We start from the raw sequence: 55,751 nt of genomic DNA on the forward strand, positions 1-55,751 counted from the left end.
ATTACTGAAGTCATGATCACCGATTGCAAACTTCTGCTTTCTCGGCATCTTCTTGCTTTGGTGTTTATCCGAATCAAAAATAAATTGAAATGTCCGCTTTCTTTTTCTCCTGGTAGAAGAGCCGAAGATGCTGAACCCTAAGTATACGAGCAGAAGCGGCCATAATTTATAAACATCACCAAAAGTAAAAGCGATGATTTGAAACCGGTCCAATAATAATAGAGAACCGAAAATAGCTAAAAAAGAACCGGCTGATAAGCCAGCTCTCCCCCGGATTCCGTCAAATGTCCATTTCAATCCAAGCAATACAAAAAAAGCAGGATAAATATACAGCCAAGCTTCCATGAAATCCCAAGAGATAATGCCGATGTTTGCTAAAACGAGCACAGTTCCTGCCAAAATGATACTAATGGCAAAAATACTACGCAGGAAGTGATTGTTTTTCATTTTGATTCTCTCCTCATCCCATCTAATATTCGTGTTTAGCCGGTATAATTCCTGCTATTTTGCAGCAAACTGCGTTCCATAATAACAATGTTTACGTATCTTACACTAATTATAAATAGAGAAAGAGACTGCATGAACGACCGATGGAAGGGTTTTACCTCCGTCTAGAGGCGGAGATGTCGATATTTAGGTTTGATCAGCTGCTGCAGAAAATGATACAAACCGATCCACACCACAATATATACAAATCCAAATGCATACCCGCCCAGGACATCCGTCAAGTAATGGACGCGAATCACATAGCGGCTCAAGCCAATTAACAAAATCAGACAAAAACCGAAAATATTAATAGCCAATGCAGCCTTTTGCGATTTTATATACTTTAATAAAAAATAAACAAGCATACCATACGTTACCATCGCTCCCATTGCGTGCCCAGATGGAAAACTGAATCCTACTCCCTCGGCTTCCGCCAAAACTCTCGGCCGCTCTCGTTCAACTAAAAGCTTTATCCAGTAATTTATCCGGTAGCTCAAAAACGTCCCTGTCACAAACATGATTACCGCCAGCCAATCTCTAGTGAAAAGCAATAGCACCAGTGCCATCACTATCGCGAAAGGCGTGATAAAACTTCCTGAGCCCAGCTCAGTGATCCAGCGAAAAAAGAAGAAAATCATCGTATTGTCCAGCCCTTCTACTACTGGTCCTGTCCATTTATCTAACAAGGGCTGTGCTGAAAACAGGACGTCTATTGTAATATAAATCCCGGAGAGAACAGCTAAAAGGAAAAAAGAAACATAAAAATACGAACGTTTTTTCATAATATCCCCTTTAAAAATAGATTTTCTTTTATTGTTATTATTTATCTGCTAATAAATTCCCCTATATGTTTATAAAAAAACTACGAGGGAATTATATTTATGCCATACGTATAATAAGAGAAAGGATGATATTGCATGGCAGACAATACACAATTGCAAGAGCTAATTGATGGCCTCAATGAAGATTTAGCCAATGAATATGCAGCAACGATCATGTACACTTACAATGCCGCTGTAGTATCAGGGCTCTACCGATCCGCACTGAAACCGTTTTTCGAAGAGGAAATCAATGATGAAATCGGACACGCGCTCTACCTCTCAGACAAAATAGCTATCCTTGGGGGGACTCCGACAACACAGCCTGCCCAAGTAAAACAGCTTACAGAAGTAAAAGATATGCTGGAGGAAGCCCGCAAGGCAGAGCACGAAACAATCGAGCGTTATGAAAAACGCAAAAAACAAGCAGAAGCATTAGGCTTTACCGAATTAGTAGTCAAGCTAGAAGATATGATTGCCGATGAAACCGGCCATAAAGAGGAAATCGATCGATTATTAACTGACTCAAGACTTGCGTAATGAACAAACCATGAAACTGGCTTGCTGCCATCAAAAAGTTGGCAGCAAGCCAGTTTTTTATTTATTTAAGCCGCATATAGTCTTCTGTCCTGGAGATGATCCACCTTCACGGATTATCGCTAAGTTGCTCCTCTTCTGCCGGGAGTCGCTCTACTTCATCTCGAATGATCCACTTTTCCAGACTTTCGCTCCACTTCTCCCCCAAGTTGATCCTCTTCTACTGAAAATCGCTCTACTTGTGGTTGGTTGAATGGGCTATGGTATACTAGCAGGAAAGGTAAAGGGGGAATTACTTTGTGGAATGAATTAATGACTCGCTTAGAAAATCATTATCAGGAAATGGTTGATATACGCCGGTATCTTCATCAATATCCGGAGTTATCTTTCCAAGAGGAGAAAACGTCCCGGTATATTGCCGATACATATGAAAGGCTCGGCATCCCATATCAAACAAAAGTTGGTGGAAACGGAGTTGTTGCTACTTTAGAAGGGGGAAAACCCGGAAAGAAGGTCGCCCTTCGTGCTGATTTTGATGCTTTGCCGATTTCCGATGAAAAAGAGGTTCCATATAAATCGAAAGTCCCGGGAGTCATGCACGCCTGCGGCCATGATGGGCATACGGCAACCATGCTCGTTCTCGCAAAGGTCATGAAAGAGTACCAGGATCAATTGCCTGGCACTGTCGTCTTTGTCCATCAGCACGCAGAAGAATTATCACCGGGCGGTGCCAAACCGATTGTTGAATCAGGAATTATTGAAGACGTAGATGCGGTGTTCGGCACCCATTTATGGTCCAATACACCGGTTGGAGTGGTAGAAACATCCTTGAAAGAATTTATGGCTGGGGCTGACCGATTTGAGATAACCATCAAAGGCAAAGGCGGCCATGGGGCCCAGCCTCATCAAACTAAGGACGCAATTATCATCGGCTCTCAAGTGGTTACCAGCCTGCAGAATATTGTCAGCCGCCGGATTGACCCGCTCGGTACCGCGGTACTGACCATTGGAACATTCCAGTCGGGAAGCACGTTCAATATTATTGCCGATACCGCAACAATCACCGGGACCGTCCGCACCTTTGATCCAGAAATTCAGGATTTGATTATCAAGGAAATGGAAAAGGTCATCAAAGGAGTCTGTGTAGGCTATGATGCAGGTTATGACTTCACTTATGAGAAAGGATATCCTCCTGTTGTCAACCATCCCGAAGAAGCAGCGCTTGTATTAAAGGCGGCTGAGCAGGTTCCAGGAGTGGAAAAATCTCAGGAAGTAGTACCTGGTATGGTCGGAGAAGACTTTTCTTACTATATACTGGAAAAGCCTGGAGCTTTTTTCTTTACAGGAGCAAAAAAAGAAGACCATTATTATCCGCACCATCATCCAATGTTTGACATAGATGAAAGAGCTCTGCCGCTGGCAGCAAAAACATTGGCACAAACCTACAAAGCATACCAGGAAAAATAAAAGTCAGGAAAGCATACGGAGACGGTATATATTCATTGCCGTCTCCCCTAATTGGTCTAAAAACCTGCCATTTGCCCATGCACCAACAACAGCTCCGAATCCGGGAATAAGCTGCAGCATTTTTGCCAAATCAATCGTATCGCGATATTCCTGCTGCAGCGTCTTCCAGTCTACTTGTTTCATCCACTGCTCCTCATTGTTGTCCCAGTTCAAAACGGTATGCAGGACTTCCTTCCGCTTTTGGTCGCTGGAAAAAGCCAGTAAAAACACGTGCAGCAAGTACACTCTTTCTTCGTGTTTCCTCACATCAAACCCATATAGCTGCCCTACGTCGAACAAGAATTTCATTTTGATGCTCAACAACATCGGAAAGTCAGCCATCCCTAATAGAATACCGCCAGCACCTGTACCGGCTCCCTCCAGCATTGCTGTTCGTTTATATTGTTTCAGCCGTTTCTTTATTAACAGTTCTCTATCCTGAAGATTGTTCGACTGGCTTATTTCGACTGGATGAATGTATTGGGATGAAGTCAAGCTAAGCTCGATCATCCTTTTGATGCTTTCGGTAACTGCCTGGTGAACTTTATCAGGAATCTTATCATTGACTTTGTTTTGCAGCTTTTTAGAGCTTCGTTGGATAATCGAAGACTTTCTGGTCATCGATTTTTGAAAACGAAGTGCCTCTGCCAATACTTGCTGTTCATAAGCATTTGCCATTATAACGCTCCTTAAGTTAACCGTTTTTTTACATAACCATTTACAAACAAGTAACTAAAGGCAAGTCCGCCAGCCCAAACAACCACCATACCGGTGAGGCTCTCCATAAAAATAAACAACAAACCGAACAGAAATGTTTGAGCCAACAGTAACTGCAGCAGCCATTTTAACAATGCCTGCCTGCGCCACTGGAGGTTCACCGGATAAAGATCCATCCAGACGATTGTCCGGTGGTGCTTCCACAAGCTCATCAACTGGAATGCCGTTAAGTAGATGAACAATAAGCAAAAAATTATTTTCATCCACAGGTTAGGGACAAAGTACGCGGCAAGCCCGCCAATAATAATTAAACGTGTATATATGCCGATGTAATCACTGCTTCTCACCGTGGTAATCCGGAATAAATAATCAAAAGAACGCTGTTGCTTGAAGGGAACAGACTTTACCAATAACGAAACAAGCCAGTGGCGCTTTTTGATTTGGTTTTTCAAATGCGGCACATCCGTGAACATATTGGCAAGACGATAAAAGGCCCGCATCCGATTGTTATCCTTTTCCACCAGCACATCCCAGACGATGCCTGGATTCTTTTTGGCTAAATAAAAGTCATAGGCAAAGACAAAGGCTAACAGAAGCATTGCCAACGCAGCCAGTAAAAGAGCCTGATTGATCAGTAAATAAAATACGGCAATAGTTAGCAGTGTTCTGGCAGTAAAATCCACCAGGCGAATATTGTTATCCCTTACTTTTAAAATCCACCAGGTAGCTGCTAAATGCCAAATTTTCAAAATCCCCAAAAGCAGCAGGAGAAACAAATAGGATTGTCCGCCCCTCTCAGGATAAGCAGCAGAATACAAAGGGGCCAACGCCGCAGCAGCCAACGCCAGCAGATAAAGCTGGACAACGAAACTGTAGATGAGGGTGCTGCGGAAATAACTGCCCATCTTTGTTTCTGCCGGGAGAAGAAATACTAAATCAGCTTCCTTCAGCAACGTTCTGGCCGGACTGTAGGCAGCAATGATGCCAAATAACACACTGATAACGAGAGCTGTCGGAAAGCCCTCTGGTAAGGCTGCCAGCCATTGCTGGTAATAGTAGGCGAGGGCCGATATAAAAAACAGCATAGCCACTACGATATGGCCATTGAATATATATTTTAAATAGCGGCTGATTTCCTTCATATGGGAAGAAAAACGCGACTTAAAAAAAAGATTGGCGTCAAACATGGTTATCTTCCTTCGTCAACTCCACATATAGATCATCCAAAGCAGCATGCGGCATATTAAACTCCGATTGTAATTCTGTTAAGGTCCCCTGTGCACGGACTCTCCCATCGTGCAGGATGACAAAACGATCACAGTAACGCTCAGCAGTTGCCAAAATATGAGTCGACATCAATACCCCGCCTCCTCTTGCCTTTACATCATCCATCAGCTGTAAATAAGATTGAATGCCTAACGGATCTAGGCCGACAAAAGGTTCATCCACTACATACAAGGGTGGATCGACCAGAAAGGCACACATGATCATTACCTTCTGTCTCATCCCTTTAGAAAAGTGGACAGGAAACCATCTCATTTTTTTCTCTAACCTGAACTCCTTTAAAAGCGGGTCCAAGCGCTGTTGGAATGTCTCTTCCGGAATATCGTACGCCATGGCAGTAAGACGTAAATGCTCTTCAAGGGTTAATTCATCATATAGAATCGGCATTTCCGGTATATAGGTGAATTTGCTGCGATATGTTTCGGGTGCCTCCCGGAATGTCCTGCCCTCGATTGCCACTCTGCCCTGGTTGGGCTGCATCAAGCCGATGACATGTTTAATGGTTGTACTCTTTCCTGCTCCATTAAGCCCGATAAGCCCAACGATTTCATTTGGGAAAACATCAAAAGAAACATCATGCAGCACATTTTTGTGCGTGTACCCGCCCGATAATTGATCAATATGTAATAAAGGTTCCAAGCTTGCGCCCCCTTTTGAATTTATAAATAATATTTTGTTTTTGCGGATGTAATACTAAAATTTTATCATTTTAATCTGATGATTACCAAAAATACCATGAATAATATCTTTAACCCCGGCTCACACTATGTAAGGAAGAAGTTAGGATATCATCTCCACTACTCGAAATGAGGTGTTGGTGATCGACCATCGATAGAAAACTTTACAAACCTTTTCCTTATTGGAAACAACTACTTCAGCCAAATGGGGTGTTGACGAAAGGTTTTCAAAAGTAATTAGTTCTGAATCATTCCCCTGGTTCAATTGATTACAAACAAGTTATTCTACAGATGACCAAAATATCCTTCTTCTTCAAAAGACGGGCCATTCCAAAACAGGGAGTCTCTATCGGATGACTTTTCCTGTGGCGGGATGGCTCGATTTTTTTCTCTGAATGTATATGCTTTACACACAGCCATCTTCCTTTATACAATAATTAGAAGTACGAATTAATAAAATAGGAGTGATTACATGAATCATAGTGAAGACTGCATTTTCTGTAAAATTGTAGCAGGAGATATTCCGTCTGCCAAGGTATACGAAGACGAAAACGTTTACGCCTTTCTTGATCTAAGCCAAGTAACCAAAGGACATACCTTGGTGATTCCAAAGCATCACACCAGGAATATATATGAAACACCGCCGGAAGTAGCCCAAAGCTTTTTTGGCAGTGTTCCTAAAGTAGCCAGTGCTATTAAAGAAGCTTTTCAGCCAGTTGGCCTTAATTTGCTCAACAATAATGAAGAAGCTGCTGGACAGTCTGTTTTCCACTTACATATCCACTTGATTCCCCGTTATGGAAAAGGGGATGGGTTTGAAGCTATTTGGAATACGAATAATAATGCCTATTCCCAGGATGACTTACAACAAATTGCCGGTACCATTGGAAATTATATTAAAAAATAAGCGGGAGTCGTATAATTGGGGCAGGAGGAGCGAAGCGCCTGCCTGCAGGCCCTTCATTAGCTAACGCATATGCACCCAATGGGAAAAAGAATCTTCATGAAATATTTCTTTCCGAAGAATATGTAGTTTCATCTCGGCAAATTTAGAGAAAATAAGTATAATAAGAGTGAAAGGGGTGTAAAGTCATGGCTAACAGTAAATCGATTCTTTTAGGTTTTATGATTGGAGGAGCAGTAAGTGCAGCCGCTGCATTGTTAAGTACACCATCATCAGGGAAGGAGCTCCGCAGCCAAGTCAATGCTCGGAGAGATGACTTAATGGATACTTTCAAAAATTTAAAACAAGAAGGTTTCCAATTGAAAGAGCAAATTACCCAGACATCAAAAGAAGGTGCAACTCTCATAAAAGATTTATCCGCAGATATGAAAACCTCGATTGAATCGTGGAAAAATACGATTGAGCCTCATCAAAAAAATATTCAAACCTATTTGGCACAAATAGAAGATAGTCTAAAAGAGCTTGAAGAGAAAACAAAAAAACAATCGAACCAATAAAAAACAGGCTGGTCTTATAAAGGATCAGCCTGTTTTTTACCAAAAAAGCTGTCCACTAGAGTGGACAGCTTTTTGATACATTCTTATTATTCAGCTGGCTGCAAGTCTTCGATTGAATCTACATCCATGTACTTTGGAACTACAAGGCCGATTTTAGCGCCTTCAAGGTTAGCTCCTAGGTCTTCTACCTGATCTTTATACTCGCCATATGCATCAGCGTGAGTAGCAGGCAACCATGCAGCAACCATACCATCAGCATCGCCGCTTGCTACCGACTGCCACATAACAGCATTGTCAAGTGGAGTGATTGTTACATCGAAGCCTTGATTGCGCAATACTTCAGCAATTACGTTTGTAGAAGCAACTTCAGAGTCCCACTCAACATACACTAGTTCAATTTCTTGGCCATCAACTTCTTCTGTACCCTTAGTCCACTCATCTACCATGTCTGAGTTTTCCTCTATCCAGGTTTTTGCTGCGTCTTCAGGAGAAGTGCCGTTACTTACTTCAAGCATCACTTCTTCCATGTCTGCAGATTCCCAGTTGAATTGGTCAAGGATTTGATAAGCGTTTGGCATATCTTCCTTTAGACCTTTACGCACCATTGTCTTGATTTCCTCTGCCTCGCCGAAAACTCCCTCAGGATCTTCCAGATACTTAAGATCATACTTAGCGAATTTCCAGTGAGGTGTCCAGCCAGTGACAATGATTGGTTCTTCGTTATCGTAAGCTTCACCTAGAGCAGTTGCCATAGCACCGCTGGAAGATGTTTCTACTTTCCAGCCGGACAGGCTGTCATACGTTTCTGTTGCGTCTTCTGCTGCTTGTACTACGCCAGCTCCTGGTTCGATACCAGTGATGGTATAATCCGTTTCTTCACCATAATTAGCTGCCTGCTCTGTGTTTTCACCGCCGTTGTCGCTGCCTGTATCCTCTGAATCAGAACCTTCATCAGAGTTTCCGCAGCCAGCGGCCACTAGAGTAAATGATAGTCCAGCTGCTAAGCCAAGACGTTTTAAGTTAAGTTTAAACATAACTAATAATCTCCCCTTTACTATTTTTTATATGGAAAACTTTTCATTTGAAAAGTTGCCAGCAATTAGATTAAGCATTATTACCTTTTCGGGTATTCAAGCTTTGGGTAAACCTGTCAACAATAATGGCAAGAATAACTATTCCAAGACCCGCTACGAACCCTGTACCTACTTGAGCGCGCTGCAAGGAAGACAATACTTCTCTCCCGAGTCCTGGCGCACCAATCATGGAAGCAATAACTACCATGGACAGTGCCAGCATAACTGTTTGGTTAATACCGGCCATGATTGTCTTTTTCGCCATCGGCAATTCGACTTTGAATAACTTTTGCGAGCCGGTACTTCCAAATGCCTCTGAAGCTTCCACCAATTCACTGGAAACTTGCCGGATTCCTAAATTGGTAAACCGTACCGTTGGCGGTGTAGCGAAAATCAACGATGCAAAAATACCTGGTACCATTCCGATACTGAAAAAAGCAACCGCCGGAATTAAGTACACAAAGGCAGGCATTGTCTGCATGAAGTCCAAAATCGGTGTAATAATTGATTCTGCAGTTTTGCTCTTCGACATCAATATGCCGATGGGAACACCAATGATTACCGATAACACACTGGCAATCAATACCAGCGCAAAAGTAAACATTAATTCTTCCCATAAACCCTGATTCCAAATAAGCAGCAAACCAATTAATGAAAAGGACGCCAGTCCAAAGCGTTTGCCGCTGGCAAAAAACGCCAGAATTACCACTAAAACTATAACAATGACTGGTGGAATACTAGCCAGTAATTCGGCAAACCATTCCATAAAATCTCCGAAACCATTTTTAATAGGATTGAATAAGAAAGAAAAGGTTTCAGTAATCAAATCTGTAAAATCGGAAACCCACTGTGCTAACGGTATCTGTCCTACATTTTCCATAAAGTTAAGCATCTTCGTTGATCACCTCGGTTTCTCCAGCAAGTGCGGAAATGACAGCACCTCTGACTATGATTCCCAACAATTTGCCTTCTTCCACTACGGCAATTGGGACAGGTGAGTCATGGATTATTTCGAAAATATCATGCATAGAAGTATCCTTAGAAACAATCGGCACATCCGTCTTTAAAATTTCGTTCAGATCGCTGATTTCCTGTTTCTTCGCATCAGAAGCAGCATCAGCAGTTACATACCCTTTTAAATTCCGCTTTCTGTCCGTTACATAAATACTTGACAGGCCTTCTTCCCTCATCCGTTCAAGCGCCACTCTAGGCCCGTGCTTTTCAATGTTTATCGTTTCTGGACGCTTCATAATGTGCTGAGCAGTCAATACTTTAGATCGATCGACGTCTTCTACGAATTTCTCTACGTAATCATTAGCCGGATTAACTAGGATCTCTTCAGGTGTACCAATTTGAACAATCGATCCATCCTTCATCAAAGCAATTCTGTCACCGATTCTTAATGCCTCATCTAGGTCATGGGTGATAAACAGAATAGTCTTTTGCATAGATTCCTGTAAGTCCAGCAATTCATCCTGCATTTCTTTTCTTATAAGCGGATCTAATGCAGAGAAAGCTTCGTCCATGAGCAGAACTTCCGGGTCGTTGGCAAGCGCTCGCGCCAGCCCGACACGCTGCTGCATTCCGCCGGATAGTTGAGCAGGATATTGATGGATATATCCGCCAAGCCCTACCATCTCTAAAGCTTCTTTCGCTTTTTTGCCTCGCTTGTCTTTTTCTTCCCCTTGAATCTCTAAACCAAATTCCGCATTTTCTAAAATGGTCCGATGTGGAAACAAAGCGAATTTTTGGAATACCATACTTAATTTTTCACGGCGGACACGGCGGAGATTTTTTTTGTCCATTCTTGCTAGATCTTCCCCATCAATGTACACACTGCCTTCTGTTGGCTCGATCAAGCGGTTAATCAGACGGACAAGAGTTGACTTACCGCTCCCTGATAACCCCATGATAACGAAAATTTCTCCAGCCTCCACTTCAAAGGAAGCCCTGTTAACACCAACTGTATTGCCAGTTTCCTTTAATATTTCTTCCTTGGGTTTCCCCTGGTCCATAAGCTTCAATGCTTGTTTCGTATTTTTGCCAAAGACCTTTGACAACCCCTGCACTTCAATTACTGGCATATTATTCACCTCTCTTACAAGTTATCTTGCTCGCTTAAGTATAGCCTATCGAGCAAACCGTTATAGATGATCTTGCATTATCTTCTTTTAGGGTACATTACTTTTCTACTATAAAAGATAAAAAATCCGAACACAAAATCAATCACTCTTAATACTATATCCCTATTTGACCATAAAATTCAAACGATACAAACCACTAATTTTGTATATATTTTTCGTACAGTTTAAACTGAACAAACTTTTTGCGGCTTTTACTTTTAATTCCTTTGATTTGCTTTCAATAACTATCCATTTGCCTATTTTTAAAAAATTCAAGAATAGTGTAACCTATGATGCAACATATTATTTAACATTTCTCGCCAGAGCTTAGAATAAAGAATGTTTAAGTTACGGATGCTTTATTGTGTAGTGGACATCTTTGAGGGAGGATTATATGTCTGAACCGAATCTGAAAGATATCAATGAATTAATTACCACCGAATTTGCCAAAACGGTAGAAATGTTCGGCTTAACCCCTTCAGAGGCCCGATTATTCGCTATTTTATATTTAGAAGGAGAGCCGATGACGCTGGATGAAATGGGGGAAGCGTTAGGAAAAAGCAAAACTTCCATGAGCACAGGCATACGCAGTCTGTTGGAACTAAATTTAGTGGAACGGGTATGGAAAAAAGGGGAAAGAAAAGATTTATATCGAGCAGATGAGAATTTATATAAAAAATTTATGAATGCTTTCATTCATAAATGGATGGATGCGACAAATCGTCAGAAACATTCCTTAGAACAAATTGAAACAGTGCTTTCCCAGAATGGGAGCAATCTTCCTGGCGCTGCTGACCCGAAAGAAGTAAATGATTTGAATGCACGGTTAAAAGATATGATAGCGTTTCATCAACTACTGGAGACAGCATTCAAGAAAATCAAGCCGGCAAATTCTGTGTCCATCGATCAAAAGTTAAATAGTTAAGTCATCCTTTTATTATGGGCAGCTGTAAAAATTTATTCATCAGGGAAGGGTAAAAACCTTCCTTTTTTAATGCAATAATTGTAGCCTTTGGCTCTAATTTATAATGCAGCATGCCGACAAACTGTACCAGCAAAGGGGTAACATCCAGAAAACCTTCTTCGGTCTGAAGCAGATACTGTTTATGTAAATAATCTATCAGTTCCATTAACTGTGTATACTCCGTTTGGGATAAATCTTTTTCGATCACCAGCTTGGTAAAAGGATATTGATCAATTTCTTTCATCTTTAATAGCAAATGAAGATGAAATTTTGCTAAATCGCTGCCACTCTCGCTGCCCATTCTATTTCCCCTCCTTTCTCATATTATATTTATATACTCACATTATAAAGGCAAACTGGCTTCTGTGAAGTTTTTTCCTGAAAAAATAATTAAAACCGCTTCTTGTTATCTGGACGTTTTTTTCGGGAAAATCTTTTCCTGACTGAAAGAAGGATAAATGCTGTCAGAGCAGGATTCTGACAGGCTTTAAAATGGCTAGTTTTTATTTATTATTTTTTTTCCTTAAAAGCTATTGATTTTTCCCTGGAAACATACTATCATTCGTTGAGGGTAAGGCCCCGCAGCCGCATCATAAACCCGTAACAAATGTGCAAAGGGGGATGAAAAATGAATTGCTGGAAAACTATTAATCTACACAGAGAATTCGGGCTTAACCGTATCTATTTATTATCGTTGCTCACTGGGATGATGGCATTCATTTTCTTTTATTTAATATTTTCCATGATCCACCAAACTGGAACTGTAAAAGACCATGGGATACTCCCTTTGTTATTAGGACTTGTTTTACTACCGACTATTCATAAACTTACGCATATTTTACCATTAATCCTTACAAATAAACGATTTAAAATTAACTGGAAAATCAATATGGGAATATTCCCATCTTTCTCTTTCCGGACCAGATCAAAAATGTCAAAAGCGTCTTCTGTATTTATCTTACTGGCTCCGGCATTGCTGATCACTATCCCGGGGTTGATTTCCAGCTATGTATTTATAAATTACTATGTATACTTCTTATTATTTCTATCCGTTAATATCGGTCTTTCATTCACCGATTTCTTGTATGCAAACCAGGTGATGAAAGCACCAAGAAAATGTGTGATCGAAAACGCCAAGGATGGATATGACATCCTTATCTAAGAACGATAACAGCACCCCGGCCATCGGGGATGCTGTTATTTTCGTTTTAATGCTGTTTTTGCGGAGATAAAGATACTAGGCTTTAAGTGGATTTTTGAGTGGGTTTGGCTGTTCAACCTGGGGAAATTTTGATAAAGTAATGTATAGGTGTAAAGGAGGTCATAGGATATGCCAGTCTTGTTTGCTTTTTTTGCTTTGTTCGTACTATTTATATTTAACTCTTTAACTCATAAACTGGTGGTACAGACAGAGATGTCCACTGAACGCCAACCTAATGTATTTAGAACGATCAATATATTAATCACAATCTTGTTGATCTCTTCTTATGTAGAGGTTTTGTTCACTTAATCGAAGAAAAGATACTCTATGAAACCAAATGATAAAAAAGGGATGACAGCACGCAGTCAGCGTGCTGGTCATCCCTTTTTACTACCGGAAAAATGATGGTTGCTGATTACTGATTACCGATTACAGCCAAGCAGCTCCTACAATGATCAGTAATATGAACAACACGACAATCAGTGCGAATCCACCATGATATCCTGCACCCATGAAAGCACCTCCTTTAGTTATATTGCTTCATTTTATGCAAACCGATCCCGTCAAGGATAGGCTGCTGTCCGATTTTTAGGAAAAAGTGTGTAATTTAGGAATAGACTATTTTTTTTGCTAATAAATGTGTTATATTATTTCAAGAGCTTGTCAAAGCTTGAACGAAGTAAAGTTTTTGAGAGTAGGAGTGTTTATATAATGAAAAAACTAGCATTATCAGCATCTGTAGCGGTTGGAATCCTCGCTTTATCTGCTTGTTCTTCAGACGACCCCGAAACAGTCGTTGAAACAGGTTCAGGCGACGTAACCAAAGAAGAATTTTACCAGGAGCTGAAAGACCAGAACGGTGAAACCGTCCTTCAACAGCTTGTGACGAAGAAAGTTCTTCAAGGAAATTATGAAGTGGAAGATGAACAGGTAGACAAAGAATTAGAGTCTCTAAAAGAACAATACGGGGACCAATTTGAAATGGTTCTTCAACAAAGCGGATTTTCTGACGAAGAGGAATTCAAAGAGGTGCTTCGTTTAAATATGCTTCAAGAAAAAGCAGTTACTGAAGATGTGGAAGTATCCGATGAAGAAATACAGCAAAGATATGAAAAAATGCAAACAGAACTTGTAGGTAGACATATTCTTGTACAAGATGAAGAAACAGCCAAGGAAGTGAAAAGCAAACTGGACGATGGAGAAGACTTTGCGGCACTTGCAGAGGAGTATTCCACTGACACCGGTTCGGCACAAGAAGGTGGCGACTTAGGAGCGTTTACTGTTGGCGATATGGTTCCTGAGTTTGAAGAGGCAGCATACAACCTGGAAGTAGATGAAATCAGTGATCCAGTACAAACATCTAATGGCTGGCACATCATCCAAATAACAGAAAGAAATGAAGTTGAAGATGTTGAGCCGCTGGAAGATATCAAAGACGAGGTTCGCCGTGAAATTGCAGCACAAAAAGTCGATGATGCAGCCGCTCAAGAAAAGATGCAGCAATTGATGAAAGACGCAGATATCGATGTGAAAATCGAGGAATTCAAAGATCTGTTTAAAACACCGGAAGCTGGAGAAGGTGCAACAGAAACCCCAGCTCCAGCTGAAGGCGAGAATTCCGGAGAGTAAACAGGAGCACAAAAAAAGCTCTGGCTATACATGCCAGAGCTTTTCTTTTTGTTTAGTAAGATGTCATTTGTTTCTTTTCCGCGTCGCCATTCTCTTTCTGACTCCGTTCATCCTTAATCCGGTCCATAAAAATTTTCCCTTCCCGCTCAATAAACTGCATTTCTAGTCTTTTCTCTGCCCGTACTGCGCGAAAGGACATATAACCGCTGAAAAATATAAATATAATAAACATAAAAACCCACCATGGAATCCCCAATATCATGTTACAGCCTCCCTTGTCCATATTTGCTACAAATATATGCGAATAAAAACTAAATATGACAAGTACCAGCTATATCAGCTTTGAGCTTGCGATCTTTTGCTTTCCAGCTTTTTAAAGGTAATCACATATACTAAAGCACTTAAAACAGCAAAAACCCCTAAAATGCTAAATACCAAAGAGTAGGAAATATAACTGGTTAAAACAAGGCTCATGGGAGCAATTAACTTTCCAACGGTAAAACGGAGGCTCGCTGCGGAGAAATACTGCCCTCTCATTTGTTCCGGTGCAAGCTTTGCCACAAAGCTCTCCTGAATCCCTACTACCATCAGCTCGGCCAGCGTAAACAAAGCCATCGCAAAGATAAACATCCACAAGCTTTCGGTAAGTCCGTATAAGGTTATCCCTGCAGCGTATAAGAGGCTGGAGGCTACGAATACCCTTTGTTCTTTGAATCGATTCATCACCCGGGTAACAAACACAGTAAAAAGGGCAACGAGCAGCCCATTTTCTGCCAAAACAAGCGCAAATGCCTTTTCCCCACTTATGGACACTTTAAAATCACCGAAATGGAACAATGTTTGGTTGTCTATCACTTCGCTCGTATATACGGCTATTAAAATATCCAGCTGCATAAAGGTTTGCGCTACAAGGACACCAGCGATAATAAATAACAAGAAGGTTTTATCTTTTGCGATAATCCGATAATCGCTCATTTCCCTCCACACCGCCTGATACCATGGCGTATTCGCTTCCTTGCTGCGTATTTTCAACTCGACTGTTTCCTTTAAATACTTTTGAAGGATAATTGTTAAAAATGCCGTCAGTACCACTCCGGCTAATAGCATTTGAAAACGATAAGTGTAAAATAAAAAACTGCCAATCACGGGCCCTACGACCACGGCAATGTTAATTGACGTATAAAAAACTGCAAAAACAGACGCACGGTGTTTTTCATGGACGACATCAGCAACCATTGCGTGGGATGCCGGCCAATACAAAGCCCCCCAAACCCCAAGCAAACTAAAGGAAACGAACGTAAGCATGGGTGATTGATACCAGGGGGAGTTGGCGTATGCAAACAATAAAAAGGTCAAAAACTGGCTAAACGATGAAAGCACCATCATTCTTTTGCGGCCGAACCGGTCAGCACAATAGCCGCCAATCAAACTTGCCAACACGGAAAATGCTTGTGATAATATTAACAGCAATCCTGCTTTGTCTTTCCCAAAAGATCTTTCAAACAATATTGTCATAAATGGAAAATAAGACCAGAAAAGCAGGTTTGTCGTCCCCTCTCCAAATAGGCGGATCCGCAGGTTCCTATCCCAATCCTTCCACTTCATAAAGCTTCGCCTCTAATTCTCGTATTCTATTATAAAATCTCGTTCCCTACTCGTCTTCAAACATCGGTTTATAAAACGAACGATTATCCATAGCAAATAAACGTTCCGTGAATTCACCCGGTTTTACCTTTTCTAGTGCACGGTTTAACATGTTCATCTTTGCATCCATCAAATCAATTAAATGAAGGATTTCCGCTTCTCTAACTAGAGGAGGTTTCGGGCTTCCCCATTCCGCTTTTCCGTGATGGGATAACACCAAATGCTGGAGGATTGTCACTTCCTCGCCTTCAATCTGCAATTCTCTTGCAGCCTGTCCGATTTCCTCTACCATAATCGGAATATGGCCAATCAGCTTTCCTTCCAGCGTATAGGAAGGTGTTGCAGCGCCTGACAGTTCTTTCATCTTCCCTAGGTCATGTAAAATGATACCAGCGTATATTAAGTCTTTATTCAGTTCAGGATACAGTCCTTTCAGGCTTTTAGCCAAGTCAAGCATTGATACTACATGGTAAGCCAGACCGGAAACATATTCGTGGTGGTTTTTGACGGCTGCCGGGTAAACGAGCAAGGCATCCTGATATTTTTTCACAAAATAACGGACGATACGTTGTAAATTCGGGTTTTCCATATCAAATATATATTCGGTGAGTTTCTCCATCAACTGTTCTTTCGGTACAGGAGCCGTTTCGATAAAATCGGTGGCATGAACACCGTCTGTCGGCTGGGCTGGCCTAATTGATTGAATCTTTAATTGCGGGCGGCCGCGGAACTGGTTTACTTCCCCATTAATTTTGACTAATTGCTCTTGTTGAAATGTTTCTTCATCTTCCGGGGTGGCTTCCCATAGCTTAGCTTCAATTTCCCCTGTGACGTCCTTTAATATCAGAGTCAAAAATGGCTTGCCATTACTGGCAACCCCTTTATTTGCTGATTTGATTAACATGAAGTAATCAAATGCGTCGCCGACACTGTAGTACGCGATTCCTTTTTTCACAAGCAAAGTCTCCTCTCTGTTTTTTCATTACGTTCAGTTTTTTTACATCGTTTTCCATGATATAGATAAAACCCTTACCAACTATTTCGGTAAGGGCTGCTTCATAACAAGCGATCAACCCAGCTGGAAGCGAGCTATCCTTCATGCTTGGGCACATATTGAAAGATCTCGCCAGACTCCACGACTTGAATAAATTTCATCAACCATCTGTAATAGTTTTGCGCGTATTTAAGCCTTTCGATGTCACCTGTAATTTTCTGTTGTAACTCCTCATCAACGGTCTGTTCCTTCAGCAAAGCCAATTCATGAATGGCTTCTTCCGCTTCTTCAATGTTTGTTTCTGTATGGTGTCTCCATCTATTCCCAAACAACGAAGTGAACGATTTATACCAATCTTCTTCCGATTTATATAAATCCTTCCTTACTCCTTTTTTGTAGGCAGGCTGAACCATTTTCATTTCCGCCAGCGACCTGACACCTGTAGACATGCTTGTCTTACTCATCTCCAAGGCATCGCGCATATCATCCAGAGTCATTGGCTCTTCAGCAAAATAGAGCGCTCCATACAATCGCCCGACAGATGAAGTAATTCCATATAAGTTCATGTTCTTGGCTATTACTTGAATAAATTTCTCAATGGTTTCTTCATATTCGGACCATTCTTTCGATATATCATTATTTGGCAATGGTATACCCTCCAACAATTTATTTCGCCATTTTATCTTCAGTTATTTTATCATCCTTGCCATGATTATGCTAATTCAATTACTTCAGGGCTGCCTAAATCAATAACTGGAACATCTCCGAAAGTATTTGCAATGGAACGATTGCTAGTAAATAAAATTACCTGCTGGTGCAGTGACGCTTGTTTGAGAATCTTTCCGAAAGTGCCTGCTCTCTTAGCATCGAAATGAACAAAAGCATCATCAATAAAAAATGGCATAGCATTTTCCGTTTCAAACATCTTACTTAAAGCCAGGCGGATCGAAATATATAACTGGTCCGCTGTGCCTTTGGACAGTTCTTCCACACGGAAACGGAAACCATTGCCGTCGGCTACTTCAAAAGGCTGATTAAGGTTTGGCGGAATGATCTTCGTATACCTTCCACCTGTAAGTTGTGTAAAATATGCGGCCGCCGTTTCCAGCGTCCTTGGCAAATATTTGTGCTGATATGTTTTTTTGGTTTCTTCCAGTAGTTCTTTTGCGGTTTGATAAACGGCCCATTGCTTTATTTGCTGTTTTAGAACACCCATTTCACGATGAAATTGATGCTTGCTTATCGAATAGCTTTCCGATTTCTCCATCTGGGAAATAAGCGACCGGATATCGGACAGATTTTGCCTGCACTCGTCAAGTCGGGCCTCAGCCTCCGTAATATCAGCAGCAGTCTTTTCCAGCTCACTATAGACCTGAGCTTCTGTAGGCAGAGCCGCTAACGTTTGTTTGATTTCCTCGTTGGAAAACAAGCCAGCTAATTGATGGAAAAGACTGTCGGCTTTTTCTTCTAAAGCGTTTGCTTCCTGTTGTTTCCTGCCATTCTGTAAAAATGCTTCTTCGCTGTTTACATTGGCTGCTTTCCATAGCTTATCCCTCTCTTGCTGGTAAGGTTTCATGCGGCTGCTGATATCCTGCTGTTTCTGCTCGTTTTCTGCTATAAGTTCCTTGTACTGGGCAATTTTATGATTTATTTCCTTTTGCTCTTCCAAACGTTCCTTCAAATTATTAACATCTTCCATAAACTTTCCTGTGGAAGTCCACCCATGCTGTTTGTAAAAAGCAGTTACCTCTGCTGTGAGCTTGTCTATCTCTTGCTCAATATTGTCCAGCTCTGCTTGATAACGCTTGGCTGAGCGATGTTTCTCCAGGCACGCGGATAGCCTGTGATATAGCTTCGGCCAGTAAGCGGTGTCCACATCTGTAAGAAAGGGGTACTCTGTTAATTGCTGATCCACCCGCTGCATCAAGCCTTGTTGTTTTTCTAAAAAGAAGTTCTTTCTCTCCGTGATTTTCAAGAGCTCTAAGGCAGTCTGTTTATGTTCGGCTGCCAATTTATCCCTTTTGCCTAGCATTTCGTTATGCTTCTGCAGCTGCATGTCTGCCCGTTCCCATTCTTCCTGATTGATTGGCGGTGTGTGGACTGATTGATTGCCCTCCGGAAAATGCATGTCTAACATCCTTAGTGAACGCTTCGTCCACCAAGCTTGAAACAGTCCGGCAAATAGCAGGATTCCAGCCACAGTATTTAAGATAGCTGTTTCTGTAAGAAAAGCGAAAAAGAATAAGGCAGCTGCACCAGTCGACATCCATAGCATAGCTGCAAAGGAAATTTTACTTCGCTTTTTCCTAACCCTTTCCCATGAATTTCTTTGTTCATGGCTGACTTCACTTTTCTCCCTGCTTTCTACCGCTTTGGCTAGTGCTTGTACTTGCTCGTCTTCAAGCAGATTTTCTGTTATGTTATTCTTTTCTGTTTCCAACGCCCGTTTCTGTTCTGCTAAGGCTTGTTCCTCCCGGTGCAGTTTGTCTATCTCTGCTTGCAACTGGTAATCTTCTTCTTTAATATTGTTCCACGTTTCTTCTATATGGAAAGGGAATATCAATGTATCAAGTTCTTCCCGTTCGAGTCCCAGGTTGAGCTCTTCCAGCATCCGGCCAAGCTCTGACTCTGCTTCTGCTTTTTGCTTGGCTTGGAATTTAGATTGACTTAGCAGCTGTTGGTATTCCTCTCCTCTTGAAATTAATTTTTCTACTTTTTGCATGGTTTCTTCCGGCCAAGTATCCTGCTGAAACCCTGATAATTTTTGATGGTATTTTTGCAGGCTGCTCTCCAATACCGACAGCTCACTTTTCAAAGGAAATAATTGTTCTTGAAGCGCTTCATATCTTGTAATACCATTCTCCGGAAATTCAAGCGTTTCTGGCAGATCCGCAAGCTTTCTTTCTGCTTCGGAAAGCTGGTGCAGCAACGGTAATGCCTGAATCAATTTTTCCTGCTTTGATTTCTCTGATTTTAAGGAATCCATTAACTTTTGCCTATGGTGAATTTCGTTTACATAATCAGACTCCGCCATTTTTTTCTGATAATAGGTATCCTCTTGTTCCTGCAGCTTTGTAAGCTCTGCCTCTATCTCCTGAAGTTTTTTCAACTGGCTGTTTATTTGCGGATTTTTCCCCTGTGGCTTAAATCGTTTATCCAGTTCATTATCGAGTTGCTTTTCCACCGCATATATCTTGTCTGTACCTGTCATTCCAACGCCGAGCAGTAGTTCACCAAGATCTTCCTCGTTAATGGAGTGCAATTTAGTCAAATCGTCAGCGTCAAAGGAAAATACAGATTGGAACTGGTCCCGATTGATTCCTTTTAGCAGCTGCCTTAGCCAGTCTTCTCCTAACACGGTGCCATCCTCCAGATAGCAAACTGCCTCTCCGTTTTGCTTCTCATGAATCCTTTCAATGTAGAAGGTCCCGTTTTCTTCGGTAAACACCTTCAAACGTCCGCCAATTCTTCCGCCCGTTTTGGGACGGAGCTGTTTTCTTGCCTTAGGCGGAAGGCCAAATAAGATAAACAATAAAAACAGCCTGATAGTTGATTTACCTGACTCATTATCTCCACTAATGACAAATAAATTATCGCTCGGAAAATCTATTTGAAAGTCCTGCCATTTCCCGAATCCATAGATGTGCACTTCCAACAGTTTCACTAGATCACCTCACTTCTTGAGTAGTTGGGTCAGCAGCAAATCACGCGCTTCATCTTTGATTTGCTCTTCCTCTTGCTCTGTAAATGGCTCTGAAAATTTTCTGGCCTGCCGGTGACGCAGCAGCGGCTGTAAATACTGCTGAATATTATCCGTGTCATTAAATAACCGTACAAGTTCCCCAGCAAAATGATTGCCTTTTTGTAACTCTTCTTTGCTCCAGCTTTTTGTCACATATAAGTCGTATCCTTGGATGAGTGTCCACTTATCCCCGAAACGATTACTATCATTTACATAATCGACCGCATCTTCGAAATATCCAGCTTGCTGCCACTCCACGTGCATCGGCCGGTCACTAGTAAAGGTCACATGGAGAATCGACCTCCCAAATGTCTGTCTGCACTGAGATAGGCTGCGCTCGATTACCGGTTCTAAATCTTGAGCATCTTTACAAGCTGAAACATCCAGCTCGATATTTTCAAATCTAATTTGCTGTAACGGGAAAAATTGCAAATCAGCATTTTCCTTATCGAGCTCCACGTAATAACAGCCTTTCGGGCCTGTTTCTTTTTTAGATCTCCCCTGAATATTGCCGGGATACACAATCGGCGGCTGCTGCTTTAGTAATTCACGGGCATGGATATGCCCAAGAGCCCAGTAGTCAAAGTTCTTACCTGTTAAATCACTGATTTTAAAAGGAGCATATACATCGTGATCGGAATTGGTATGAATGCTGCCATGCAGCATACCGATATGAAAAGGAGCATCACCAGCGGCAGTAAATTCTTCTGTTTTATTTTCATGGACTGCCCGTTCCCGGTAGCTAAACCCATAGATATGAGCTGCTGTTTTGCCATTTTTGATAAACGGGATACAACTCACTTTTTGGTCGGTAAATACGTGGACATTCTTCGGAAATTGATCGACAAAGTCGTTTCCGCTGGTAGAATCATGATTGCCATAGGATAGAAAAACAGCAATATCATGCTTTTCCAGATTTTCCAGTGCTTTTCTAAATTGCATCCGTGCTTTAAGACTTTGCTTGTTATCATCGAAAACATCCCCCACTATTAGCACAAAATCTACTTGTTTCTCAATGGCCAGCTCGGTAAGTGCCCGTAAAGAAGCAAACGTGCTGTCCCTAATCTGTTCAAAGGCTGAATTCGGCACATGTCCCAATCCCTTGAATGGGGAATCTAAATGTAAATCTGCACAATGTATGAATGACAGGCTATTATTTTCCATCTTTCAGAATCCTTTCCTATACTTGCTAGTTTTTATTTTAGCAAAATAAAAAGACGAATGCACGTTCGTTCCCTGAATCTTCGTCCGCTGCAAAAAAAATAAGCTGCTCCCTCAAGAGCAGCTAAAGTGGTATTAAGATCTTTTAGATAATTGCAGTGCTTTTTTGAAGTCTTTCAAAGAGGAAGCACGGCCATACATCAACACGCCGCCGCGATAAACTCTGGCGCCCAATGCCGCTAATAAACCGATGGATGCTACCATGATGCCTATTGATAAGGCTACTTCCCATGCTGGTACATCGAGCATGCCAACTCTTAAGAACATTAGCATAGGCGTAAAGAATGGGATAAAGGAAGTAACAGTCACAAAATTCGATGCAGGTACATTCAAGCCAAACATAGCGATAAAGAAAGCAATCATGATTAAAAAGATCATTGGCATCATCAGCTGCTGGACATCTTCTATTCTGCTGACCAGTGAACCAAGCATCGCTGCCAATGTTGCGTAAAGCAAGTAACCAAGAATAAAGAACACAATCGCATAGATAAACGTGGATGGCGTTACATCAGAAATGCCAAAGTATTCAAACACCCCACCGGTCATCTCATCCTGCTTTTGTGTAATCATTAAATAACCAACAACAACGAACAAACCTACTTGTGTTAAACCGAGCAGTGCTATCCCCAGTATTTTGGCAAACATTTGACTGACAGGAGATGCACTTGATATTAGTATTTCCATAACGCGGGAAGTTTTTTCATTCGCGATGTCCATGGCAATCATATTACCGTAAGTTATTACAGAAATGTATAACATGAACAGGATGATATAAACCAATCCCCGGGCTTCGCTTAATTCTTCCTCCGTCTTGGCAGTTTCCTGCAGGGCAATTGTTTCAAAAGGAACAGGCTCATAGATTTTTTCCAACGCTGCCTGATCAATCCCCGCATCTGTTGTGGCCATGGCTACCTTGATTTGCTGCATTTGCTGCTGCAGGTTTTCACTCAAGCTTGAGGAAGCAATTTGATTCGCATAAAATTCAGCTTCCGGAAGATTTTCTTCGTTCATCGAAATAGACAGAAATGCTTCGTATTCTCCGTCCATAACTTCGTCTTTCGCTTCTTCGGCAGTTCCTTCATAGGAACGCAGCACCACATCTTCTGACGTATTTGCCACGCTTTCCTGTAATGGTGTGAATACTGTATCTGTCTCGTCCAGGACTGCCACTACTTGATCTTCCTCATTATCAAACAAGCCGATAATTGATTCAAGATTGGCCAAGCCAAAAATAAACACTAACGCTATAATATTTGTAATCAAAAAGGACTTCGTCTTAAATCGGGTAATATATGTATGTGCAAGGACAATCCAAAATTTATTCATAGGAAGCACCTGCTTTCTCGATAAAGATATCATTTAACGATGGTTCCTCTAATGCGAATTTTCTAATAAACCCTTTTCCGTCCAACGATGTGAAAATTTGTTGGGATACTTCTTCTTTCTCTATTTGTAATTCACAGCCTTCGCTCGTTGCTTTATAATTTACTACTCCAGGGAGACCTTGCAGAAACTCTAAATCGAAGTCTGCATGAATGAACAAGTTCTTTTTGCCAAAACTTCTTTTGATTTCCTTTAGAGATCCATGTACGACAGGGCTGCCGTTTTGCATTATACATAAGTACTCACAGAGTTCCTCTACATGCTCCATCCGATGGGAAGAAAACACAATTGATGTTCCTTGCTTTTTCAAATCGACTACTGCTTGTTTAAGCATCTCTACATTGACTGGATCAAGGCCTGAGAAAGGCTCATCCAAAATAAGCAGCTTGGGACGATGAATCACCGCCGATATAAATTGGATTTTCTGTTGGTTCCCCTTCGAAAGTTCCTCAACTTTTTTGTCCAGATAATCTGGCACACGGAATTTTTCCAGCCATCCTTTTAATTCTTCAATCACATCATTTTTCTGCATACCGCGCAGCTTACCAAGATAAACTAATTGATCCTTCACTTTTAGCTTTGGGTACAAACCTCTTTCCTCCGGAAGGTAGCCAATCAAATCGCTATTGTTGTAGTTGATTGCATTGCCATTCCACGAAATATTTCCCTCCGTAATATCCAAGAGACCGAGAATCATCCGAAACGTAGTCGTCTTACCAGCCCCATTGGCACCAAGAAACCCGAAAATCTGGCTCTCGGGAATCTCAAGCGACAAATTATCAACAGCAGTGAAATTTCCAAACCTTTTCGTTACATTACTCATTTTTAATGACATACAACATCTCCTCTCCATCTAACCTGTACGGTTACCTTTCAAAAAAAGTTTCTTTTTTATTATATCTTTAACTTCAACACGGGTATAGGTTTAATTAAGTGTTCTTTTTATAAAGGAGTTTTCGGATAAGTGAAGAATACTTTAGTGGCAAAGAAGAAATTAGGAGGGGTACCCATGAAAGCTTATGTACTAACAGTTTTTGATACAGATGGAAAAAAACTGATGGAGGAATCATTTGAAGCAGAAAATGACAAGGATGCGGAAAAAATCGGCACTAACCGCCTGGAAGATGAAAAATATAGTGACTTTACGCATAGATGCGTATCGCCTGACGGCAAACTTGTTCTATTCCACCGTTGAGCTTTATAATCCGTAGGATAGAACGCGTATTAATTTCAGAAAAAAAGCCTTTCAAGCTGCCATAACAGACCGGGCAGCTTGAAAGACTGTTGATACTTTATTGTTCTTGTTCTGGAGTTCCGTACAGCTCTTCCAACGGTTTCGTGATAATACGACTTACGTCGTTAATCATTACGTTAAGACGCTGTTCTTCCTCCATAAGCTTGGAAATTTCAGTGTGCTGCTGTACTAGTTCCACAACACCTTTCGCTTTTTCAACTTCTTCTTCTGAAATCTCCTGGCCTTGCATTTGTTTCTCTTGTAGTTGCATCTGTGTATTACGGAAGTCCTCGAACATTTTCTTTGCCGATTCATCGGCCATTACCTTATCATAAGCAGCTTTCAGCCCTTTAAATTCATCACTTTCGCGAATTGCCTTCTCTAAATCATAGGCACTATCATAAATGTTTGCCATTATTAAAAATCCTCCTATTCATTGCGTTCACACGCTACTCTTTTCTCACTATAACAAACGTAAAAAGCAATGTATAGTAATAGGGATATGTTGCGTCCGACCATTGAAACCAACTGTTTTTTCTGCTAATCCTTCGGAGTTCTGGTCAGCGGGCTCCTTTCTAACTGCCTTTTAGCTTATCAAAACGACAATGAGACCTTGCACTAAGCCGATCGCCCCTCCCAGAAATGCTCCTAAGTAAGTAATCATCTTGAATTCACGGCGGGAAATATTTAACACTAACTCTTCCACCCGTTCGATTGGGAACCCTTCAACTTCCTTTTCAACAATTTCTGCTAAATGAAGGCTTTCCATTAACTCTTCCATTCTTCCGGCCAAAGTACTAGCAGTTTTATCAACTAGCTTAGGTACAAGTCTTCCGATCAACTGCTCTTTGAATGGCGACATCCACTGTGCGACTGACTTATCGAGCCACTTATCTACCGGCAGTGCTCTGGCACTGATTTTCCCCAGTGCTGATGCAATAGTGTCTTCTCCAATCTTATCCTCAATACTGCCGATTGGAGCCTCTGCCAGGAGGATGGCTTCCTCGCGGATCAGTTGTTCAATCATTGACCGGGCTTCTTCAGATTGAATATAATCGACAAGCACAGGCTGGATTTTATCAGACAGCCCTTCATTCCCCAGAAAAGAGGAAATCATGTTTCCAAAAAAGCCTTTCCCATCGAGATAGCTTTCAACAATAGCGCCGATTTTTTCTTTAGCGGCTTCACTTGATACGTAATCAACTAATTTCGCTTGAATATAAATACTTATACTTCCTACTCCCAAAGCTGCCTTTTGTTTCCACTCTTCCGTCAAGAAATCATTTATCTGTTTTGATCGATTAGCTGACATAAACTGTTTATAACGCTGCTCTGTAAAAGCAGCAATCTTTCTTCTTAGTTCCTCTTCGTCTATCGAAAAGCCAGCTGTAGACAACGTTTCCTTTAATGTCGAATCTACGCTAAGCAGATTGGCTGTTTCCTTTTGGGCCCAGCTTGTTAATTGCTTTTGAAATACAGGCTGCTGCAGTTTTTTCCGAATTCCCTCAGGGGTCAGCAAATGCTCTACTACCATCTTGCCGAGCTGCCTTGCCAGTTCATCTCTGCGCTTCGGAATTAAGCCCGGTGTAAATGGAAGCTTCCAATTTCCTATATACTTTGGTTCGTAAGGGCGGAACAACATTTTTATAGCCAATGAATTGGTCAGCCCCCCGATCACCGCACCAATAACAATCATCATCAAAACCATTAATATTACAGACACATTTATCGACCTCTCTTTTATTTCTATAATGACTAGTATAAGTTCCAACGCATGAGAAGCAAATTTTTCACATATAAATGAAATGGTATGGTGGCTCTGCTTAATCTCCTGACAAACGAGAAAGGCTGGTGGTGATAATGAATACTTTCACTATTAAGTTTTATCAAGGAAATAGGAACCGCATTATTGTCCCATACCGCCACCTGTCACAATTTCAAATGATTGAAGATATCCAATATGGCCCCATCCATTCTCCGGTCGAGATTCTTGTCCATGACAAAGATCCCTCGACATTATACGTATCTTCCCGTTTAAAAGCGGTGCTTAACCTTCATAAAAGCTCGCCCATTACTATAAAATTGGAAAAAAACCGCTGTAGCATTTTACTAACCATGGGTGTCTTTACGGCAGGTTTTGAAGAAAGCAGACAACAACCGTTAGGAGAGCGCACTCCGATTTTCGAGCAGCTGAGCATTGCCGGAGAAACGCTTGGTTTTCAGGCTTTGTTTTTCGGACACCAGCATATCGATAAGGAGAAGCGAATGCTGAACGGCTATTATTATAGAAATAACCAATGGGAAAATGGTTGGTTCACCTTCCCCAATGTCATTTATGACCGAATTCCCAACCGCAAAATAGAGCATCATCCCGATATTGTTAATACGAAAAGCATCCTGCAAAATCAATCCGTGTTTTTCAACCATGGTTTTTTTAATAAATGGGAAATTTATCAAAGCTTAATAAAAGATCAAGCATGTTCCTTTTTAGTACCGGAAACTATTTTACACCCTTCTAAACAAAAAATCGAAACAATGCTTGCTAAATATAATATTTATATTAAACCGATCCATGGCAGCAGAGGAAACGGTATTACCAAATGCCGTCTGCTCTCATCGGGAGAAATCGAATGCCATTATTATTTGCAAGACAAGCCACAAGTAAATCGCTATGAAAAAACGGAAGCATTTTTTCAGCAGCATTTTCCTAACGGCTTACAGGGCTATGTTGCCCAACAGGAAATTTCTTTAATAAAAAAGGGGAAAAGCCCCATCGACTTTCGTCTGCATGTCAATAAGAACCATCGCAACAGCTGGGAAGTAACTCTGATTTGCGCCAAGTTTGCCGGAAAAGGCAGCCTTACTACTCACGTTAAACGAGGCGGCAAGGTGTTGTTGTTAAAAGAGCTGTTCACCGAAGATCAAGCTGAAAAAATTTCCAAAAGATTAAATGCCATGGCCTTGCTTGTCAGCACGAGCGTTGAGAAAGGGTTTCAGTCCCCGATTGGCGAGGTTGGAATTGATTTTGGTATGGACACTGAGGGGCGTGTCTGGCTATTCGAGGTAAATTCCAAACCTGGTTTCAGCGTATTCAACCATCCGGAGCTGTATCAGCAATCCCCGCATGTGTTATCCTACCCGTTCCGCTATGGCTTTTACCTTAACAACTTGCGTAACATTCCTGCTGCCAGAAATAAATAGGTATGGAACTACCTCGGCCAGAAACAATAAGCCAAGGAAAGGAGGTTCTTTTAATGGCTGGGTATGATGATTATTTAAAAGATGAAAAAAAATTCGAAGTCGATGTCGATCGGATGATAAATGAAGGAATGGCCGGAGGAACCACAAGAAGCATAAACGGCCGGAAGCATATCGAACAGGCGCGTGATCTTCCAAAAGAGAAACAACCTTTCCCTGGGAACAATTAAGTTGCATACCAGCTCTTCTTTCCCAGAGTCTGACAGGCTGTCGAGAAGTCTCGACGGCCTTTTTTGTTTTTTTATTCAACTCGCCGCGTCTCTCCACGGGCAAAGCTTGAAAATTTGCAGAGAACCATTGTTTCCGTGACTTTGTTATAATAAGTGAAAACCTAAAAAGAAAGAGGCTTTTTTATGATCGACAAATTACAAGCTATCTTCCCTTCCCTCGTCCGATACCAGCCGGAAAACAACCCGGAAACAGAAACTTACCAATGGTATCTGACCGACGATAACCAAATAATTGGGATTCCAGAACACGAACTGACCAACAATGAAGTTAATTTATTAAAAACATTCCTTACCCCATACCAATTCACACATTCTCCTATGAATCAACAGGAGTTAGCCTGGATGGACATTCTGTTTAAAGACGAAAAGCCCGACAAGCTGTTAAGCAAGCCTTTTGAAACGTACCGTTTTATCTATTTTTATTTATCAGAAGCAAATATCGACCAGGACGCTTTCAGGGAGGCTATTGAAGGCTTTTATCCTGATTTTGTGCCAATTCTGTGGGAAAACGGAAACAAAGGGGTAATTATTGAAGAAGGTATCCAGGAAGAGGAAAGTGGATTCACATCCTACCAGCAAATTACAGACCTGCTTATGAGTGATTTTTATATGAAAGTACATCTGTTTGTAAGTCCGATGTTCCCGGATTTAGTTTCGGCTCATACAAACTACCAAAGGGTGAAAGACTGGTTTCATACAGCGCATAAATATAACAAAAATCCTGTGCTTACCCACGTAGATGCCATCCCTTATCTAATCCTTGATCAAACGAAACAAGAGAAAAACTGTCAAATTGTCACATCCGTCTTTCAGGACACGATTGATGATAAGGAATTGTTGACGACCATTCAAACATTCCTCGAGTGTAATTCCAACGCTACGCTGGCAGCGAAGGAATTGTATATGCACCGCAACAGCCTGCAATACCGGGTAGACAAGTTCATAGAAAAAACAGGAATCGATGTGAAGCAATTCAAAGGTGCTATCACCGTATATTTAGCATTAATGTTAAAACAGAAAACAGCACTATTGTAAATGTGCACAAATTGTCCACCTAACTTTGTGCACTCAGGCTATTTACGGTTTCCCTAAAATTCAGTACACTTGGTCTATAAGTAAAACGCTTACATAAATAGGAGGAGAAGCAAATGGCAGAGCTTAGTCTACGAAATATTTACAAAGTATATGATAAAAAAGTAACAGCAGTAGAAGACTTTAATTTGGAAATTGCTGATAAAGAATTTGTTGTGTTTGTTGGTCCTTCTGGGTGCGGCAAGTCTACAACCCTGCGTATGATTGCTGGATTGGAAGAAATTTCAGACGGCGATTTTTATATTGATGACAAAAGAATGAACGATGTTGCTCCTAAAGATCGTGATATCGCAATGGTTTTCCAGAACTATGCTTTATATCCGCACATGAATGTTTACGATAACATGGCCTTTGGTTTAAAGCTTCGGAAGTTCAAAAAAGATGAAATCGATCAAAGAGTACAAAACGCAGCCAAAATTCTTGGGCTTGAAGGTTATCTTGACCGTAAACCGAAAGCATTATCCGGCGGACAGCGCCAGCGTGTAGCCTTGGGACGTGCAATTGTACGTGACGCCAAAGTTTTCCTAATGGATGAACCATTATCTAATCTGGACGCCAAGCTTCGTGTACAAATGCGTGCGGAAATCCAAAAACTTCATAAACGGTTACAGACAACAACCATATACGTTACCCATGACCAGACAGAAGCAATGACAATGGCAACACGTCTCGTTGTATTAAAGGACGGCCTTATCCAGCAAGTTGGCGCTCCTAAGGAAGTTTACGACAAACCAGAGAATGTATTTGTCGGCGGATTTATCGGTTCTCCTTCAATGAACTTCCTGACAGGTACGCTAAGAGATGGCCAATTTGAAATTGGCGACTTAAAAATCCAGGTGCCAGAAGGAAAAATGAAAACATTACGCGCTCAAAATTATCTGGACAAAGAACTTCTTTTAGGAATCCGTCCTGAAGATATGCATGACGAACCAGTATTTATTGAATCAACTCCAGGTACGAAAATCACTGCTACCATTGATGTGGCAGAGTTGATGGGATCTGAATCCTATCTTTATTCAAAGGTTAATGACCAGGACTTTATCGCCCGTGTAGATTCTAGGACCGATATTAACGGCGGGGAAAAAATTGACTTGGCTCTTGATATGAACAAAGCCCACTTTTTCGATATAGAAACGGAACAAAGAATTAGATAATTTTTTTCGGAGCAACAAGCAGCCCCCATACTTGTTGCTCTTTTTTTATTTGTTAACAAGTTTATCGGGGAATCTCCTGCATTGTAACTGTGATTTGCCCGGCGCAATTAGCACACTGGAATAAATGGACGCAAGTATGCTTTCGAGTCGAATCTTTAACTCCATCCACCGTTTTATTTATCTCATCATCGAGGTACGGACTATAATCCCCCATAAAGTCGACTAATTTCCCCTGATCAGTCATCAAATTAGAACACTCAGGGCAAGTTCTTTCAATGACTCTCATGCCATTACATAATGGACAGGCCACCATCATTAATCCCTCCATTTATATTTTCGATTTAAATTAACTATCGATTTTCCATACCCGAATATGCAGTACTTAAAAGATGACTGTCGCCTCGAAAGTACCTTTCCATGATAGTTATGTAGAAGAGAACCACCTCATAAATATGGGAGAGACATCCCGTATCAGATGTCTCTCCCTGCCATTGTGGTTTCATTCATTTGTTATTGTTGAGTACCGCCCATTTGCTGTTGAGCAGTTCTTACAAGACGTTTAGTGATTTCTCCGCCGACAGAACCGTTAGCGCGAGAGGTGGTGTCTGCTCCCAGGTTAACTCCAAATTCTTGAGCGATTTCAACTTTCATTTGATCCAAAGCCTGCTCTACTCCTGGTACTAGCAATTGATTATTGTTGTTACTAGCCATGTGTATCACCTCCTGTAATCATATTATTTACTGGTCAGCAGATAATATTTATCATCTTGTCTGGTAAATATATCATTAGCAGGGGACAGCTCCCACAAGCTGCCGCGCGCCGTTTGCCCTATTAAAAGGAGGCACTTAAAAGTGCCTCCTAAGCCATTATTTTTATGAAATTGTCAGAGGTTAGATGATTAAGATTGTTGAGTACCGCCCATTTGTTGTTGAGCAGTTCTTACAAGACGCTTAGTAATTTCACCGCCGACAGAACCGTTAGCGCGAGATACTGTGTCAGCACCTAAGCTTACGCCAAATTCCTGTGCGATTTCAACTTTCATTTGATCTAAAGCTTGTTCGATACCAGGCACTAATAATTGGTTGGAATTGTTGCTAGCCATGTGTATCACCTCCTGTAAACCTATTATTGCCGGATAAGAACGGATTATCAGGAGAAAAGATTGGTAATTTTACAAAACCAGTATCGACAGCCGCTAGTCACTTGCCATTTAGCTGGCATTTTTTCTTCTGTGGTAAATAGCATTGATTTCTGCCCCTATTACCAGCGTCAAACCAGTCAGAAAGAACCAAAGCAGTAATATTACGACACCGCCAAGACTTCCATATGTTGCTGAGTAATTGCCAAAGTTGCTGAGATAAAAAGAAAAACCTAAAGAAATAATCTGCCAAAGTATTGCAGCACCAATAGCACCAGGGATGACTTGTTTAAACGGAAAGTCAATATTAGGAGCCGACCAATAAAGGGCCGTTAATATGACTATCATCACGAAGATGCTTACCACCCAGCGTAAGACATTGAGTAATATTTCCGTACCGTTCGGCAAATGGATAAATGATTTTATAAAATCAAGCAGTACACCGCCGAAAATGGGGAAAACCAAGGCGACAGCCAAAGCTAATACCATTCCCAACGTTAATGCTAACGACAACAGCCTCACCTTGATAAAGGATCGGGATTCTTCCACGTTATAAGCATGATTGGATGCATCGATAAAAGCATTTACCGCTTTAGAGGCTGACCAAAGTGTACCGAGGATACCTATCGTTAACAAGCCGCCTCTTTGATTGCTAACGACATTCACAACCGTGTCTTCAAACGTACCAGCTATCTCAGAAGGAAGAATATTTCCTACAAAGTTTACCGCCCGCTGCGGATCGATCGATAAATAAGGAAGAATAGACAGCAATAAAATTAACAAAGGAACAATGGCAAGCAAGTAATAAAACGCTTGTGCTGCCGCTAGTGTAGTTGCATCATCTTTTTTAAATTCTTTACCTAATTCTTTTCCATAAGCGATCATTTTGCTCATTACTTTAACCTCCCAAACAAAAACCTATTCTTTGTAGGTCTATCCCCGCTAAACCAACTGTTCAATCATCTGTACTTATTTATTACTGAATTAGGTGAAGGTAAAGTTTTGGTAAAAACAGCAAAAAAATCCCCTGAACGGCAAAAACGTTCAGAGGATTATCGTCCTTTTATTTAGGATAGGTCATTTCTTTTGGATCGATATACTCATCAAATTGATCTGCTGTCAATAAACCTGAATCCACAGCTGCCTGTTTCAAAGTGGTATTTTCGGCAAAAGCTTTTTTAGCAATTTTGGCAGCATTTTCATAGCCAATATGTGGATTGAGGGCAGTCACAAGCATTAAGGAATCTTTTAAATTTTTCTCGATGTTTTCATAATTAGGCTCTAGTCCTTTCGCACAGCGCTCATCGAAGGATAGCATACTATCAGCCAACAGCTGGGCAGATTGAATGAAATTATAGGCGATAACAGGCTTAAATACATTCAATTCAAAGTTCCCTTGGCTGGCGGCAAATCCGATGGTGGCATCATTGCCCATCACTTGGGCCGCAACCATCGTGACTGCTTCACTTTGAGTTGGATTAACTTTCCCGGGCATGATAGAGCTTCCCGGCTCATTGGCAGGAATATCAATTTCTCCTATGCCGCATCTCGGTCCGCTTGCCAGCCATCTTACATCATTCGCTATTTTCATTAAATCGGCTGCCAATGCCTTTAAAGCGCCATGAGCATAGACGAGCTCGTCATGGCTTGTAAGAGCATGAAACTTATTGGGAGCAGAAATAAATTCTTTGCCCGTATACTCATTGATCTTTGCGCATACTCTTTCGGAAAATTCGGGATGGGCGTTCAGTCCTGTACCGACTGCTGTCCCGCCGATTGCCAGCTCTTTTATATAGGAGAGGCTGTTGCTGATCATTGCTTCGGTTTTTTCAAGCATCCGGTGCCAGCCGCTGATTTCCTGGCCAAGTGTCAGCGGGGTAGCGTCCTGTAAGTGGGTACGCCCGATTTTCACGATGTCCTCAAACGCTTCCATTTTTTCTTTAAATGTTTGTTTTAATGTCCGGAGAGCTGGCAATACGGTATCCTCAAGCTTCAAGACAGCTCCGACATGCATCGCTGTCGGGTATGTATCATTCGAGCTTTGTGATTTGTTAACATCGTCATTCGGATGTAGCGTTAACTGACTATTCCTGTCCTTCAACCACTCATTTCCAACAAATGCGATTACTTCATTAACGTTCATATTGGATTGGGTACCGCTGCCAGTCTGCCAAACAACAAGAGGAAAATGTTCTACTAATTCTCCGGCCAAAATCTGATCTGCAGCATATGCAATGGCCTGTGCCTTTTCTTCTTCAAGTAAACCAAGATCTTTATTTGCCATTGCTGCGCTCTTTTTCAAAATCGCAAAACCTTCAATAACTTCTTCAGGCATATTTTCCGCGCCAATTGGAAAGTTCTGTTTGCTTCGCTGTGTCTGCGCTCCCCAGTATTTATCAGCTGCAACTTTCATTTCACCGAGTGTATCTTTTTCAATCCGGTAATCCATAGTATATGTATCCTCCCTTTGAATAAGCTTCTTTTTTATTGTACCAAATTTTCTGCGAAATAAGAAAAAACAAAGGTCAAGCTTATACCTTTAAGAGGAAATAAGAAATTTATGGATATAATAGTCAGACTATTTATAATTAACAAATTCCATGCTATGATTGAGCTACTATGGTGGAGGGAGGAGAGAAAATTTCAAAGACAATATTGAAATTTCTCCGCTTAATCTAGCCAATGTAGTAAAAGTGGTAAGAGAGCCTTGAATTCAAGGCTCTCTTTTTTTCCCCCACTTCTCAGAAACGACACAAAATTCAATAATTGTCCATTCTATTAAGCCATATCATCTTATATAATATTTTAAATAGAGATGTACCTGACAGGAGGGGAAAAACTTGCCGAACATTTGGACACATATCTTATTTTGCGAAGAAATTGCTGACTCATTACAAAAGAATACTCCCTACATACAGCAGGAAGTATACATGAATTTAGGTGCACAGGGCCCGGATCCATTTTTTTACCATAACTTCTGGCCTTGGAAAAAAGAATCAGACGTCAATAAAATTGGGACCGTACTGCACACGGAGAAATGTGGAGAATTCCTCATCGACTTAATCTGCCAAGCTACTCTAGCTTCTTCAGAAGTACAGGCCTATGTTTTTGGCTTCGTAACGCATCATATTCTTGACCGGAATGCTCACCCGTATATACACTACAAAGCAGGCTATGACGGACATAACCATCAAAGGCTTGAAGTAATCATTGATACACTGATGACAGAAAAGCTTCGCCATTTAAAAACATGGAAAGCACCCGTGTATAAGGAAATCGACGCCGGTAACCGGATGGACCAGACAGTTGCCGACTTCCTGGACAACACAATCAGAAAACACTACAAGCAAAGTACCGCAGGAATTCCTGAAAAGTATATCCAGCATTCCTACCGTGATATGAAGCTGGCCCTTAGAATCCTTTATGATCCAAATGGGTGGAAGAACTCCTTGTTTCCTTCATTAGTTTCAGCCTTTTCCCACCGGCCGGTAGAAACAGATATAGATTACCTGAACGAAGGCAATGACACTTGGTTTCATCCAGCCACAAAAGAAGCTTCCCAGGAAAGCTTTTTGCAATTATATGATAAAGCAAGGAACGAAGGAATAGAGATTATGAATGAAGTACTCAGCTATTGGAAAGAGCCAGCCCAATCAAAAGAAGCCAAATTAACAGCATTAATTGACAATATTTCCTATGATACAGGCAAACCCCTGAGTTCCAAACTAAGAAATAAACACAGCAACCCAATCGTATGAAAATTCAAAAGTGAAAGTGCCCGGTTTGCGGCGTATGGGGTGGACTGCACCGTAGGAGATAAAGGAAACACGGAGCAGCGCGACGATGTTGACTTATCGGACGGAGGAGCAGGAAGCCCACTAGACGCTGGGCACTGGAACTAGACGTTCAAAAGTGAAAGTGCCAGGTTTGCGGCGTATGGGGTGGACTGCACCGCTGGAGCATCGGGGTTTATATAATAATAGAGCCGGCAGAGCTAATTACCGCTGCCGGCTCTTTCCATTTATTTAGACACTACTTCGACTTTCAATTCATCGTTTGTCTGTTCTTTTGCTTGAGCCATTCCTTTGTCGATATTCACCATTTTCAACAAAAGGATACCAGCGATAAAAAATATCAGTAATGAAATGATACCAAATCTGCTTGATCCTGTAACCTGCCCAACAAATCCAAATACAAATGGCCCAAAAACAGCTGCGAATTTGGAAGAAATACCATAAAAACCGAAAAATTCCGCATGTCGATCATCGGGAACCATCCTGCCGAAGATAGAGCGGCTTAACGCTTGGGCTCCTCCCTGTACTAATCCGACACAAATCGCAAGTAAATAAAAGTGCAGAGCAGTACTCATGAAAAACCCTAAAATCACAATGCCAACATACGCATATAGTGTAACTGTCAAAGCCTTTTTCGCGGAAATTTTTCCAGCGATCCAGCCAAACATAAATGTAGAGGGAATGCCGACAAATTGAGTAATTAAAAGAGCGGTGATTAAGGAATTTGTGTCGATTCCAATATCTTTCCCATAGATGGTAGCCATTTTAATAATCGTCGAAATACCATCATTATAAAGCCAAAATGCCAATAAAAAAATCAATAATTGCCGGAACTTCTTGATTTCTTTAAATGTATTGCCCACCCGTTTAAAACCTATCATTGCATAAGACTGCGTTCGTTCCCGCTTGACCGGCTGCTCTTCCCGAATATTTTTGAAAAGCGGAATGGAAAAAATAAACCACCAGATACCAACTGTGGCAAATGCTACTTGACTTGCGGCAGCCTGATCCGGAATACCGAACCAATCGTGCTTAATTAGCATGATCACATTGGCTGCCAAAAGCAGCCCACCGCCAATATAACCATACGCATAGCCTCTAGTTGATATTTTATCAATATCCTCGCCTTTGGCCACTTCAGGTAAAAAAGCATCGTAGAAGACATTTCCACTTGAAAAACCAATCGTTCCTACAATCAGCAGAAGCGAGGCAAATAAGTAGTCCCCTTCTCCGACAAATGCCAGCAAAACACTGGCAATCATCCCCATGTAAGCAAAAAAACGAAGAAACTTCTTCTTGGCAGCAGAATAATCACTGATCGCTCCTAATACCGGGGCCATTACGGCGACGATCAATACTGCAATCGACTGTGAATAAGCCCAATAGCTTGTCGCTGCATTTTCTTCAAGTCCTTTGGCGGCTACGTCGTAATAAAAGACAGGTAATATAGCAGCCATTATGGTTGTGGCAAAAGCGGAATTGGCCCAGTCATACAGAAGCCAGCTTCTTACTGGTTTTCTTTCCACTCCCTTCCCTCCCTTTTCCATTAGTTAGTATAAGCATAACAAAAAAAACCCGCATTCATATTAAGATATTGTATTTTTTCCAACGTTCTTGCTTTAAACTTCTTGTTACTTCGTTAAATTAGCAATAAGTATCCAAGTAGATTATTACTGTATTATGCGTTTATCATGGTTATATGCACAATTCCCGTTTTGTTGCTGGACAGCTTCCCTGTATTTTGGAAAAGGTGCATGAATTGCTGTTAGAGAGGGACCCTCCCAAAGTGGCTGTTTTCGGTCGTGCTTTTTTCTTTATTTGGATCCTCTACGGTTGGACACCCGCAGTTTTAAACAGTTCAACAGCGATAGAATAGAAAAGGCGTCCCGGCTGGCCGGGACGCCTTTGTGCATCAATCGAAGTATTCCTCTAACGTGATATCTTGATTATATATTTCTTCAGCAATATCCTTACCTACGTAACGAAGATGCCAAGGCTCGTAGCTATATCCAGTAATATCGCTCTTTCCTTCTGGATAACGGATAATAAAACCATAATTATGGGCATTGTCTGCCAGCCATTGTCCCTCATCTGTTTGTTTGAATGTCTGCTCTAATGCAAAGGCAACTTCTGCAGATGTTACATCCATGGCAAGGCCAGTTTGGTGCTCACTGGTGCCTGGCCGGGCAGAAAACTTATCCGCCTCTTCCTGACCCCTGCTCTCGACATTTTGCTGGTATATTTGCTTCTGGCGTTCATAAGAGCGGTAGCCAGAGGCAGCAACCAAATCCAAGCCAGCCTGCTCTGCGCCACGGAATAAATCTTCCAAAGCAGAAGCTGCTGTTTCACGCATATATCTTTTCTCCAAATCCTCTTCAAAATAAAACGGTACATCAGGAGCAGTTAAATCTGGCGGTTCATATCCATCCGGCAATTTACGCTGTTTATTAACAAGAACTTGCAGGCTTTCTGGATTATCAACAGTTACGATTCCTTCCTTGCCCTCATCGTTCTCATCTTCAGATTCTCCCGACTTATCGGTTTCCTTATTTTCATTTTCGCCATCCTCATCCTGTCCTTCGCCTTCTTTCGGATCCTGGCTGGCTTGCTGCTTATCATCCAATTCTGTTTCACTTCCCTGATTATCCGAACCAGACTTTGGTTCGTCCTCTTGGCAGCCGAGTAACCCTGCACTTATGATGGTTATTATTAATAATGCTTTTAACTTCATGATTATCCCTTCGTTTCTTGTTGATTATAGCTCTCATCTATAAAGTGTAACATAATTTTTCGGATTTGGACGCTCTCGAAATATGGAAAATTAATGGATTGTCATTGCGATAAAGGCACCCCCATGAATGAAATAGATATCAAATAACAAAAAAATCCTTGCCAGGCAGCGGCAAGGATTCCTATACTTTGTAACGGTTACTCCCTTACAAAAGATTGATATTGTTTACTTAAAGCAAGAAAGGCTTCTTTGTCACTAGCATCAATGGAATGGTTAATTTGAGCTTCTAAGTGTGATTTGTTCCAGTTAAAACATAATTCGTCGAGAAGTAATTTAGTCGCAAGCTTAATTTCATAGGATATTTCACGTTTGGCTACGATTTTACTTTTCCTATTGGTTCCAAAAGCCTGTAATCTGTAATTGATCTTATGCTTTTTCATGGAACACGCCCCCTTGTTCCTTTTTTTTATTATCCTAGAAAATGAGTAATAACGCAACAATTTTCTGAATATTTATTAAATAATTCCCTGGATTTCTTTTAACCAAACGTTTATCAGCCAAAAAAAGCTTGGTATGCTTTGATTTAGCAGCTACCAAGCTTTCTTAACTTTAGCCAGATTGATCTGCTTCCGGCCTGATTGCTTTAAATGAAAGCAACGCAGCGACAACAGCGAGGCTCGCCAACAAAACAACCATCCAAGTCAAGTCGACCTTCATCAGTAAGGCAATTACCGGCGGTCCTGCCGCCACCCCTAGATATCGGGCTGAACTATAAATGCAAGTAATTGTCCCTCTTACCCCTTTATCTATGCTTTCCGTAATAAGGGCATCCAAACAAGGGAGACCCGCCCCAATTCCAATACCGCAAATGAGAAATACCATCAGCAGATAAATAAATTGATCAGAAAAACGGACAGCAATTACTGCAAGGCCAGACAACAATATACCTGAAAAAGTAATCCACTTCATTTTGACCAGGTCGTCTTTAATCACTCTCCCCGTAATATAGGACGCCAGGCACAATGCCGCTAATGGGCCGGCTAAATAAAAACCCTTTTTTATTCCTGTGAAGTGGTAATGGTCTTCTAAAACACTCGATAAATAAAAAAGAATTCCAAACAAGATAAACATTAAAATAGCTCCGATGGCAAACACGGCCGTCAGCCATCCTCCATGCTCTTGGAAAGCCTTTTTTGTGTTTGCCCGAAATTCTTTGAACTTAGGCCCCTTCTCATCATTCTTCGGTTTTTTTACCAATAAAAAAATTAGAACCATTGATATTAGACAAAAAACCGGGATAGCAAAAAAAGGGAGATACCAAATAACACCAGCAAGTATCGCTCCTAATATCGGGCTAAGTACTTTGCCGAACGTATTCGATGTTTCAATTAACCCGAGCGTAGAGCTGACATCTTCTTCTCTGCGGAACATATCTCCTACGAGGGGCAGTACAATAGGGGCAGTTCCAGAAGTGCCTATCCCCTGCAAAATTCTGCCCAGCAGGATAAACAGAAACGGGTCATCGATTTTCCAGGAAGCATATCCAGAAATCAGGCCGCCGACACCCACTACAGCAAGGGAGGGCAGGATAACAATCTTCCTTCCAAACCGGTCTGAAAGAAAACCGGCTAAAGGTATGAAAAAAATGGCAACAATAGAGTAAACAGTAATAATATAGCTTGATTGCAGTTTAGAGATATCCATCTCTTTCTCCATTAACGGCAATACTGGGATAAGCATAGAATTCCCTAACGTCATAATAAGCGGTATAGATGCCAGAGAAACAATTGCCCACCTTTTTTCATGCACTTCACTTTCCTGATGGTGAGGTTGGTTGGTAGAATTCATCAGTAGTATTCCTTTCTACATTTACTCTCCTTTCATGTTTTCCTATATAGTGACATTTCATGCAAAGATAAGATTGGACGCCTCCAACTAAAAAAACCCACCTCTCCTCGATAAGGGGTGGGCTTTTTTTCTTTAGTGGATCAGTTTTGGGCGATCTTTTTGGTTACCTCTACCGTTCTTTTAGCCTGATGCTTGACGGCAGCTTCTACGTCCTCAACCATATTTCCGTCTTGATCGACACTGACACTGATACCATATGGGTTTCCTCCCGCTGCAAACGTAACAGGATCGGTATAGCCTGGTCCGACGATAATAGCTCCCCAGTGGAACATTGTAGTGTACAGGTTCAATGTAGTGGCTTCCTGACCGCCGTGGGCGTTTTGTGCGGAAGTCATAGCACTGACAACTTTGTTGACCAATTTTCCTTCCGCCCATAACCCCCCAGCTGAATCGATGAATTGCTTCGCTTGTGCTGGCACATTACCGAAACGGGTCGGTACACTGAAAATGAATCCATCAGCCCAATCGAGATCATCGTTAGTAGCCTCAGGAACATCTTTGGTTGCCTCATAGTGGGCTTTCCAAGCCGGATTTTGAGCAATTGCTTCTTCAGGTGCCAACTCTTTGATTTTACGTACTCTTACTTCTGCACCTGCATCCTTTGCTGCAGCTTCTGCCCATTGTGCAAGTTGATAATTGGTGCCAGTCGAACTATAATAAAAAATTCCCAGTTTCACCATGTTAATGCTCCTTTCTTTATGTTAAAAAATATTATTCTCTTTATAAAAGAGAGTATGCACGTATATCTATTCCCGGGCTTACTTTGTAGTAAGCCTCTAATTTGTACTATCCATGTTCAAATACAGTCTGACTCCTCAAGGTCATCAGTGGGGTTACCAGCCTTTGGAATAAAAAAGAGGCGAGCCGATGCTCTGCCTCTTTTATGCTTTCTATACTACTTTACTGTAGGATGGAAAAGTCCAGTAACAATCTCCCCATCCTCTTTGGACAGCCAATTCGTCAAAAGTGGCAGCCTGACTGTTATAAAAGTTAATGATTGCTTCTTCTACTGTTTCTTGGTTGGGATTATAGGAGAGTAATATTGGTTTGGAGAAGCGCATCCCATCTACCGAACCCTCAATAATAATCGTTTCACGATACATGCTCTCACTCCCTTAATATAATAAAAACTATAATGATGAATGCTTAGTATTTCTTTACCCGATTTTGCACAAAATTAATCCTATGCAAGCAAATACATGGTCGTTGAACCTTTATTTACATTTCAGTAATGAAAAAAAGTTGAATGCCGGCAATTTTGGTGCCTACATCAAGTTTTGTTTCTCTAGACTTATTGAAGTTTTGTTTGGTAAGCTATGTTTGCTGGAAAAGCCTAAGAAGCGGAGGCAAAAATAGACATGGGTCAATATGAAAATTTAAAAAGAGGAGAACGAGGTGCATGGATCAGCATTACTGCTTATCTAATCCTGGCTCTTGCTAAATTAATCATTGCATCTGTCGGAAGCTCTGATGCCTTAAGGGCTGACGGATTGAATAATACAACGGATGTCGTTGCATCTATCGCCGTATTAATCGGACTGCGGATTTCAAGAAAACCTCCGGATGAAGACCACCATTACGGGCATTTCCGTGCAGAAACAATTGCCTCGCTTGTAGCTGCTTTTATTATGGTTACTGTCGGCTTTCAAGTAATCTTGAATACCTTTCAAAAAATTATAGAAAATACCCACTCACAGCCAAGCATGCTCACAGCCTGGACTGCAATCGGCAGTGCTGTGATTATGCTGGCAGTCTATCGATTTAATTTAAATCTTTCCAAGAAGGTAAAGAGTTCATCCCTGTATGCGGCTGCCCAGGATAATAAATCTGACGCCTTAGTAAGTATCGGAGCGTTTACCGGTATTGTCGGCGCCCAATTCGGGGCATTCTGGCTCGATCCGGTTGCTGGGTTGATTGTTGGGCTGATTATTTGCAAGACAGCCTGGAACATCTTTCGCGATGCTACTCATACATTAACGGATGGCTTTGATAAAGAGGAGTTAATGCAAATCAAAGACAGTATCGCAAGCGACGAAGAAGTGGAAGAAGTTAAAGATATAAAAGGACGGTTACACGGTAACCAAACCCTCGTAGAGGTCACGATTTATGTGAATCCAAGGCTTGATGTAAAAGAAAGCCATGAAATTACCGTTCGTATTGAAAACCTGTTAGAAGAGGAGCATGACATTCAGCATGCCCATATTCATATCGAGCCTGCCCCACCCCAACCTTTATAGTTTCATAAACAACGACCAGGCAGTACCATTGACTGTCTGGTCGTTTATTTTATGTTTCCTGCGCTATATTATTGTTTATTTATGTCGCAGTTTTTCAGCTAATTCTTCAATGCTTTTCCATCCATAGGCTGACTCTTGATATGTACCTTCTCCGATAGTGGTCTCTTCCTTGTCAATCTGGCGTGCCCCATGCTTGGCATAAAAGTTGCTGGAAGGATTTCGCGTCAGTACCCACACGAGCATCGATTGATATCCCTCCCTGACCATTTCTTCTGTAAAAGCAGCAAGCATTTTAGAGCCGATCCCCTGCCTTTGATAGGAAGGGAGCAAATAAATAGCGTATATCTCACCATCGTAACCGAACCGTTTCGTCCGTTCCTTTCCCCCTGATACGAAGCCAATAATTTCTCCGTCCGCTTCTTTTTCAACAACGAGCGCCGGCTGGCCAGTCTGGGGCATCTTCAATATTGTTTCCCAAAGCGCTTTCCGGTTTTCGTAAGTAATATTGGACATATCCTTTTCATTAATTAACTCGGAATAGGTCGTTTTCCAACTGTTGACATGGACATTAGCAATTTTTTCAGCATCGGTTAAATCGGCTTTTCTAATCTGAAACAATGCTTCTCCCCCTCGGTTGTGATAATTAAATTGTTAGTAAAAAAACAGCGGCAATAGCTCCAAGGACGACCAGGATAATATTTAACCCACATAAGGCTAAAATGACTGCAACTGCTCCTCCCAGCAGGCCGATATGCGGTTCATCCGGTTTGACGGAAAGAATTCCAGGAAATATCAACGCACCCAGAGCTGCATAAGGGATAGCATTCAGCCAGCTGTTCATCCATTCTGGAAAATGTAATTTGTCGACGATATAAGCAGGGATGACCCTCGGAATCATGGTAACAAGCGACATACCAACGATAATCAATAAAATCACTGTTCTCCCCCTTTCAGGAAATAAATCCCGCTTAAGCCACCGACAAGGGTGCCGGTAACAATTGCCCAGCCATTACTTACAAACTGACTGCAAATAAAATTAATTAACATAGCAAGAACTGCAATCAGCCCCACTTTAACTTCTTTTTTAACGCTTGGCAGCAGTAAGCCGATAAACATGGCATATAAGGCAATCCCCATGCTTTGGCTCAATGCTTCGGGAATAATATCACCGATGATTCCCCCTAAAAAGGAACCACCAACCCAGGAAGCATAAGCAGTCAGCATTAAAGCGGCGTAAAAGTACATTCCTTTCTCTTGTTTTGCTTCATTAGGATGCAAGGAAGCAACAGAAAACGTTTCATCAGTCAACCCTAACGAAAGAGGGACTTTCCACCCTACGCCGAATTCCCGAATCCTATTCATAAACGAAAAACTCATGACAAAATGGCGGAAATTAAGGACGAATGTAGCAATAATAATTTCAGCCGCCCCTGCGCTGATGGCAATCATGTTAGCACCCATAAACTGGCTTGCTCCTGCGAAAACCAGCACACTCATCAGCGTTATTTCCCAGACAGCCATGCCAGCCTGTTTTGCTAAGACTCCATATGTCAGAGCAATTGGCAAGTATCCTAACATAATTGGAAAACCCTTAGAAATGCCTCTTTTAATCATATAAAGGCGGACAGACACTTGTTCCTTCTCCATTGCTTTGGATGTCATAGGGATATGCTCACTCCTGCTATTTTCATTTAAAAAAATGTATTGGTAAAAAAAGAGATTACTATATTTATCTCATAGTTATTGACAGCGTGACAAGCTTTATTGTATTATTCACGGAAACACATTGCTAATAATTAATCGCAGATTTCAAAGTAGACTCTTTGCCGTGCAGTTGTTAGAGACCGGATGGCTGGTGAAAATCCGGGCAGGACAGAGTTGAATTACAAAATCGGTTCAGGCGATTCATGTTGAGTTGGATGAATTTCATCAATTAGGGTGGTACCGCGGAGTCAAACTTCGTCCCTTTCAGGGATGGAGTTTTTTTGTATCTTATTTTAAATATTTTGTAAGGAAAGGAGCATTTCCATGTTTCAAATAGAACCAAAGCAATCATTATCGTGGCAGGAAGCATTATTTTTACTGCTCACAGTCATCGCTCTAATAAGTACTTTTATTATTAAGCTTGAAACAGTTCCGCACCTCCCATTAATACTCGCAATTCTGTACATTATGACATACGGGCTGGTCAAAAAATTACCTTTTTCCCAGCTGGAAACAGGACTGATCAAGGGAGCTACAGCAGGGGTTGGCGCTGTTTTCCTATTTTTACTGATTGGTATCTTAATAAGCAGCTGGATGGTAAGCGGTACAATCCCGATGCTAATGGATACGGGGATCCGCTTGATCGGAGGAACTTGGTTTTACGCGATTGTATTTGTTGTCACAGCTATCATTGGTACAGCTTTAGGCAGTTCTCTAACTACAAGCGCAACAATCGGAGTAGCTTTTATAGGGATGGCACAAGCAATGGATTTATCATTGGCAATTTCTGCGGGAGCCATCGTGTCCGGAGCCTTTTTTGGTGATAAAATGTCTCCCTTGTCAGATACCACCAATCTTGCTTCCACCATAGTAGAAGTGGATTTGTTCAGCCACATTAAGAATATGGCATGGACCACCCTGCCCGCTTTTCTGGTCACGTTTGTCCTGTTCGCGGCCTTATCGCCTAGTCAACAAATAGATGCCGGCCAATTGGAAAATTACCAACAAGGCTTGCAGGCATCCGGCCTTCTTCATTGGAGTGCCTGGATTCCCTTGCTTCTGTTAATCGGATTCACCCTGTTCAAAATCCCGGCTTTTGTAACACTTGCTGCCAGCAGTTTAACTGCTGCCCTGATCGCTGGATTCAAAGGGAATCTTTCTTGGATTGCTATTTGGAATAGTTGGTTTGCCGGCTATTCATCGAATACAGGCGTGGAAAGTGTCGATGGACTTTTAACCAGAGGGGGGATGGAAAGCATGCTGTTCACAATTTCTTTGGTACTGTTGGCATTGGGATTGGGCGGATTATTATTTGTCACAGGCATTATTCCATCGCTTTTATTAACCATCGAGAAAAAACTGATTAGTTTACACTCCATCACTTTGACTACTGTTTTTACAGCAATTGGTGCAAATATCTTGATTGGCGAGCAATACCTATCGATTTTGCTGACAGGAGAAACTTACAAAAAAGTTTATGACAGGGCTGGGATTTCCAGAAAGAAGTTATCACGCACCCTAGAAGATGCCGGAACGGTGATCAATCCACTTGTTCCCTGGAGTGTCTGCGGTGTTTTCCTTGCTGATGTTCTAGGGGTCCCAGTATTAACTTACCTGCCCTTCGCTTTCTTTTGCCTGCTTTGTCCAATAATGACAATTATCATTAAAGGAAATACCAGCAAAGAAAAGGCATAAACCGCTACTATTATCTGATTTACGCTCCCTATTTCCTTATAGGGAGCTGTTTTTTTTCAGTACTTGCTCCAGTTTATCCAGACCGACCAGCAGCCGCGGAGATGGTCGGCAGAATAGAGATTCCGGGAGGATATGGATGTTGTCTTTTTTGACCGCATCAACATTTTCCCAGCCTGGCCGTTTTCTGATTAGTTCCGGCCGCATTTTTTTCTCTTCCACTCCTACCCACACCATACAAATATGTTCAGGATTCCTTTTCCTGACATCCTCCCAATCGGTTTGGATACTGGCGGCATCCTCTGTTTCGAAGATGTTCCAGCCACCGGAAAGCCGGCTGATTTCGGTCAGCCAGTTTTTGCGGCCCGGAGTAAATATTGGTTTCGGCCACCATTCCCAATAAAGGGAAAACCGCTGACTCCTTTTATCGGCTGCAGCCTCATAAAAATGGACTTCCTGTCTAAATTGTCCAGCTTTTTCATCCCCCAGGTCTTTATCACCTAAGGCCTCTGCCACTGTTCGCAAATCCTCGGCAATTTCCTCTAGAGTATTAGGATTTAACACGAGAAAAGGAAGCTTTTTTTCTTCTAATGCTTTAATATTGCTCTCCATTCCTGGCACGCTTAAAGAAGCTAACACGAGATCAGGCTCTAATGCAGCGACTTTTTCCATATCAATCGACAAATCCGGACCAAGTCTTGGCAATTTGTTTACAGAATCCGGATAGTCAGAAAAATCATCAACAGCGATCAAGTGGTCTATTTTCCCTAAATAATCAAGCAGTTCCGTATTGCTCGGACATATTGATATTACCCGCATATTTATATCTCCTTTCACTAACAGCACTGCAGCTTATGTAAAAAAAGAGAAAGCATGCTGCTTTCTCTTAGATTTCGTCTTGGCCAGTAAGAATTCTTGGCCCCTCTTTAGTTATCACTACGGTGTGCTCATATTGAGCAGAGCGGCCCTGGTCCGTCGTCCGTGCTGTCCAATTATTTGTGTCCATTTGGCTGTGCCAACTACCTTCATTCAGCATGGGCTCGATAGTTACTACCATACCTTCTTTAAGGCGAAGGCCTTTCCCTGCTTCCCCAAAGTGGGGGATATGGGGGTCCTCATGGATGGTAGGTCCAATCCCATGACCGGTAAAGTCCTTCACTACGGAAAAACCTTCCGCCTCAGCATACGTTTGAATGGCATGCCCGATATCACCGATACGTTTGCCCACTTCTGCCTGCTCAATCCCTTTATATAATGATTTCTCTGTTACTTCCATTAATCGTTTCGCTTTTTCATCTACGTCTCCGACCGCATATGTCCAAGCAGAATCGGCAAGTCCTCCATTTAAATTGACAACCATATCGATAGTGACGATATCCCCATCTGAAAGTTTATCTTCCCGGGGAAAACCATGGCAGATTTCATCATTGATTGAGGCGCAGGTAGCAAACTGATAACCATTATATCCTTTTTGCTCCGCGGTGGCTCCGTGTTCAGCCAAGTATTTTTCTACAAAGTTTTCAATCTCCATTGTTGTAATGCCTGGTTTTATCATTTTTGCTATCTCTTTATGGCAGGATGCCAGCAATTTGCCTGCTTCCTGCATTTTCTCAATTTCTCTTTTACTTTTACGTGTAATCATCTAAGACTTCCTTTCTTCTCCATCTATTTTATCATGTGGTTAAACAGCCCGCAAAGCCCGGGGAATAACCAATTATATAAAATAATTTATGCCTTTCTCTTGGTTGGCATGCTGTTAGTGTAAAGCCATATTAAAGTTTACCACGGGATTCATCTCCCGTAAAATCAGTTGAAAATAATATAAAAGCAATAGAAAACATGTAATTTTGCAGGTGGGGGATGTTAAAATAAAACAATTATAAGTTATATATATTTTACAAAGTGGGGGTTACAAATGGAAATTAAAAGACTTGGCAAGGAAGACGGCAAAGATTATTGGGAACTGCGCCTGGAGGCCTTACAAAAAAACCCTGAGGCTTTCCTCACCAGCTATCAAGCGGCAGTGGAAAAAAAAGACCCGATTCAAACGATTCAATCCCGACTGGAAGCGGCTAACAATTATACATACGGCGCATACCTTGCTGATCAATTGGTCGGAATAGTAACCATGCTGCGGAATGAACACGCTAAAACTGCCCATAAGGCCGATATTCTTGCTATGTATGTTTCCAGTGAAGCACGAAGGCATAATGTCGGCTTTCAGCTAATACGTAAAGCACAGGAAGAAGCTTATACTATAGGAATTGAACAATTAGAGCTTAGTGTGGTTGCAGGAAATCTCCCCGCAAAAAAGCTATACGAGAAAGCAGGCTTTTCCCGTTATGGAGTAGAACCTAACGCCATCAAGGAAAATGGGGAATATATGGATGAGGAATTAATGATATGTTTTATTGATTCTCCAAATCCTGCCTAGCCGAACGAATTAATAAGCAGAGGTACACCCCTAAATCGGGATACCTCTGCTTGTTTGTATCTATATTGTACAGCGGAAATTAATAGCCGTATCCTCCGCCATAGCCACCACCACTGAACCATGATGACCCTACGATAATAAGCAAAATAAACAACACAACAATTAACGCAAATCCTGAACCATATCCATAACCTGCTCCTGAACTCATTTAAACAATCCCTCCTTTTTCCGATGTACTATAGAGTATGTAGCACCACGGAAGTCGGAAGGGCATTTATAAAAATTGGGTATATGACCATTTTAATCGCTAATGTGTTTAAAACTATGTCAATCGATGAACGATAGAAACAGCCTTCGCTGATTTTATCTATGATAAACTAATAACAAGATTCTATCCGGAGGTGAAGCAATGGAACCAAGGTGGCTGTCGTGGGCGAAAGAAATCCAGGCCTTATCGCAAGCAGGAATTACTTATACAAAAGATGCCTATGATAAAGAGCGGTATGAAAGACTAAGAGAAATCAGCAAGGAAATTATGGGCGAATACACGAATATGCCGATCGACAAGTTGACTGGACTGTTCACAAATGAAACGGGTTACCAAACACCAAAAGTCGATATACGTGCAGTGATCGTGGAACAGGAAAGAATATTGCTCGTTAAGGAAAAATCGGATGGTAAATGGGCATTACCAGGAGGATGGGGAGATGTCGGGTTTTCGCCAGGTGAAGTGGCTGCCAAGGAAACATTAGAAGAAGCGGGATTAAAAGTCACCCCTGTAAGAATGCTGGCTGTCTATGATACGAAAAATCATAACCACCCTTCAATGCCTTACCATGTTTATAAATTATTTATCTATTGTGAAAGAAAGGATGGAAGGTTGTCTGGAGGACTTGAAACTAGCAAGGCAGCTTTTTTCAAAAAAGACCGATTACCTGAACTTTCCCCCGCCCGAAATACATATGAGCAAGTAGCACAATTGATTGCTGACACTGCAAATCCACGAACACCATGCAGATTTGACTAAATATTAAAAGGAAAGCCGGAGACCGGCTTTCCTTTTAGCAATTTTTTTGAAGCAGGTCGCTTCCGCTTTTGTTCATCCAGCTTCTGCTCCCAGCGACTTGGGAACTTCCCCCGCCTCGTACGATAAGTCAATATCGGTCGCTTCCGCTTTTGTTAACTATTTCTTGCTTCTCCTTCTCTTACCCAGTTGATTAGGCCGCCATGGAGCATTACTTCAATTTGGCGTGGTGATAGGGAGTGCTTTGCTTGTATCGGCCCTTTTCCTTTTACTTCTATCTCTAATTTGTTTGTGTTAGGCAATGTCTGATGAAGATTTTTCACGGATAGAATATCACCGTGTTCCAAGATATCGTAATCTTCTTCATTAACAAACTCTAGCGGCAATACTCCGAAATTAACGAGATTTTGCCAGTGAATTCTAGCATAGTCCTTAACTACCACAAAACGTAATCCGAGATACCTCGGTGCCAAAGCAGCATGCTCACGGCTTGATCCCTGGCCATAATTCGTACCGCCTATGATTACATGACCGCCCTGTTCGCGAATCTCCAACGCCCGCTTATAATAAGTCCCATCTAAAATTTCAAAAGTGAATTTGCTTATTTCCTCTAAGTTACTCCGGAACGGGAGTACTTTTCCGCCTCCGGCCAATATTTCATCTGTTGAAATGTCATCACCGACTTTAAATAGCACCGGAAGCTCCATTTCATCTGGAAGGGCATCGAATTCTGGAATACTTGATATATTTGGCCCTTTCACTAACTCTATCTCCCTTGCCTCCTCTAACGGCAGCGGCTCCTCTAACAATTCGTTATTAATGGTCGGCTTCTCCGGAATACTCACTTGTGGATAATCCATCTCCAAATCGCGAGGATCGGTTATTTTGCCGTAAAGAGCGGAGGCTGCAGCAGTTTCCGGGCTGCACAAGAATACTGAATCCTCCCTTGTTCCTGACCGTCCGGGAAAATTCCTCGGTGTTGTTCGTAAGCTGTTTCTGCCAGTTGCCGGTGCCTGGCCCATGCCAATACAGCCATTGCATCCTGCCTGGTGCAATCTGCCGCCTGCCTGGATGAGCTCAAACAGTAAGCCTGATTTGGTTAAATCCGAGAGCAGCTGCCGGGAAGCTGGGTTGATATCTAGGGAAACACTGTTGGAAACTTTTTTTCCCTTTACTATTTCGGCAACAATTGCAAAATCCCGGTAGCCCGGATTTGCAGAAGAACCAATATACGCCTGGTAAATTGGTTCACCGGCAACTTCCTTCACAGGAACAACATTCCCGGGGCTGGAAGGTTTGGCAATCAATGGTTCCAGCTCAGACAGATTAATTGATTCTTCTAAGTCATAAACGGCTCCTTTATCTGCTTTGAGCTCAGTCCAATCTTCTCCTCTTTCTTCCATTTCCAAAAACTTCTTTACCTCTTCATCAGATGGAAACACTGTCGTCGTGGCGCCAAGTTCCGCTCCCATATTGGCGATAACATGACGGTCCATAGCACCTAGCTGTTTAACTCCCGGACCATGGAATTCAATAATTTTTCCGATCCCGCCTTTTACACCATGTCTGCGAAGCAATTCCAAAATGACATCCTTTGCACTTACCCAGTCTGGCAGCTCGCCCGTCAGTTCAATGCCCCAGACTTTTGGCATTTTTACATAAAATGGCTGGCCGGCCATTGCCAAAGCAACCTCCATTCCGCCTGCTCCCATAGCAAGCATTCCAATTGACCCTGCTGCGCATGTATGGCTATCCGATCCAACCATCGTCTTTCCTGGCTTGCCAAGCCGCTGCATATGGACTGGATGACTTACACCATTTCCCGGTTTGCTAAAATGTATGCCAAATCTTCTGGTAGCACTTTCAAGAAATAGATGATCATCGGGATTTTTATGATCTGCCTGGATCAAATTATGATCAACATACTGGGCAGACGCTTCCGTTTTTACTTGATCAATCCCCATCGCTTCTAATTCCAGCATTACTAATGTCCCGGTAGCATCCTGTGTTAATGTTTGATCAATCTTCAAGCCTATTTCTTCCCCTGGTTCCATCGTTCCTGAAACTAAGTGGTCCTTGATTAATTTTTGGGCAACATTTAGAGCCATGAATGATCTCCTTTCTGTTGTTTTCATTAATTAGACTACTAAGCAGTAAATTCGAATTTTCCTGATGTATTAAGTTTATAAGCAATCTAAAAAAACAAATATGGTATATAAGTCTTTTTCCTTACTTAACCTGCTTTCAAACGTTTAAAGATGGATTTCCCAAATTTTCCGCAAAAAAGCACAGTCGTCAGCTTGATAAATCGGGCATATCCAAGCTCACACGACTGTGCTTCTATACCAGCAATCAGAATTATTTAATATAAATCCTTAATACTGTAAATTTTGCCGTTCACCAAGTCCTCTCCTTCTTCCAGGAAGTTAAGCAGAGCTTCAGCAACAACTTTTGTATCTCTTAAACTATTCGTTTCCTTATATTGTTTAAAGTTCTCCACATCCTTGAATTGTTCCTCGCTGGAAGATCTGATGGTCCCCTGCATCTCTGTATCCATTATGCCTGGGTCGTATAAGATCGCTTTGCAGCGAGTGCCTAGTTCCTCCTGCTCCAGGGCGACTGTCTCTGTAAAACGATTAAGCGCCGCTTTTGTACTGCAATAGGCACTCCACCCGTAAACAGACCGTTGCGCCGCGCCAGAAGTGACATTGACAACTACAAGTTCAGTTCTCGACGCTGCTGCTTGGTGAAGAAACAAATTAGACGTGGCCATAGGAGCTGTTAAATTAACATTCACATGGTTGCTCAAGCTTTCCACGCTATAATTGCCGGCAGTATCTACAGGATTAACGACACCTGCATTGTTTATTAGATAAACCTTATGATACATACCATTAAAAGCTTTATTTGCTATCTCTGTAAATATCGCTTCCACTTGATGGAGATTGTTTAGATCACACTTCTTGGATTCAAATGTTGTCGAGTTGTCTTCAGCCACCTTTTGTAAATGCTTGTTTTCCTGCCGGGCCAGTCCCATAACCGCTGTCCCTTTCTCCAGCATGAGCTCAGCGATTGCAGCTCCGAGTCCTCTTGAAACACCTGTGACAATTGCTAGTTCCACGGATAGTTCCCTCCATTCAACCTAAATTAAGCTTGTTAACTGTCGATAAATATCAACGATTTCCTCCATCTTCATTCTTACCAGCCCACTAGAAGAAGGAGCAACAAATTCAATACACCCATTGGTTACAGATTGTTCCTGAACACCCCAGGACACCTTCCGCCTCTTACTGTATTGCTGATAAACGCCTTTCCCGACAAAGCAAACGACTTTCGGCTGATAATACGCTATTTTTTTCTTTAATTCTACTCTTCCTTGTTGGTACTCTTGCTTTGTTATCTCTGCAGCTTCTTTGGTTGGCCTCGACACAATGTTCGTAAGCCCATACCCAAAGTCAAGGAGACGAACATCCTCTGCAGCTGTTAATTTTCTAGGGGTCAGTCCAGCCCTGTATAAAATTGTCCAGAACCGGTTATTTGGGTTTGCATAGTGATGGCCGGTTTCCGAAGATTTAAGGCTTGGGTTAAAACCAACAAACAACACGTTTAACTGTTTTTGCAAATGATCGGGTATTGGCTGCAGCATTGTTCTGATTTCCTTTCTTTCTTCGCTTCCACTAATCCTTTTGACAAACATGAATAGTAGTTTTAGATTTGGCAAGGCTACTGGTAAAAAGGAGTTTTCAAAATGAAGAAAAAGCAGGACTACAAGTTAAGCTATGAATCGGACGGAAAAATGGGCAAAGAAATGAAACGTCAAACCAAAGATAAAACGGAATCCAAGGATGAAAAAATGTTTTTTAATACTACACAGTCAAGCGAATAAATTCTCATCTTTTCTATAGACCGGCGTCCTAATACAGGGCGCTGGATTTCTACTTTCCTACCTTCACATTTTTTAAGCCGTTTTTGACAAACTCATCCTCATACTTCTCAGCTAGCTCCAATCTTCTTTCTATATCTTTATTCTGTAACTTGCCTACCGGTCCTAGTTCTCTTAATAAATCCCGATTGGCAAGTCGATATGTTAGTTCTTCCCAAAAGTTATAATCCTCATAATCCTTTATATATGTATGAAGCTTTTCTTCATAGGAATTTTCAAATTCATACATATCATCTAAATCAGGATAATGGTTCACTTCATCCTCCATGCCCGCTTCCTTATAATTAGAAAAAATCTTTTTCTCCAAATCACTGTATTCTTTTATTTCTTCATTGCGATGTGCATTGACCAACCAATTTCCCAAATAAGCCATTTCGATCAGCTTTTGGTACTCTCCTTGTGATAATTCCAACTTGACCTTGCTCATTTATGCTCCTCCTATCACCCGATAATTTGCTTGCCTTCCTGGGCTAAAGCAAAATGGATTGCATGCTTTAATGTGGAAAAATAATCAATGTCCTGCATTTCTATATTAGACTCTGTCAATTTCATGCTCAATTTTGGGGAGATACCTACAATTACACTTTTGGTGCCCAGTAACTTGGATGAGTTGGTAAGGCTTTGCAGCAAGGAAATGGAATAAGCGTCAATGTCACTGTCAAGCCCGGTAACATCTAAGATTAAAAAATTCGCTTCATACGCAGGCAATTCTTCCATGGTACGTTTAAAGAGGTCATCAGCACGAGCTTCATCATACTTTCCGATAAGCGGCATTACTACAATACCATCCAAAACGGGAATCAGCGGAGATGATATCTCTTTGACTAGATTCATCAACGTTTCCGTTCTCTCTTCTACCTTCCGTTCCAGTCGTTGTATTTCATCTTGTTCGTTCTGTCTAATAAAGCTATGTATATCTTTAATGGGCGACCCATTAGAAGGGAAATAGCGTATTTCATCATACTCATCGCCAGTAAGTTGGCTTTTGACCACTGAAAAACTGGTATTCCGATTAAACAAACCTGTTAAAGTTCCTGCAAAATGGCCAGCTAAAAATGTTCCCATTTTCTCTTTTCTCTGCAACTTATTCACTTTATATTCCCAGCTGTTTTTCATCCTGATTAATGCTGTTTCGTTTTCCGCGGAAAAATCGACAATTTCCAGCTCGCACCAGCCAGCGGCAGCATATATCTCTGGCAGTGAATGTACTACATTTTCTATGCTGTCTTGTTTAAAGAAATCACTAACTATCTTCCCCATGCGGAATCCAGCTGTTTCCATTACTATGTTGGCAGCAGCATCACCAGACACTTCTTCGATTGTGTCCAAAAAAGATTTCATAGCTGTTTCAATCCAGAATATAATTACATCCTGGCCCTCAAATCTCATACTTCCTTTCCCCGGTATCCAAGTATAACTCGGGTGCTTATCTATAATTGAATCGCCCATTTATATATTCTTCCTCTCTTCATAGTTGTCTGTGTACAGTAAAGTTCTTATTTAATTTTATCACCCAGCATGGCTTTTCAAAAGTAATACGCAGGCTGTGTGGATAAATCAAAATACGGAGGAAGGTTCCCATAAGATTATATACCACTGGTTTTCTTTGCTATAAGATCAAAGGGACATTGCCCCGAAAAGTCAGGCCAATGGATCGATAAATGTATAGGGCTGAGTGGGAAGCAACGTGTTCGATTTATTAAATATAAAAAGCCTTGGTTCTTTATAGAGCCAAGGCTTTTTATTCATTTTTTCTTTTAAGGGAGCGAGCATTGTTTAGTAATTTTCTGACAAGCGTCTATTTTCCCTAAGAGGGGCTAAGTCATTTTTCAGCAGCCACTTATGATAGAACCATTCTCCTGCAGCAATTGCTATTGCTGTTACAAGTGCTGGTAAAAAGGTACTTCCTGCTCCGATTACTGCGAGTCCTATCCAAAGCACAACCAATGCTAAACCAAAATCTGAAATTGTTGCAATCATGTTACTTGTCCGCGGAAAAATCATTACGTCACCTAATGCATAGGCTGCAGCGATTAGTATAATACCTAGGACAGTGGTACTCCAGAAAGAGATATCAAATATTAAAGTCATGATAATCCACATTATTGGCAATACCATTAAAGCTTTCATACCGAGTGCCTTACCGTGTTCCATGAAAATACCTCCTTTGTGATATTTATAATTCTCATTCCCAGGGGCTACTGTCAATAAACGTCTACTCGGCATTTTAGGTCATTTTTCCTATTGCATTCATTTTATATATTTGATATTCAGATAGTTATCATTATATCTACTTTAAATTGAGCGGTGTACCCCTGATCATGGTTATTTCCTATTCCGGTTTTGCATATAAAAAACACCCTTCAAGAGAATCATCTCTCAAAGGGTGTTTTGTTTTTGCCTGGCGGCGTCCTACTCTCGCAGGGGCAAAGCCCCAACTACCATGGGCGCTGAAGAGCTTAACTGCTGTGTTCGGCATGGGAACAGGTGTGACCTCTTCGCTATTGCCACCAGACCTACAGGACTTAGGTCGTTCTGTGTCGTTCATAGGAAGTGAACGGTTTTAACAGAACTTCCTAAATGGTAAATCAAAAGTTTGCACCTTCAAAACTAGATAAGAAGGAAAGACATCAACGAACACGCTTATTGCTTTGTTTTAAGTTAAGTCCTCGATCGATTAGTATCCGTCAGCTGCACGTGTCACCACGCTTCCACCT

General features: G+C 41.5%; 62 protein-coding genes and 1 rRNA gene (1 of these 63 cut by a window edge). 19 read left to right on the forward strand and 44 right to left on the reverse strand.

Features of this window, described 5'->3' with window-relative positions:
• Both liaF and BLR93_RS05955 read right to left on the reverse strand, forming a co-directional pair.
• Positions 1-447: the 5' portion of a cell wall-active antibiotics response protein LiaF gene (liaF, locus tag BLR93_RS05950; protein WP_093212117.1), read on the reverse strand. The gene continues 324 nt to the left of window position 1, outside the view; 447 of the gene's 771 nt are visible here — the first part of the coding sequence; it begins with the start codon at positions 445-447; its stop codon lies beyond the left edge, outside the window.
• Positions 448-611: 164 nt separating this feature from the next.
• Positions 612-1,268 (reverse strand): phosphatase PAP2 family protein, encoded by a 657-nt coding sequence (locus tag BLR93_RS05955; RefSeq protein ID WP_093212119.1) that lies wholly within the window; start codon positions 1,266-1,268, stop codon positions 612-614.
• Between the two features lie 135 nt (positions 1,269-1,403).
• On the opposite strand from BLR93_RS05955, the gene BLR93_RS05960 reads away from it, so the two are divergent.
• Together BLR93_RS05960 and BLR93_RS05965 are read left to right on the forward strand one after the other, a co-directional pair.
• Positions 1,404-1,844 (forward strand): ferritin-like domain-containing protein, encoded by a 441-nt coding sequence (locus tag BLR93_RS05960; RefSeq protein ID WP_093212121.1) that lies wholly within the window; start codon positions 1,404-1,406, stop codon positions 1,842-1,844.
• A 294-nt stretch (positions 1,845-2,138) separates the two neighbouring features.
• Complete coding sequence (locus tag BLR93_RS05965; protein ID WP_093212123.1) at positions 2,139-3,308, forward strand: M20 family metallopeptidase; 1,170 nt, start codon at positions 2,139-2,141, stop codon at positions 3,306-3,308.
• Between the two features lie 3 nt (positions 3,309-3,311).
• Here the strand turns inward: BLR93_RS05965 and BLR93_RS05970 are convergent, their stop codons facing one another.
• Genes BLR93_RS05970 through BLR93_RS05980 form a run of 3 tightly spaced genes read right to left on the reverse strand, consistent with a single transcriptional unit; the run spans position 3,312 to position 5,987 of the window.
• Complete coding sequence (locus BLR93_RS05970; protein WP_093212125.1) at positions 3,312-4,025, reverse strand: EcsC family protein; 714 nt, start codon at positions 4,023-4,025, stop codon at positions 3,312-3,314.
• 11 nt (positions 4,026-4,036) lie between these two features.
• A complete protein-coding gene (locus BLR93_RS05975) occupies positions 4,037-5,251 on the reverse strand; it encodes an ABC transporter permease (protein ID WP_093212127.1) in 1,215 nt (404 codons plus the stop codon).
• Complete coding sequence (locus tag BLR93_RS05980) at positions 5,244-5,987, reverse strand: ABC transporter ATP-binding protein (protein ID WP_093212129.1); 744 nt, start codon at positions 5,985-5,987, stop codon at positions 5,244-5,246. The genes BLR93_RS05975 and BLR93_RS05980 overlap by 8 nt, the downstream gene beginning before the upstream one ends.
• A gap of 510 nt (positions 5,988-6,497) precedes the next feature.
• Between BLR93_RS05980 and BLR93_RS05985 the strand changes: the two genes are divergently transcribed.
• Complete coding sequence (locus BLR93_RS05985; RefSeq protein WP_093212131.1) at positions 6,498-6,932, forward strand: HIT family protein; 435 nt, start codon at positions 6,498-6,500, stop codon at positions 6,930-6,932.
• Between the two features lie 185 nt (positions 6,933-7,117).
• The gene (locus BLR93_RS05990) at positions 7,118-7,486 is read left to right on the forward strand and encodes a YtxH domain-containing protein (RefSeq protein WP_093212133.1); all 369 of its coding nucleotides are present in this window, start codon (positions 7,118-7,120) and stop codon (positions 7,484-7,486) included.
• Positions 7,487-7,572: 86 nt separating this feature from the next.
• Here BLR93_RS05990 and BLR93_RS05995 read toward each other — a convergent pair whose 3' ends face one another.
• The 3 genes from BLR93_RS05995 to BLR93_RS06005 all read right to left on the reverse strand — a co-directional run bounded on the left by BLR93_RS05995 (position 7,573) and on the right by BLR93_RS06005 (position 10,643).
• Positions 7,573-8,520 carry a glycine betaine ABC transporter substrate-binding protein gene (locus BLR93_RS05995; RefSeq protein ID WP_093212135.1) on the reverse strand — a complete coding sequence of 316 codons (948 nt, stop codon included), beginning with the start codon at positions 8,518-8,520 and terminating at the stop codon, positions 7,573-7,575.
• Between the two features lie 70 nt (positions 8,521-8,590).
• Positions 8,591-9,451, reverse strand: a complete 861-nt coding sequence (locus BLR93_RS06000) for an ABC transporter permease (RefSeq protein ID WP_093212137.1) — start codon at positions 9,449-9,451, stop codon at positions 8,591-8,593.
• The gene (locus BLR93_RS06005) at positions 9,444-10,643 is read right to left on the reverse strand and encodes a quaternary amine ABC transporter ATP-binding protein (RefSeq protein ID WP_093212139.1); all 1,200 of its coding nucleotides are present in this window, start codon (positions 10,641-10,643) and stop codon (positions 9,444-9,446) included. The genes BLR93_RS06000 and BLR93_RS06005 overlap by 8 nt, the downstream gene beginning before the upstream one ends.
• A gap of 433 nt (positions 10,644-11,076) precedes the next feature.
• Here BLR93_RS06005 and BLR93_RS06010 point away from each other — a divergent pair, with 433 nt between their 5' ends.
• The gene (locus BLR93_RS06010) at positions 11,077-11,607 is read left to right on the forward strand and encodes a GbsR/MarR family transcriptional regulator (protein ID WP_093212141.1); all 531 of its coding nucleotides are present in this window, start codon (positions 11,077-11,079) and stop codon (positions 11,605-11,607) included.
• A gap of 1 nt (position 11,608) precedes the next feature.
• On the opposite strand, the gene BLR93_RS06015 is transcribed toward BLR93_RS06010, so the two are convergent.
• Positions 11,609-11,947, reverse strand: coding sequence for a DUF1878 family protein (locus BLR93_RS06015; protein WP_093212143.1), 339 nt, complete (start codon positions 11,945-11,947; stop codon positions 11,609-11,611).
• Positions 11,948-12,274: 327 nt separating this feature from the next.
• Between BLR93_RS06015 and BLR93_RS06020 the strand changes: the two genes are divergently transcribed.
• Both BLR93_RS06020 and BLR93_RS06025 read left to right on the forward strand, forming a co-directional pair.
• On the forward strand, positions 12,275-12,808 hold the full coding sequence (locus BLR93_RS06020) for a DUF3267 domain-containing protein (RefSeq protein WP_093212145.1): 534 nt from the start codon (positions 12,275-12,277) through the stop codon (positions 12,806-12,808).
• Between the two features lie 168 nt (positions 12,809-12,976).
• On the forward strand, positions 12,977-13,156 hold the full coding sequence (locus BLR93_RS06025; RefSeq protein WP_093212147.1) for a hypothetical protein: 180 nt from the start codon (positions 12,977-12,979) through the stop codon (positions 13,154-13,156).
• A gap of 120 nt (positions 13,157-13,276) precedes the next feature.
• Here BLR93_RS06025 and BLR93_RS06030 read toward each other — a convergent pair whose 3' ends face one another.
• Positions 13,277-13,360, reverse strand: coding sequence for a YjcZ family sporulation protein (locus BLR93_RS06030; protein ID WP_093212149.1), 84 nt, complete (start codon positions 13,358-13,360; stop codon positions 13,277-13,279).
• Positions 13,361-13,558: 198 nt separating this feature from the next.
• Between BLR93_RS06030 and BLR93_RS06035 the strand changes: the two genes are divergently transcribed.
• Positions 13,559-14,476: a peptidylprolyl isomerase gene (locus BLR93_RS06035; protein WP_093212151.1), complete on the forward strand. Its 918-nt coding sequence runs from the start codon at positions 13,559-13,561 to the stop codon at positions 14,474-14,476.
• Between the two features lie 52 nt (positions 14,477-14,528).
• Here the strand turns inward: BLR93_RS06035 and BLR93_RS06040 are convergent, their stop codons facing one another.
• The 8 genes from BLR93_RS06040 to BLR93_RS06075 form a co-directional block, all read right to left on the reverse strand.
• Positions 14,529-14,738, reverse strand: coding sequence for a sporulation YhaL family protein (locus BLR93_RS06040; protein WP_093212153.1), 210 nt, complete (start codon positions 14,736-14,738; stop codon positions 14,529-14,531).
• Positions 14,739-14,812: 74 nt separating this feature from the next.
• Positions 14,813-16,081 carry an MDR family MFS transporter gene (locus tag BLR93_RS06045; RefSeq protein WP_093212155.1) on the reverse strand — a complete coding sequence of 423 codons (1,269 nt, stop codon included), beginning with the start codon at positions 16,079-16,081 and terminating at the stop codon, positions 14,813-14,815.
• A gap of 46 nt (positions 16,082-16,127) precedes the next feature.
• Positions 16,128-17,075 carry a 3'-5' exoribonuclease YhaM gene (yhaM, locus tag BLR93_RS06050; RefSeq protein ID WP_093212157.1) on the reverse strand — a complete coding sequence of 316 codons (948 nt, stop codon included), beginning with the start codon at positions 17,073-17,075 and terminating at the stop codon, positions 16,128-16,130.
• A 134-nt stretch (positions 17,076-17,209) separates the two neighbouring features.
• The gene (locus tag BLR93_RS06055) at positions 17,210-17,761 is read right to left on the reverse strand and encodes a GbsR/MarR family transcriptional regulator (RefSeq protein WP_093212159.1); all 552 of its coding nucleotides are present in this window, start codon (positions 17,759-17,761) and stop codon (positions 17,210-17,212) included.
• A 65-nt stretch (positions 17,762-17,826) separates the two neighbouring features.
• Positions 17,827-20,778 (reverse strand): AAA family ATPase, encoded by a 2,952-nt coding sequence (locus tag BLR93_RS06060; protein ID WP_093212161.1) that lies wholly within the window; start codon positions 20,776-20,778, stop codon positions 17,827-17,829.
• 9 nt (positions 20,779-20,787) lie between these two features.
• Complete coding sequence (locus tag BLR93_RS06065; protein WP_093212163.1) at positions 20,788-22,020, reverse strand: metallophosphoesterase family protein; 1,233 nt, start codon at positions 22,018-22,020, stop codon at positions 20,788-20,790.
• A gap of 132 nt (positions 22,021-22,152) precedes the next feature.
• Positions 22,153-23,403 carry an ABC transporter permease gene (locus tag BLR93_RS06070; RefSeq protein WP_093212165.1) on the reverse strand — a complete coding sequence of 417 codons (1,251 nt, stop codon included), beginning with the start codon at positions 23,401-23,403 and terminating at the stop codon, positions 22,153-22,155.
• Positions 23,396-24,295, reverse strand: a complete 900-nt coding sequence (locus BLR93_RS06075) for an ABC transporter ATP-binding protein (protein ID WP_093212167.1) — start codon at positions 24,293-24,295, stop codon at positions 23,396-23,398. Before BLR93_RS06075 ends, BLR93_RS06070 begins: the two co-directional genes overlap by 8 nt.
• A gap of 174 nt (positions 24,296-24,469) precedes the next feature.
• Here BLR93_RS06075 and BLR93_RS06080 point away from each other — a divergent pair, with 174 nt between their 5' ends.
• Positions 24,470-24,655, forward strand: coding sequence for a YhzD family protein (locus tag BLR93_RS06080; protein WP_093212169.1), 186 nt, complete (start codon positions 24,470-24,472; stop codon positions 24,653-24,655).
• A 97-nt stretch (positions 24,656-24,752) separates the two neighbouring features.
• Here the strand turns inward: BLR93_RS06080 and BLR93_RS06085 are convergent, their stop codons facing one another.
• Both BLR93_RS06085 and BLR93_RS06090 read right to left on the reverse strand, forming a co-directional pair.
• Positions 24,753-25,109, reverse strand: coding sequence for a YlbF/YmcA family competence regulator (locus BLR93_RS06085; RefSeq protein WP_093212170.1), 357 nt, complete (start codon positions 25,107-25,109; stop codon positions 24,753-24,755).
• Between the two features lie 171 nt (positions 25,110-25,280).
• Positions 25,281-26,417, reverse strand: a complete 1,137-nt coding sequence (locus BLR93_RS06090) for a DUF445 domain-containing protein (RefSeq protein WP_093212172.1) — start codon at positions 26,415-26,417, stop codon at positions 25,281-25,283.
• A 137-nt stretch (positions 26,418-26,554) separates the two neighbouring features.
• Between BLR93_RS06090 and BLR93_RS06095 the strand changes: the two genes are divergently transcribed.
• The 4 genes from BLR93_RS06095 (at position 26,555) to BLR93_RS06105 (ending at position 30,428) form a co-directional block, all read left to right on the forward strand.
• On the forward strand, positions 26,555-27,895 hold the full coding sequence (locus BLR93_RS06095) for a YheC/YheD family endospore coat-associated protein (RefSeq protein ID WP_093212174.1): 1,341 nt from the start codon (positions 26,555-26,557) through the stop codon (positions 27,893-27,895).
• Positions 27,896-27,948: 53 nt separating this feature from the next.
• Positions 27,949-28,122, forward strand: coding sequence for a hypothetical protein (locus BLR93_RS17960; protein ID WP_175559257.1), 174 nt, complete (start codon positions 27,949-27,951; stop codon positions 28,120-28,122).
• A 183-nt stretch (positions 28,123-28,305) separates the two neighbouring features.
• Entirely contained in the window at positions 28,306-29,217 is a 912-nt protein-coding gene (locus tag BLR93_RS06100) for a PucR family transcriptional regulator (protein ID WP_093212176.1), read from the forward strand.
• 113 nt (positions 29,218-29,330) lie between these two features.
• On the forward strand, positions 29,331-30,428 hold the full coding sequence (locus tag BLR93_RS06105) for an ABC transporter ATP-binding protein (RefSeq protein ID WP_093212178.1): 1,098 nt from the start codon (positions 29,331-29,333) through the stop codon (positions 30,426-30,428).
• Positions 30,429-30,489: 61 nt separating this feature from the next.
• Here BLR93_RS06105 and BLR93_RS06110 read toward each other — a convergent pair whose 3' ends face one another.
• The 5 genes from BLR93_RS06110 to fumC all read right to left on the reverse strand — a co-directional run bounded on the left by BLR93_RS06110 (position 30,490) and on the right by fumC (position 34,016).
• Complete coding sequence (locus BLR93_RS06110; RefSeq protein WP_093212180.1) at positions 30,490-30,741, reverse strand: hypothetical protein; 252 nt, start codon at positions 30,739-30,741, stop codon at positions 30,490-30,492.
• Positions 30,742-30,938: 197 nt separating this feature from the next.
• Complete coding sequence (locus BLR93_RS06115; protein WP_093212182.1) at positions 30,939-31,139, reverse strand: alpha/beta-type small acid-soluble spore protein; 201 nt, start codon at positions 31,137-31,139, stop codon at positions 30,939-30,941.
• Between the two features lie 188 nt (positions 31,140-31,327).
• Positions 31,328-31,531 (reverse strand): alpha/beta-type small acid-soluble spore protein, encoded by a 204-nt coding sequence (locus BLR93_RS06120; RefSeq protein ID WP_093212184.1) that lies wholly within the window; start codon positions 31,529-31,531, stop codon positions 31,328-31,330.
• A 108-nt stretch (positions 31,532-31,639) separates the two neighbouring features.
• Entirely contained in the window at positions 31,640-32,461 is an 822-nt protein-coding gene (locus BLR93_RS06125) for a YihY/virulence factor BrkB family protein (RefSeq protein ID WP_093212186.1), read from the reverse strand.
• A gap of 169 nt (positions 32,462-32,630) precedes the next feature.
• On the reverse strand, positions 32,631-34,016 hold the full coding sequence (gene fumC / locus BLR93_RS06130; RefSeq protein WP_093212188.1) for a class II fumarate hydratase: 1,386 nt from the start codon (positions 34,014-34,016) through the stop codon (positions 32,631-32,633).
• A 391-nt stretch (positions 34,017-34,407) separates the two neighbouring features.
• Here fumC and BLR93_RS06135 point away from each other — a divergent pair, with 391 nt between their 5' ends.
• A complete protein-coding gene (locus BLR93_RS06135) occupies positions 34,408-35,325 on the forward strand; it encodes a zinc dependent phospholipase C family protein (protein ID WP_093212190.1) in 918 nt (305 codons plus the stop codon).
• A 263-nt stretch (positions 35,326-35,588) separates the two neighbouring features.
• Here the strand turns inward: BLR93_RS06135 and BLR93_RS06140 are convergent, their stop codons facing one another.
• From BLR93_RS06140 to BLR93_RS06165, 6 genes are all read right to left on the reverse strand, one after another.
• Complete coding sequence (locus tag BLR93_RS06140; protein ID WP_245690072.1) at positions 35,589-36,887, reverse strand: MFS transporter; 1,299 nt, start codon at positions 36,885-36,887, stop codon at positions 35,589-35,591.
• Positions 36,888-37,273: 386 nt separating this feature from the next.
• Positions 37,274-38,092 carry a M15 family metallopeptidase gene (locus BLR93_RS06145; protein WP_093212193.1) on the reverse strand — a complete coding sequence of 273 codons (819 nt, stop codon included), beginning with the start codon at positions 38,090-38,092 and terminating at the stop codon, positions 37,274-37,276.
• Positions 38,093-38,289: 197 nt separating this feature from the next.
• Positions 38,290-38,532 (reverse strand): IDEAL domain-containing protein, encoded by a 243-nt coding sequence (locus BLR93_RS06150; RefSeq protein ID WP_093212195.1) that lies wholly within the window; start codon positions 38,530-38,532, stop codon positions 38,290-38,292.
• Positions 38,533-38,701: 169 nt separating this feature from the next.
• Positions 38,702-39,940, reverse strand: coding sequence for an MFS transporter (locus BLR93_RS06155; RefSeq protein ID WP_093212198.1), 1,239 nt, complete (start codon positions 39,938-39,940; stop codon positions 38,702-38,704).
• 140 nt (positions 39,941-40,080) lie between these two features.
• Complete coding sequence (wrbA, locus tag BLR93_RS06160) at positions 40,081-40,686, reverse strand: NAD(P)H:quinone oxidoreductase (protein WP_093212200.1); 606 nt, start codon at positions 40,684-40,686, stop codon at positions 40,081-40,083.
• A gap of 204 nt (positions 40,687-40,890) precedes the next feature.
• On the reverse strand, positions 40,891-41,103 hold the full coding sequence (locus tag BLR93_RS06165; protein WP_093212202.1) for a hypothetical protein: 213 nt from the start codon (positions 41,101-41,103) through the stop codon (positions 40,891-40,893).
• A gap of 255 nt (positions 41,104-41,358) precedes the next feature.
• Between BLR93_RS06165 and BLR93_RS06170 the strand changes: the two genes are divergently transcribed.
• The gene (locus BLR93_RS06170; RefSeq protein WP_093212204.1) at positions 41,359-42,237 is read left to right on the forward strand and encodes a cation diffusion facilitator family transporter; all 879 of its coding nucleotides are present in this window, start codon (positions 41,359-41,361) and stop codon (positions 42,235-42,237) included.
• Between the two features lie 75 nt (positions 42,238-42,312).
• Here the strand turns inward: BLR93_RS06170 and BLR93_RS06175 are convergent, their stop codons facing one another.
• The 3 genes from BLR93_RS06175 to BLR93_RS06185 are packed head-to-tail and all read right to left on the reverse strand — an operon-like array spanning position 42,313 to position 43,899.
• Entirely contained in the window at positions 42,313-42,855 is a 543-nt protein-coding gene (locus BLR93_RS06175) for a GNAT family N-acetyltransferase (protein WP_093212206.1), read from the reverse strand.
• A 25-nt stretch (positions 42,856-42,880) separates the two neighbouring features.
• Entirely contained in the window at positions 42,881-43,174 is a 294-nt protein-coding gene (locus tag BLR93_RS06180; protein ID WP_093212208.1) for an AzlD domain-containing protein, read from the reverse strand.
• On the reverse strand, positions 43,171-43,899 hold the full coding sequence (locus BLR93_RS06185; protein WP_093212210.1) for an AzlC family ABC transporter permease: 729 nt from the start codon (positions 43,897-43,899) through the stop codon (positions 43,171-43,173). The genes BLR93_RS06180 and BLR93_RS06185 overlap by 4 nt, the downstream gene beginning before the upstream one ends.
• A gap of 366 nt (positions 43,900-44,265) precedes the next feature.
• Between BLR93_RS06185 and nhaC the strand changes: the two genes are divergently transcribed.
• Positions 44,266-45,636 carry a Na+/H+ antiporter NhaC gene (nhaC, locus tag BLR93_RS06190; RefSeq protein WP_093212212.1) on the forward strand — a complete coding sequence of 457 codons (1,371 nt, stop codon included), beginning with the start codon at positions 44,266-44,268 and terminating at the stop codon, positions 45,634-45,636.
• A 36-nt stretch (positions 45,637-45,672) separates the two neighbouring features.
• Here the strand turns inward: nhaC and BLR93_RS06195 are convergent, their stop codons facing one another.
• Together BLR93_RS06195 and map are read right to left on the reverse strand one after the other, a co-directional pair.
• Positions 45,673-46,452 (reverse strand): cobalamin-binding protein, encoded by a 780-nt coding sequence (locus BLR93_RS06195; RefSeq protein WP_093212214.1) that lies wholly within the window; start codon positions 46,450-46,452, stop codon positions 45,673-45,675.
• A 67-nt stretch (positions 46,453-46,519) separates the two neighbouring features.
• Complete coding sequence (gene map, locus BLR93_RS06200) at positions 46,520-47,275, reverse strand: type I methionyl aminopeptidase (RefSeq protein WP_093212216.1); 756 nt, start codon at positions 47,273-47,275, stop codon at positions 46,520-46,522.
• Between the two features lie 273 nt (positions 47,276-47,548).
• Here map and BLR93_RS06205 point away from each other — a divergent pair, with 273 nt between their 5' ends.
• Entirely contained in the window at positions 47,549-48,067 is a 519-nt protein-coding gene (locus tag BLR93_RS06205) for a GNAT family N-acetyltransferase (protein ID WP_093212218.1), read from the forward strand.
• A 79-nt stretch (positions 48,068-48,146) separates the two neighbouring features.
• On the opposite strand, the gene BLR93_RS06210 is transcribed toward BLR93_RS06205, so the two are convergent.
• On the reverse strand, positions 48,147-48,275 hold the full coding sequence (locus tag BLR93_RS06210) for a YjcZ family sporulation protein (protein ID WP_093212220.1): 129 nt from the start codon (positions 48,273-48,275) through the stop codon (positions 48,147-48,149).
• A 201-nt stretch (positions 48,276-48,476) separates the two neighbouring features.
• On the opposite strand from BLR93_RS06210, the gene BLR93_RS06215 reads away from it, so the two are divergent.
• Complete coding sequence (locus BLR93_RS06215) at positions 48,477-49,094, forward strand: NUDIX hydrolase (RefSeq protein ID WP_093212223.1); 618 nt, start codon at positions 48,477-48,479, stop codon at positions 49,092-49,094.
• 152 nt (positions 49,095-49,246) lie between these two features.
• On the opposite strand, the gene BLR93_RS06220 is transcribed toward BLR93_RS06215, so the two are convergent.
• From BLR93_RS06220 to mug, 3 genes are all read right to left on the reverse strand, one after another.
• Complete coding sequence (locus BLR93_RS06220; protein WP_093212225.1) at positions 49,247-51,199, reverse strand: aconitate hydratase; 1,953 nt, start codon at positions 51,197-51,199, stop codon at positions 49,247-49,249.
• Positions 51,200-51,453: 254 nt separating this feature from the next.
• The gene (locus tag BLR93_RS06225; RefSeq protein ID WP_093212227.1) at positions 51,454-52,212 is read right to left on the reverse strand and encodes a (S)-benzoin forming benzil reductase; all 759 of its coding nucleotides are present in this window, start codon (positions 52,210-52,212) and stop codon (positions 51,454-51,456) included.
• 21 nt (positions 52,213-52,233) lie between these two features.
• Positions 52,234-52,734, reverse strand: coding sequence for a G/U mismatch-specific DNA glycosylase (gene mug / locus BLR93_RS06230; RefSeq protein ID WP_093212406.1), 501 nt, complete (start codon positions 52,732-52,734; stop codon positions 52,234-52,236).
• A gap of 105 nt (positions 52,735-52,839) precedes the next feature.
• Here mug and BLR93_RS17965 point away from each other — a divergent pair, with 105 nt between their 5' ends.
• Positions 52,840-52,977: a hypothetical protein gene (locus BLR93_RS17965; RefSeq protein WP_175559258.1), complete on the forward strand. Its 138-nt coding sequence runs from the start codon at positions 52,840-52,842 to the stop codon at positions 52,975-52,977.
• Positions 52,978-53,026: 49 nt separating this feature from the next.
• Here the strand turns inward: BLR93_RS17965 and BLR93_RS06235 are convergent, their stop codons facing one another.
• From BLR93_RS06235 to rrf, 4 genes are all read right to left on the reverse strand, one after another.
• Positions 53,027-53,461, reverse strand: a complete 435-nt coding sequence (locus tag BLR93_RS06235) for a hypothetical protein (protein ID WP_093212229.1) — start codon at positions 53,459-53,461, stop codon at positions 53,027-53,029.
• 14 nt (positions 53,462-53,475) lie between these two features.
• A complete protein-coding gene (locus BLR93_RS06240; RefSeq protein WP_093212231.1) occupies positions 53,476-54,483 on the reverse strand; it encodes an STAS domain-containing protein in 1,008 nt (335 codons plus the stop codon).
• 327 nt (positions 54,484-54,810) lie between these two features.
• Positions 54,811-55,188, reverse strand: a complete 378-nt coding sequence (locus BLR93_RS06245; RefSeq protein ID WP_175559259.1) for a DUF2512 family protein — start codon at positions 55,186-55,188, stop codon at positions 54,811-54,813.
• A 245-nt stretch (positions 55,189-55,433) separates the two neighbouring features.
• Positions 55,434-55,549: ribosomal RNA gene (gene rrf, locus BLR93_RS06250) — 5S ribosomal RNA — on the reverse strand.
• Between the last annotated feature and the right edge of the window lie 202 nt (positions 55,550-55,751).

Source organism: Sediminibacillus albus (genome assembly GCF_900101125.1).
Taxonomy (GTDB): domain Bacteria; phylum Bacillota; class Bacilli; order Bacillales; family Amphibacillaceae; genus Sediminibacillus; species Sediminibacillus albus.

What these genes read in the sequence shown, in the direction of transcription:
- BLR93_RS05955 (WP_093212119.1), bottom strand. Translation starts at nt 1,268, where the DNA reads ATGAAAAAACGTTCGTATTTTTATGTTTCTTTTTTCCTTTTAGCTGTT.
- BLR93_RS05960 (WP_093212121.1), top strand. Translation starts at nt 1,404, where the DNA reads ATGGCAGACAATACACAATTGCAAGAGCTAATTGATGGCCTCAATGAA.
- BLR93_RS05970 (WP_093212125.1), bottom strand. Translation starts at nt 4,025, where the DNA reads ATGGCAAATGCTTATGAACAGCAAGTATTGGCAGAGGCACTTCGTTTT.
- BLR93_RS05975 (WP_093212127.1), bottom strand. Translation starts at nt 5,251, where the DNA reads ATGTTTGACGCCAATCTTTTTTTTAAGTCGCGTTTTTCTTCCCATATG.
- BLR93_RS05985 (WP_093212131.1), top strand. Translation starts at nt 6,498, where the DNA reads ATGAATCATAGTGAAGACTGCATTTTCTGTAAAATTGTAGCAGGAGAT.
- BLR93_RS05990 (WP_093212133.1), top strand. Translation starts at nt 7,118, where the DNA reads ATGGCTAACAGTAAATCGATTCTTTTAGGTTTTATGATTGGAGGAGCA.
- BLR93_RS05995 (WP_093212135.1), bottom strand. Translation starts at nt 8,520, where the DNA reads ATGTTTAAACTTAACTTAAAACGTCTTGGCTTAGCAGCTGGACTATCA.
- BLR93_RS06000 (WP_093212137.1), bottom strand. Translation starts at nt 9,451, where the DNA reads ATGCTTAACTTTATGGAAAATGTAGGACAGATACCGTTAGCACAGTGG.
- BLR93_RS06005 (WP_093212139.1), bottom strand. Translation starts at nt 10,643, where the DNA reads ATGCCAGTAATTGAAGTGCAGGGGTTGTCAAAGGTCTTTGGCAAAAAT.
- BLR93_RS06010 (WP_093212141.1), top strand. Translation starts at nt 11,077, where the DNA reads ATGTCTGAACCGAATCTGAAAGATATCAATGAATTAATTACCACCGAA.
- BLR93_RS06015 (WP_093212143.1), bottom strand. Translation starts at nt 11,947, where the DNA reads ATGGGCAGCGAGAGTGGCAGCGATTTAGCAAAATTTCATCTTCATTTG.
- BLR93_RS06020 (WP_093212145.1), top strand. Translation starts at nt 12,275, where the DNA reads ATGAATTGCTGGAAAACTATTAATCTACACAGAGAATTCGGGCTTAAC.
- BLR93_RS06025 (WP_093212147.1), top strand. Translation starts at nt 12,977, where the DNA reads ATGCCAGTCTTGTTTGCTTTTTTTGCTTTGTTCGTACTATTTATATTT.
- BLR93_RS06030 (WP_093212149.1), bottom strand. Translation starts at nt 13,360, where the DNA reads ATGGGTGCAGGATATCATGGTGGATTCGCACTGATTGTCGTGTTGTTC.
- BLR93_RS06035 (WP_093212151.1), top strand. Translation starts at nt 13,559, where the DNA reads ATGAAAAAACTAGCATTATCAGCATCTGTAGCGGTTGGAATCCTCGCT.
- BLR93_RS06040 (WP_093212153.1), bottom strand. Translation starts at nt 14,738, where the DNA reads ATGATATTGGGGATTCCATGGTGGGTTTTTATGTTTATTATATTTATA.
- BLR93_RS06045 (WP_093212155.1), bottom strand. Translation starts at nt 16,081, where the DNA reads ATGAAGTGGAAGGATTGGGATAGGAACCTGCGGATCCGCCTATTTGGA.
- BLR93_RS06065 (WP_093212163.1), bottom strand. Translation starts at nt 22,020, where the DNA reads ATGGAAAATAATAGCCTGTCATTCATACATTGTGCAGATTTACATTTA.
- BLR93_RS06070 (WP_093212165.1), bottom strand. Translation starts at nt 23,403, where the DNA reads ATGAATAAATTTTGGATTGTCCTTGCACATACATATATTACCCGATTT.
- BLR93_RS06075 (WP_093212167.1), bottom strand. Translation starts at nt 24,295, where the DNA reads ATGTCATTAAAAATGAGTAATGTAACGAAAAGGTTTGGAAATTTCACT.
- BLR93_RS06080 (WP_093212169.1), top strand. Translation starts at nt 24,470, where the DNA reads ATGAAAGCTTATGTACTAACAGTTTTTGATACAGATGGAAAAAAACTG.
- BLR93_RS06085 (WP_093212170.1), bottom strand. Translation starts at nt 25,109, where the DNA reads ATGGCAAACATTTATGATAGTGCCTATGATTTAGAGAAGGCAATTCGC.
- BLR93_RS06095 (WP_093212174.1), top strand. Translation starts at nt 26,555, where the DNA reads ATGAATACTTTCACTATTAAGTTTTATCAAGGAAATAGGAACCGCATT.
- BLR93_RS17960 (WP_175559257.1), top strand. Translation starts at nt 27,949, where the DNA reads ATGGCTGGGTATGATGATTATTTAAAAGATGAAAAAAAATTCGAAGTC.
- BLR93_RS06100 (WP_093212176.1), top strand. Translation starts at nt 28,306, where the DNA reads ATGATCGACAAATTACAAGCTATCTTCCCTTCCCTCGTCCGATACCAG.
- BLR93_RS06105 (WP_093212178.1), top strand. Translation starts at nt 29,331, where the DNA reads ATGGCAGAGCTTAGTCTACGAAATATTTACAAAGTATATGATAAAAAA.
- BLR93_RS06110 (WP_093212180.1), bottom strand. Translation starts at nt 30,741, where the DNA reads ATGGTGGCCTGTCCATTATGTAATGGCATGAGAGTCATTGAAAGAACT.
- BLR93_RS06115 (WP_093212182.1), bottom strand. Translation starts at nt 31,139, where the DNA reads ATGGCTAGTAACAACAATAATCAATTGCTAGTACCAGGAGTAGAGCAG.
- BLR93_RS06120 (WP_093212184.1), bottom strand. Translation starts at nt 31,531, where the DNA reads ATGGCTAGCAACAATTCCAACCAATTATTAGTGCCTGGTATCGAACAA.
- BLR93_RS06125 (WP_093212186.1), bottom strand. Translation starts at nt 32,461, where the DNA reads ATGAGCAAAATGATCGCTTATGGAAAAGAATTAGGTAAAGAATTTAAA.
- fumC (WP_093212188.1), bottom strand. Translation starts at nt 34,016, where the DNA reads ATGGATTACCGGATTGAAAAAGATACACTCGGTGAAATGAAAGTTGCA.
- BLR93_RS06145 (WP_093212193.1), bottom strand. Translation starts at nt 38,092, where the DNA reads ATGAAGTTAAAAGCATTATTAATAATAACCATCATAAGTGCAGGGTTA.
- BLR93_RS06150 (WP_093212195.1), bottom strand. Translation starts at nt 38,532, where the DNA reads ATGAAAAAGCATAAGATCAATTACAGATTACAGGCTTTTGGAACCAAT.
- BLR93_RS06155 (WP_093212198.1), bottom strand. Translation starts at nt 39,940, where the DNA reads ATGAATTCTACCAACCAACCTCACCATCAGGAAAGTGAAGTGCATGAA.
- BLR93_RS06165 (WP_093212202.1), bottom strand. Translation starts at nt 41,103, where the DNA reads ATGTATCGTGAAACGATTATTATTGAGGGTTCGGTAGATGGGATGCGC.
- BLR93_RS06170 (WP_093212204.1), top strand. Translation starts at nt 41,359, where the DNA reads ATGGGTCAATATGAAAATTTAAAAAGAGGAGAACGAGGTGCATGGATC.
- BLR93_RS06185 (WP_093212210.1), bottom strand. Translation starts at nt 43,899, where the DNA reads ATGACATCCAAAGCAATGGAGAAGGAACAAGTGTCTGTCCGCCTTTAT.
- nhaC (WP_093212212.1), top strand. Translation starts at nt 44,266, where the DNA reads ATGTTTCAAATAGAACCAAAGCAATCATTATCGTGGCAGGAAGCATTA.
- BLR93_RS06195 (WP_093212214.1), bottom strand. Translation starts at nt 46,452, where the DNA reads ATGCGGGTAATATCAATATGTCCGAGCAATACGGAACTGCTTGATTAT.
- map (WP_093212216.1), bottom strand. Translation starts at nt 47,275, where the DNA reads ATGATTACACGTAAAAGTAAAAGAGAAATTGAGAAAATGCAGGAAGCA.
- BLR93_RS06205 (WP_093212218.1), top strand. Translation starts at nt 47,549, where the DNA reads ATGGAAATTAAAAGACTTGGCAAGGAAGACGGCAAAGATTATTGGGAA.
- BLR93_RS06210 (WP_093212220.1), bottom strand. Translation starts at nt 48,275, where the DNA reads ATGAGTTCAGGAGCAGGTTATGGATATGGTTCAGGATTTGCGTTAATT.
- BLR93_RS06215 (WP_093212223.1), top strand. Translation starts at nt 48,477, where the DNA reads ATGGAACCAAGGTGGCTGTCGTGGGCGAAAGAAATCCAGGCCTTATCG.
- BLR93_RS06220 (WP_093212225.1), bottom strand. Translation starts at nt 51,199, where the DNA reads ATGGCTCTAAATGTTGCCCAAAAATTAATCAAGGACCACTTAGTTTCA.
- BLR93_RS17965 (WP_175559258.1), top strand. Translation starts at nt 52,840, where the DNA reads ATGAAGAAAAAGCAGGACTACAAGTTAAGCTATGAATCGGACGGAAAA.
- BLR93_RS06235 (WP_093212229.1), bottom strand. Translation starts at nt 53,461, where the DNA reads ATGAGCAAGGTCAAGTTGGAATTATCACAAGGAGAGTACCAAAAGCTG.
- BLR93_RS06240 (WP_093212231.1), bottom strand. Translation starts at nt 54,483, where the DNA reads ATGGGCGATTCAATTATAGATAAGCACCCGAGTTATACTTGGATACCG.
- BLR93_RS06245 (WP_175559259.1), bottom strand. Translation starts at nt 55,188, where the DNA reads ATGGAACACGGTAAGGCACTCGGTATGAAAGCTTTAATGGTATTGCCA.